Source organism: Anaerococcus sp. Marseille-P9784, assembly GCF_902500265.1.
Taxonomy (GTDB): Bacteria; Bacillota; Clostridia; order Tissierellales; family Peptoniphilaceae; genus Anaerococcus.
On the sequence record NZ_CABVOZ010000002.1, the window covers coordinates 230,686 to 288,356 of the forward strand.

Below are 57,671 nucleotides of genomic sequence, written 5' to 3' on the forward strand. Positions count from 1 at the left end.
AGACTTGCTAAAATCCCTTAGATTTTCTAAGGGCGCAATTATACACCCTAAAGGGTGCTTTGCGTTCTGCGAAGCTTTTTGCCCTTGCAGGGAGCTTCTGAAAAAACTAAGTTTTTTTATTCTGTCTACTCGATGTCTGTTTTATCTTCCATATCTTTCCCATTTATCATTTCTTCATAGGCTTGTCTGTATTCTTCTGTGTGAGTAGAGATGTTTAACAGCTTTTCTATCTCCTCATTGGTAAATATTAGAGGATTTTTAATTACTCTTTCTACTATCAAGCCTCTTTGTATAAGCCTGTGATTTCTTCTTTTTCGTTCTTTTTCATTTGCAAGTTTTTCTAATTTCTTGCCTTGATTTTGTAATTGTTTCAGCTTTACATCGCACTTTTCTCTTTCTTCCTGAAGTTCAAAAATTTGTTCCTGTACTTCCTGTAATGTGTTTTCTTTCTTCATTTTTAATTCCTCCGTTTTGGTATCTGCTTGTTTCCATAAAGAAAGGTTAAGCACCTTTTTTTGACACTTAACCTTTCCAAGTTTTTAGATTTTATCTTCTAAAATTTTTTTCAGTTTTTCTAAAATCCTATCCCTCCTCCCACTGATTGCTTGATGTGTAACTTTCTCTCTTCTGCTGATTGACCTTAGACTTTCTTCTTTGTAGAAGATGGCTTCCATTAACTCTCTTTCTTCTTTTGTGAGAGTATTTAATGCTCTATGAAGTTCTTAAATTTGCATTTTTACTTCTACAATTTTTTCTAAGTCTATTTTTTCATCTATGATGTTATCTACAAAGTGTCCATCATGATCCAGTGCCGAAAATGGTATTACATTATGCTTCCAATCTTTTCTTTGGAGATACTTTTCATGCTCTGTTATCTTCCAGTAGGCTTTGTAGACTTCTTCGCTTACAGGTACAGCTTTTCCTTTGGCATAAAGGTAATATTCTTTCTTTGCCATTGTGTTATCCTCCTTTTTAAGTTCTCTGTTTTGCTTTTTGAGAATAAAAAAGGAGTACTTCTACACTTTGGCGTAAAATGTCCTCTCAGCTTAAAAACTAATGTTTTATATGGTTTTCTATTTTGTTGTTTCTGGTAAAGTATTATTGCTATGTGTAAGCAATTCCAAGAATAAAAAAGGATAATTATATCGTTCTGTGAAAACCGAAACTATAAGTTTTGACATAATTATCCCTCCATATAAAAATACCCTCCTTTTAAAATTGTCGTGTTCCCTTATCCTTTTTAATATTCAACTTAACTTTCTGCATCAATTACGAAAAATATATAACTTCATCACAGACTGCTTCTAAAAACTCAAAGTCATGAGAAATTATCAAAATCAGTTTCTTTTTTTCTTTGAATTTTTTTATATTTTCAGCGACTACTTTCATACTCGCATAATCCAACCCACTTGTCGGCTCATCAAAAAACAGTAGATTTTTATTTGAAAGTAGGGCGGCTAAAATAACCACTCTCTGCTTCTGCCCGCCTGATAAGGTATGAGGATTCTTTTGCTTTAACTTTTCAATTTGCATATCTTCCATATAGATGTTTATTTTATTGTCATCATCTATATCCGATGTCAAACTTATTTCATCATAAACTGTATCAGTAAATAACTGATTGTTTATTTCTTGCATAACTAATAGGCTGTTTCTAACTCTCTCTTTAGAGCATAGCTTCCTATTATTTTTACAAATTGTTCCTGAGGATTGTTTCCCAAGACCACAAACAATTCTCGCAAAAGTAGATTTTCCTATTCCGTTATTTCCAACTATGCCCACAATATTTCCGCTTTCAAATTTTAATCTGTCTACTTTAAAAACAGTTTGCTTATTTCTTTTGTACAGCAAGTCGTTTATTTCCAATTCAGGTACTTTTCGCAAAGAATTTGATTTTCTATTAAAGTTAGCACTACGCAATTCAGTATGTCTAAGTCCTGTTTTCAATCTTTCTTCTTCATCTAAATTTTGAATTTCTTCCATACTATATTCTCTGATGATTTTCCCATCCTCTAAATATATTGCTCTATCAACAATGTCTTTTAAATACCACAGCCTATGTTCTGCAATAATAATAGTTTTTCCTAAAGATTTAAGCTTTTTCATTGTAAGTGATAGTTCTTTCATTGACTTTATGTCTAAGCTTGAAGACGGTTCATCAAGAATAAATATCTCAGGGTTTAATGCATAAATACTTGCTATAGCAATCTTCTGCTTTTCTCCTCCGGAAAGATTGAATATATTTTTATTCATCAAGTTTTCAAGATGAAGCTCTTTTTCGACCTCTTTAATCCTTTTGTTAATTACTTCTCTTTCTATTCCGTAATTTTCTAAACCAAAAGCAATCTCATCTGTAGTGTTTGTTGTATAAAATTGTGTTTTAGGATTTTGAAAAACTGAACCTACATCCTTAGATAATTTATAAATTGGTGTAGTAAATGTATTCATACCGTTGACCATAACACTGCCTGAAATGTCCCCATCATAAAACTCAGGTATTATACCGTTCATAAGCTTTAATAGGGTCGACTTTCCGCAACCGCTCCTACCGCATAGAAGAATGCATTCCCCTTTTTTGATTTTCAAGTTTATATCTTTTAATGAGTAATTAGCTCCTCCTTTGTACTTAAAACTTAATTCTCTAATTTCAATCATAAGTCCCACCCTGACACTTTCATAAATATTACTATTGATAAAATTAAAATCATAAGAATTAGAACACCAATATCATTTTTTCTAAACTTAATTAGGTGTCTACTTGTTTTGTTAACAGGAGCATCAAGCCCCCTTATAATGGCTGATTGGGATAGCTCATCCCCGATTTCTATTACACTTACGAATAAGGGTACAAAAAAGTATTCCATTGTCGCAGCAGGTCTATGAAATAAATTATAAAGACTAACGCTAATCCCTCTTGTTTTCATCGCCATATTTATATGACTCCACTCATCTTTAATCGTAGGCAAACATCTAAATATTACAGAAATCATTATGAGCGAATCTTTTGAAAGTTTTAATTTTTGTAAAGTTGCCACTGCACTGGAAACAGATGTTGAATTTAAAATCCATTTACCCACGATAATACATGGCAGAAATTTTCTTCCAATTGCCAAGATAAATAAAATTAAATTCAAAAGAAAATTCATACTAAAATAGGCTAAAGATTTTTCCAATACTACACTTATTACAAAAAATAAAATATACCTTATAGCGGATTTTTTATAACCATCGCTAATAATAATGACAAGGAAAAATAATGTAATAAGGCTTTGATAGATCCAATCAAACCCTAAAAAAATTAAAATATTCGCACCTATAAGCAAGATAAGTTTTGTTCTGAGGTCATATTTTGACCCCAGAACAAACTTTGAATTTTCCATTATAAAACTCCTGCGGATTCCAACTTTTTATTTAATATTTTTTTTGTAAAATAAGAACCAATCAAAGAGAATATAAATGTTCCTATAATCATAACTGGTAACATCCATATTGGTGTCCATGCTCTTACTGTGTTACAAAAGCTTTGATCTAAGCCACCTTTTATTACACTTTCAAAAAATGCTTCTCTCATAACCCAAATTGGTAAGAATCCTCCAAATAAGTTTAGAGAAAAAAACATATGACTAATTGTATTTTTCTTAAAGTCTGTATAATTTCCACCTTTTGCTATGAACATGGCAATTATTCCGGCAGGCACTGCGACTAATGGTGCAATTGGAATATGCCCTGTTGCAACTAATAAAATACTTGGTAAGATAGCTGCGATTACAATAGCAGTGGCTGACTTTGTTTTTGCAAGAAGCATATGATAGGTTGGTGCAGCAAGTAGTGCTACAAGCATAGGCATTAGTAAAAACAAAACAGGGACAGGCATAGATATTACCCCAATAACTGCATATGTTACAAAGTAAAGTGCAATTAAAACACCGGCTGTAACTGCATTTTTTGATGATTTCTTTTGTGTTTTCATAAGTTTCCTCCTTTAAAATTGATTGTTACTGTACAATCTTCCATTCTTTAGACTTTTCTTGATAATTCCATAAGTCTTTATATAGTCCTTCATTTTTTATAAGTTCTTCATGCTTCCCAACTTCCTCTACCTTTCCTTTGTTTAAAACAACAATTTTATCAGCTCCCATTACGCTCCTTAATTTATGAGCTACAACCACAACTGTTTTATTTTTAATTAAATTTGATATTGCTTCCTGTATAATAAGTTCATTTTCAGGATCAAGTGAAGATGTTGCTTCATCAAGTAGTATTATTGGTGCATTTTTTAATATTGCTCTCGCTATTGATATTCTTTGTTTCTCACCTCCAGACAGAGTCGCTCCTCCTTGTCCAATCATAGTGTCAAATCCATCATCTTTTTTGACTATAAAGTCATAAGCTCCTGCCATTTTTGCAGCATTCATGATTTCATCTTTACTTGCATCTTCATTTCCAAATTTTATATTGTTATAAATTGTGTCTTTAAAAAGATACACATCTTGAAAAACAACAGAAAATTTATCCATTAATTTATCAGGGTCGGCTGTTAGCAAATCTACTCCACCAATTTTAATTGTCCCTTCATTAGGATCATAAAATCTGGAAATTAATTTAATTAGTGTAGATTTTCCAGAGCCAGAGTAACCAACAAAAGCAGTTAATTCATTTTCATTAATGTCTAATGAAACATTATCGATAACCTTAGATTCCTTGTAAGAAAATGAAACATCGTGGATTTCAATTTTGTTGCTTTCGTTTACATCGGAATTTCCTGACATAGGTTTAGCGTTAAGTAAGTTAATGATTCTCTCTCCTGAAACTGATGCCATTTGTAGACCTGTATAATTTACAAGTGCAAGCTCCAAGGGATCAAAAATCCTTGTGCCTACAAATAAGAACATTAAAAATGTATCAATTTCCAAAGATCCATTTATAAATAAATAGGAACCAACTAAACTCATCAAAGGAAGTCCTATTCTTAAAATCATACTTGCTATAGTAGTTAATGAACCAACCCCTTTCTCACTCTTAATATTTGCATTTCTTGAGTTATCTATATCTTCTTCAAGCTTTGTTAATGTATCATCTAAGCTGTTATAAGCTTTTAGAGTCTTAATAGCATCCAAATATTCGTTTATATCTTCTTCCTCTTTTATCCTCATTTTCTTTGTTTTCAAATAAATTTTTTTCTGAAAGTTTTGCATGAGTGTAAGAAGTAGAACAGAAATCGGCAATCCAATAAGTGTTGCTATTCCCATTTTTACATTAATTATCAAAAATAATATTGAGCAAAGAACCGCTACACATATGCCACTGAAAAATTGAGGTAATTGATGCGTTACTGCCGTTTCAACTTTGAAAAAATCATTCATTAATGTATCTAAGATCTCTGCTGAACTTTTTCCTGAAATATAACCTATCGGCAGTTTTCTTATGTGGTCTGCAAGCTCTATTCTTCCATCTGCACTTGTCTTGTATCCAAGTTCATAGGTATATTTTGTGGCTAAATTTTCCAATAAGAATGTTATTAAGAAAAATACTGCCATTATCCCAAAATACTTCCATAAAAGGCTCGTATCTATACTATCTGCACTTCTATTCAAAAATAGTGTTTCTACAATTTTCGCCAAAGCAATAAATGGTATAAGGTTGGAAATAGATGCCAAAACATTTAAAATAATTGATTTTCTTATATTATTCATCTTTCCTAATGTAATATTTCTTATCATTCATTCTCACTCCCTTCTATATCCATTTGCCAAATATTTGTCTTCTTATAAATATCAAAGAGTCGCTTATATATTCCATCTGCAAGGATTAAATCTTCATGCTTACCTCTTTCTGCAATTTTTCCATCAGATATTACTAAAATTTGATTTGCATTCTCTATGGTATTTAACCTATGAGCAATCATGACAACTGTCTTATCTTTAACCAATTCAGACAAAGCTTCCTGCATAAGATATTCATTTTCAGAATCAGCAAAACTTGTTGCCTCGTCTAATACTAATATTGGTGCGTCCTTTAAAATCGCTCTTGCTACAGCAATACGTTGTTTCTCTCCTCCAGATAAATAAGTCCCTTTACCCAAAACAGTGTCATACCCATCAGGAAGTTTTACAATAAAATCATGACATCTTGCTTTTTTACATGCTTTTATGACATCCTCTTTTGTAGAACCTGTCTTTGCCATAGCAACATTATTGAAGACTGTATCTGTGATAAGATCACTGTCTTGAAAAACGAATGCTATCCTCTCCATTAAGGCGTTCATCGGAATATTTTTTATATTAACTCCACCAATTTTAATAGAGCCTTCTGAAGGATCGTAAAATCTGGGTATTAGCGTTCCAATGGTAGATTTACCTGCTCCCGAATAGCCAACTAATGCTGTAACTTCTCCTTGTTTAGCACAGAAGCTTATATTCTTTAAAACCTCTTCATCTCCATAAGAAAAGCTTACATTCTCGAATTCAAGATTATGACCTTTTATCTCTTCCTCACTATCTTCGATTGCCAATTCTTTTTGATCTATAATTTCGTAGATTCTCAAAACAACTTCATTTAGTAAATTCATTCCTTCTGCAAAATCTCTAAGTTTTAATGCAGGTACGCTAATGGCAGGTGCAAGAATCAAATAGAAAATAAAAACTGTAGCAAAATCCAAGTTATTATTTCGTGACATTAAAAGTATTCCTACTGGAACTATGAATGTAGCAACAGATAAAATAAACATTCTAAATGAAACAAATCCCGGTCTTATCATTGATGTCATCGAACTTGTAAAGTCTCTATATTCTCCTACTGACTTTGAAAAAGTTTTAAATGATTTTGCTCCTGTTCCAAATATTTTCACTTCCGGCATACCTTTAACGTATTCAGTAGTTGCTGAATTAATTTGATCCAAAATCGCAAAGTTCTTCTCAAGTCCACCCGACTTTATAATCTTTGCCATGATTGCAATCTGAATTCCTAAACCAACAAATATAATTAACACAGTCGTAAGACCTAATATTAAATTTATCTTCAACATAACAATTATCATTGCTAAAATTAGTGCTAAAGTTGAAATTAAATTTGGTAATTGATGAGAAAAATATCCCTCAATTTGATTCATGTCCGATCCTAATACTTGCCTTATTTTTGACTTGTTGTCTCCGGTAAAAAAACCTAAAGGAAGATTCCCAATATGAAATAATATCTTCTTTTTTAAGTTAGCTATTAAAACATATGAAAACTTATGGCATAAAATACCGCCAATGTAAGTTAAGCAATATGACAATACCACTGCTGCAAGTCCATAGGTGCAGAACTGTATTGTACTTTGTTCTAATTTTCCATATAAAAATAGAGATTTTATGACTTTGTATATCACCAAAATTGGACAAATACTTAATAGCATACCAAGACTAACAAATAATATCCCTCCTACAAGTTGTCCTTTTTTTATTTCACTGTAGGAAATAATATCTTTGATTGATTTCTTCTTTTTCATCTAAAACATACCTCCTTACCGAACGAGTTCGTTCATTTGCCTTAAAACTAATACAAGGAAAACACCATTGATGTTTCCCTTGTAAAATACTTATATTTTATTTTTCTCTACTGAGGTCTTTGAAATAGTTCGCTTATTATTCCAAAGGCTTCACTTGAATTTGTTTTGTTTTCTCCCTTAATAATATAGTCATTATATATTGTTCCAACAGCTCCGTATAAAATAAAAGCTGCAAAACTTCTCACATTTTCTCTGTTTATTCCCATATTATTTTCTATTTTTTTATTTTCAATTCCTTCAATTATAAACCCTGAATAGACATCTATAAATTTTCCAATGTAATGAATCAATTCCCATAGCCTGTAAGAGTTATCTGTAATTGAATTCTCTTTTGAAAAATTATATCTTGTTGTAAATTGACTGATATCTTTTACTATAAGTTCTCTTAGAATTTTTATTCTTTCTTCGTAATCTATTTCCTTGTTTTGAAGGATACCTAACTTATTTTTTAATTTTTCATCAAAGTATGTTTCCATACACGCCAAGAAAATATCTTCTTTTGATTTGAAATAATAATAAAACATTCCCGGCGCTCCATTAACTTCTGCGAGAATATCTCTAACAGAAACTTTCTCATACCCATACTTTTCAAAAAGTCTGGATGCTATATTTATAAGTTCCTGTTTTCTTTCTTCTGGATCTTTTACATTTCTCTTTGCCAAAATCTCACCACCTATTGACCGACATTCGTTCTTTATTCATATGTTAGCATACTCTAACCGAAAAGTCAATCTAAAATCTTTCGTTGAAAATCACTTAATGGTACTCCTGCTCTTTTTAGAACCTTTAATTTCTCCTGTTTCTTCTGTTCTCTCCTTGCCTTATATTTATCTTCATACTCTTTCTGTTTTCCGCTTGCTTTTCGTTTCAGGTAATTTTGATGTAGCTTGTCTTTTCTTTCCTTGATTTTTCTTTCTTCTTCCTCAAGTTTTTGTTTTTCTTCTTCACTTAACTCCACCTGTGGCAGTTCATAATTTCCTATGAAATTAAAGTAAATTTCTATCTTTTGCTTTGATGTCTGACTTCCTTTTCTATCTCTTTCATGTACGATAATTTTTTCTACAAACTCATTTATCATTGTAGTTGTAAGTTCATCAAAGTTTTCATAACGACTGATAAGAGATATAAATTTTCTTGCTCTGTCTGTTTCTTTTTCATATTTTGAAACCTGCTGCTCCAAGTCCTTAATTTCTTTACTTAAAGCGACCTGTTCTGTTTCATATTGATTGTTTAGTATCTCATATCTGCTATTTGGTATTTTGTTAAGGATCATATCTTCGTAAATTCTGCACATAAGTCGTTCGAGTTCCTGAAGTCTGTTTTGGCTTTCCGTTAATCTTATCTTTTTCTTTTCTATCTCTATTTTTTCTTTTTCTTCCATTTCATTTTGAATAGAACGGATAAAGTCTTCATTATCTTCATCAAGGTATTTTTTAATGTCTTTCAGTGTTTCCCTAATAAGATTTAAAACTGCTTCTGCTTTTATTCTGTGTGCTGATGGACAAAGTGTTCCACAAGGTGTTTTGGTATAGGCACTGCAAGTGTAATAGGGTATATTTTTATAATTGCTTGTTCTATGAACATACATCTTGCTTCCACAATCTGCACAATACATAAGTCCTGTTAGTGGGTGATATTCGCCCCAACCATCAGGATACCTTTTTACATTTCCCCTTATCCTTTGCACATTGTCAAAGGTTTCTTGGTCTATAATTGGCTCGTGTGTGTTTTCAAAAATAAGCCAGTTATCCTCGGATACATATTTACTTTTCTTATCCTTGAAATGCTTTCTTGTTTTAAAGTTAACTGTATGCCCTAAGTATTCTTTTTTCTTTAAGATACTGGCAATTGTGGAACTACACCAACGATAAGGATATTCAAAGTTTTTGCTTTGATGTAATCCATATCCCATTTTTTGCTGATGATAAGCGGGTATATCTATCTTATCTGCTTCCAGTATCTTTGCTATTTTGTATGGTCCTGCTCCGTCCATTGTAAGATTAAATATTCGCCTTACTATCTCGGCTGCCTTTTCATCTACAATCCACTTATCTTTGTCTTTTTCATCTTTGATGTAGCCATAAGGTGGAGTGCTTGCCGTATGCTTTCCGCTTTCTCCTTTTGATCTAAATGTAGATTGTATTTTTCTTGAAGTATCTCTTGCATACCATTCATTCATAATATTTCTAAAAGGGGTAAAATCATCTTCTCTGTAAAAGCTATCTACATTGTCATTGATGGCTATTAGCCTTACTCCCTTCTGTCTTAGTATTTCCATACATTGACCGACTTTGAGATAATCTCTGCCAAGTCTGCTCATATCTTTTACGATGATACAACCGATATTTCCTTGATTGACTCCGTTCATCATTGCCATAAATCCCGGTCTGTCAAACTGTGTTCCGCTGATTCCGTCATCTGTAAAGTGAATGATGTTTGACAAATTATTTTTGCTTGCGTATTCTTCCAATATTTTTTTCTGATTGATGATAGAGTTACTTTCTCCTTGCAGTTCATCATCACGACTTAATCTCTCATAGAGTGCTGTTATCTTTTCAAAATTCCTCATTTTTACCCCCTTTCTCTTAATTTTTCAATAAAAAAAGAATTAAGAAGTACATATTTCACTAAAATAGTGATTAAGTGTTCTCCTTAATTCTATTACTCCTGCTGCCAGCTTATATTTCTTATATTGCTTAACTGCAAAATGACTTGGATCTTTCTTTTCAAGAGCTTCGAATAGCCTATCAATTGGGTTCATATAGGTTTCGTCATCTTCTCTGACTTCACTTGCGTCAATCATATCTAAAAGTGTCTTAAAGTTCTTTTCTTCTTCAGGTGCTTCATAATAGATATAACCGATGAGAGCAGTGTAATATAGCTTTTCAGCCTTTACCCAGAAATCTTCTCCTGCCTTTTCTCCATCTCCCTTGGTGTTAGCAATAATTGTTTGGACAAGTTTTAAAATATCTTTTTCACTTCTCAAATATGCAAAGGGATTGTATTTCATAGATTTTTTAAAGTTTATTGTGTTTAATATCTTTATGTCGTATCCATTTTCATAAAGCATTTTCCCGCACTCTAACACAAGTGTCCCTTTAGGGTCTGTTACTACATAGGAAGAGTGCATTTGCATTAGATTTGGCTTTACATAAAATCTTGTCTTACCTGATCCAGAACCACCTATTACTAATACATTTTTATTTCTAGCGTATTTAGGATTTTTAGGTCTTGAGTTCATTGTTAGTCTTTCGGTATTAGTTATTAGTACATTGTTTTCAAACTTAGGATCAATATATGGAGCAATATCCTTACTTTCTCCCCATCTTGCAGATCCATACTCTTTACCTTGCCTATATTTCTTTTTATTTTTTCCTTTACTATAAACTATTAACTTAACAAGACCAGCAACTGAAATACCTACTAACATGTCCCTTGGATTAAGGCTTGGTATATAAGATAAAGTTCCTATATCAGAAATTCCCACCATTAATCTATCAATAATATCTCCTCCTACATAAGAATTAATGTGCTTAGAAAAGATATTTCCAATGTAGCAAAATGATAAATAGGGAATATTTGCTAATATAAATTTCTTTGGGTTGTCTATTTTAATTAAGTTTTTAATATCAGAAAGAATGGCTTCTAATACCTTATTCATCGTAGAAACCTTCGCTATCTAATAAAATTAGTAGATAGTGTCTTCCCTTTGGTGTTATAAATGTTTGTATTCCTACAAGTGTACCTAGTGGATCAACCCATTCTTTAACTTCAAAATATCCCTTGTTCTTATCTGCATAAGGTAAGAGTTTCTTTTTCTTATCTCTATAAATTAATCCCTTATCCATTAGAAAACTTATAAATTGATTTTGTGGTATTCCTAACTCTTTGGCAGTATTTCTAAAGTTTGTAAGTAGGTTATAATCTACTAATTTGTCATAATAATCTGCCTTTGGTCTTAATTCGTCAATCTCTTCTTCTCTTTCGGCAATAATTCTATTGGCTACAAGAATTGCATCTGCAAGTAGCTCTTCGTTAGTTTTCTTTTCTTGACCAACTATATATCCTCCATTCTTTCTAATACTTGGTAAGACTTCTCTAGTTACCCAAGCTTTGAATATTTTTGCTTGTGATAGTTTTGATGAAAGGATAAGTGAATACAATCCTGATTCGTTAATTATTGAAATATTCTGTATTCCTCCAGGGGTGTTCCATTTCGTTACACCCTTGTCTTCTTCATCTACATGGTCATAAATAGCTTTTCTCGGATTGACATATCCCAACATAGTTGCTACTTCATTTGCTATAAAGAAAAACTCACCATCTTTTTCTATAACAGTGAGTTTCCCAAAATTCTTATTTTCAAATGTTTTTAAATTACTTATCATAAGCTTTGCTCCTTATGTTTATTTTTAACTTTATCTTTAGTAATGGTATCCTTAGCCATATCTTTAAACTTATTTATTGTCTTCGTTATTGAATCTTTTCTATCAGCCTTTCTTTCAGAAGCCTTAACTGCTTTTTTAAAGGCGTGTTCCATTACTTTTATATCCTTAGATTGAAAAAACACAGAGTGGTTACCAGTTTCTTTATCTTTCATAACAGAAAACTTCACTCCGTGTTTATTTAAAATTTTCTTTAGTTCTTTTAACTCAGGATCTTTTAGATTAATTTCTTCTAACTGTCCCTTTTTAACCATATCTTTTAGTTTTACTTCTTCTCCGTTATTTTTTATTACATTTTTTAAGCCTCCTTGTTCTTCTATTTGCTTGTGTACTTTCTTTAAGGCATCAAGAATTGCTTTACTTGTTGCTTTTGCAAGTCTTACTTCAAGATTAAGACTTGACCTTGATACTTCTTCATTAATCATCTATTTCACCTCCATATAAAAGTAACTCTTTGTATTTTCTTAACTTCTCTTGATGGATTTTTCTTCTAAAATCTTCTCCCGTAACTTTAACTGGTATTGTCATTTCAAGTATTCTTGAATATATTCTCTGATACTCAAGGTCAATGTTTGGATTTTGAATAATTTCCAATGATAAGTTTGTAGTAAAAATTGTCGGCCTACCCTTTAAGTATCTTGAGTTTATAATGTTATATACTTGTTCTCTTGCATAAGATGTATCCCTTTCAATTCCAAGGTCGTCTAATATTAACAACGGAATATTAGAGAGGTTATTGATAATTTCATTTGAATCTAGCTTAAATGCTGATTTTTGTATTTGGTTTATAACCTGAGATAAATTCATAATCTTAACTTTAACTTGCTTTCTTTCGATTAATTCATTTGCAATTGAACAAGCAAGATAAGTCTTCCCACTACCAACATCTCCATAAAATAAAAGTCCAACATTATCTTTTTTCATTTGTTCAAAGCTTTTGGCATAATTATAGGCAACCTTATAGGCTTGACCTTTTTCATTTAAGAATTTCTCAAAAGTATACTGGTGTTGGAGTGGCGATGAGAAACAATCTCTTTTCAATAACGATATTTTCATTAGTCTTTCTCTTTCTTCATTTTCCTTATCTCTTTTTATTTCACATTCACATTTAATTCTGGGAATAAACTTTGTGAATCCAAGGTTAAGTAATTCTCCATCGACTCTTTTACCACATAACTTACAATAAATATGTCCATTCCTTTCAACATCATTTTCTCTTAATACAAAATCTTTTAAGCCTTTCATAAACTCTCTCCTATATCGTAATTCATTTTTCTTGTTGAATTGTCGTTAATGTTTTTTGCCTGATCATTAAGATACCAATTGATTATCGTTGCCTTGTGATCTTGATACTCTCTGTTATTTGCTTTCATGTAAGACGAGAGCCTATCAATGTAGTCACTAATTCTGTTTCCCAACTCATTTGTTAAGTCCTTATATTCTTCATCAGTCAAAAATATGTTTTTATATATTCCATAAGGTTTTTGCCCTTTACTAAAATCATTCTTTCTTAACTCATTATTTCTAATATTGTTATAGTTACCTTCCGATTTTCGAAAATCTTGACTTTCGATATTCGAATCTCTTGAATTTCGATTATCGAACTTCTGGAATTTTGTTTTTCGAACTTCTTGATTTTTTAATTCCATATTATTAAATATGCTCATAAAGTCTTTAACATATATTCTATTAGGCTTTCCCAGTCCTTGTCTTTTCTTTTCAATCAGTCCTATTCCTGATTTAATATCAAGTTCAGCTATTAATTTATTTGCTTTTTCACTTGCACAATTAAATTGCTCTTTTATGCTTTCAATTGTGTAGTAAATAAAGACTTTTTCATCTTCATCTATCCAGCCATTTTTATATGAAAGACCCATTCGATTAAGCATATATGAATACAAAACTTTTGCTTCTATAGAAATGCTCTTAAAAATCTCATCTTCCATTAATACCATAGGTAACCTAATGAAGTTATACATCTCAGATTGCCTATTATAAAAATAATCAAAATTCATTCCTACCTCCTCTCTTTAAAATAAAAAAAGACGACAGAATTATTGCTTTCTATCGTCTACGGTTGTCTTATATTTATTTTTCTTCAAATTGATTTTATTGTATAGTTTAATAATTCTAATAATCCAATAACATATATACCTAATTTAGGTAATCCAAATGGACTAAATAAAAATGCTAATATTAGTGCTTCAATTACAATTTGCTTGTCTCCTTGAAAAATGCTAGCTATTCCAATTATAAAAATCAAAGTAGAAACTACGCTTAACAACGCAGTACTCAAACTTAATATGAAGGTTAAAAAAGCTATGAGCAAACTCAACACTAATCTTATCGGTAATAAAATTATTCTAATTATCCATCTCATACATACTCCTAAAAATTAAACTGGGATTCATAACAAACCCCAGTTTCATAATTAGCGTGTCCTTTAATATAATTTTGATCCTGCTGGAATATTATCATCCAGCATTATTAAGTTAAGTTTTTCTTCACCGTCATACTCACAAATTGCAGATATAATCATACCTTCTGAGTCGATTCCCATCATCTTACGAGGAGGAAGATTACAAATTGCAAGTAGTGTCTTTCCAATTAAGCTCTCTGCGCTGTAATATTCCTTAATACCAGATAAAATAACTCTTTCTTTTTCAGAACCATCATCTAATGTAAATTTCAAAAGTTTTTTTGACTTAGGAACTTCTTCGCAGTTTTTAACCTTTACAACTCTAAAATCAGATTTTGAGAAAGTTTCAAAGTCTACCATATCTTCAAATAATGGTTCAACTTTCACTTTTGAAAGGTCAATTTCTTCTGTCGTAAGTTTGTCGTAAGTTTCGTAAGTTTCTTTTGATGAATCCCTATTTTCTGCCTTTTCTAAGCCTATTGGCTTCATTGTTGGGAATTGTTGTAACTCCATTTTGACAAATTATATCATCCGGATCGGCCATCTGAAGTACCTCTTCAAGAGATATCTAAAATGATGAGCTTTGCAGTTCGGTATTTAATTCTGACGCAAATGAAGTTGTAGAAAATGTAAGCAGCAATGTTAAAGCTGTTAAGAATGATAAAATCTTCTTCATATGATATATTCCTCTTTCTAAGTTTTACTCATTTATTTTTTTCTTTTTTAAATAAAACATATAAGCTACAATCACTAACGTCAAAACTACACTAAATGCTATCATAATATAGTTTATATCTGTTTCTATATTTGCAGCTTCTCCAGCTATATTCGGATCTGCATCTGGTAAATCATTAGCAATTTCTTTTATTTGTTTATAACTATAAATATAAGAATTGTTTTTTGTACTATAATTGATTAAGTCCTTCTCCTTAGTTAACGTAGAAAGAGGAACAATACTTTCTATTATTCCATCCTCGTTAGGAATAAGTGCGACAACATCTTCAAAAATTGGTAAGCTACCAACTAACATTGTGTCTTCTGGAATTACTCCAATCAAACTTTTTAGTTTCTTTTCATAGTCAAAATTCAAATTTCCGTTTTCATAAAAATGAACACTGGAAACAATCCATTTTCCAACATTATCTAAAACCTCTTGCTGTTCTTCTAAAGAAAGAACCTTTTTAGAGTTTTCACTTAAAGGTAAACCTTTTTGAAGGTTGACCACTATAGTGCCATCAGATACATCAATTGGCAACAAATAAATATAATTTCCAGTTTCAAGAGTTTCCTTGATTTTATCTGCTTTATTTGTGGATAATTTAAATATATTTGTATCCACGTACACTTTATATGCTTTACTATAATCAATGTCTTCTGCCGTAACTTTTATATCTCTATTTTCATATGTTTCATTCACAACCGTAACAATTTCATCTGAAATATCCATAACTTCATTTTCCACATTACTGGATAAATCCGATGCAAATGCACTAATGGAAAATGCAAACACAATCAATAAAGTTGATAAAAAAACAAACATTCTTTTCATGTTTACTACCTCCTATCTCATATTGATTACTAAGCTTTTTATTAACTATTTTCTTAAAACAGTTCTTTCGTAACAACGTGTTCCAAATGTTCCAGTTGTACCATTTACCAAACCAGTATATGAGAAATATTGTTCGTCAATATTAGGCGATGGATCTAAGATATAAATGTAGTTCGTGGAACCCGTCTTATACCCACTAGCAACAATGACATGACTTATTGAACCATTTTGACCTTGTAGCCAAATAACAAAAGGGTTGCTATTATCAATTTCCGTTTTTCTATATAATACCCTATTTTCTGAGAATAATAACTACATTACACATTTTATAGTCTATTCTTTTCCTATTGATTTTATTATATAGTTTAATAATTCTATTATTGCAACAATCAAAACTACCAGCTAAGCTGGTAGTTTGCACAGCGCCTATAAGGCGCGAATACCGGCGCACCCCTATTGGGGCTTCGAGTATTTCATCACATGCACCACTATCCCAACTGCTGCTGAAGCAGTTTTTTTATTTGTTTTTATTTGACTTCCTCTCCCGTAAACGGGTCGTAGTATTCCTTTATACTTATTTGGTCAGTGTAATAGTCTTCTTTTAATTGATTTTGTATATATTCTTTTATTTTCTTTTCATTTCTTCCCACTGTATCTACATAATATCCTCTACACCAAAAGTGTCTGTTTCCATATTTATATTTTAAGTTTGCATGTCTATCGTATATTATCAGCGAACTTTTTCCTTTTAAATATCCCATTATTTCTGGTACACTATATTTCGGTGGTATTTCTACCAGCATATGGACATGATCTGGACATAGCTCTGCTTCTATTATATTTATTCCTTTTCTTGAACATAATTCTCGAAGTATGTTTCCTATATCTTTTCTTAGTTGTCTATATATTAATTGTCTTCTGTATTTTGGTGCAAAGACTATATGATATTTGCATCTCCAGCTTGTATGTGATAAAGTATTTTTATCCATGAGTGCCTCCTTACTTAATTGTGCATGTGACTATCACAATTATACTTTAAGGGGGCTTTCTTGGCGCTTGAAGCTAAAGCTAAATCCCTCCACCTGCATAGCAGGTGGTTTTTTGTTTCGCTCTCTTTCGTTCGCTCAACTCACTAAAGTGAAACAATAAAAATTAAACTGGGATTCATAACAAATCCCAGTTTTATAATTAGCGTGTTCTTTAATATAATTTTGATCCTGCTGGAATATTATCATCCAACATTATTAAGTTTAGTTTTTCTTCTCCGTCGTACTCACAAATTGCAGATATAATCATACCTTCTGAGTCGATTCCCATCATCTTACGTGGAGGAAGATTACAAATCGCAAGTAGTGTCTTTCCAATTAAGCTCTCTGCGCTGTAATATTCCTTAATACCAGATAAAATAACTCTTTCTTTTTCAGAACCATCATCTAATGTAAATTTCAATAGTTTTTTTGACTTTGGAACTTCTTCGCAATTTTTAACTTTTATAACTCTAAAATCAGATTTTGAGAATGTATCAAAATCAACCATATCTTCAAATAATGGTTCAACTTTGATTTTTGAAAGATCTAGATTTATTGATTTCCCACTTTCTTGATTTGTATTTTCATTAGAATCTTGACCAGAATTTTCAGTTTTTTCTTTGCCAACTGGCTTCATTGTTGGGAAAATCCCCTCTACCTTAGATAATTGTCTAAATCTCTATAAAAGTCTATTTTTTGGTACTTCTACATTTACGACAATTTGCTAACTCTCTATAAGTGCCCATAGATTTCTAGCAAATTGTCGTAAATTTGTCGTAAGCTGTCGTAAATTCTAAAATATAAATTTCATTGCTTTTTCAAATTCCCCCATCTGTTCTATCTTAAAATCTTCTGTTGCATCTACATATATATCCATTGTTGTACTAATATCAGAATGACCTAGAATAGACTGCATTGCTTTTGTATTTATATTTTGTTCATTAAGCCTTGTAGCAAAGGTGTGTCTAAAAATGTGATTGCTTAAATGTGGAACTAATAGAATATCATTAGAGTTCGATTTATTTTATCCATTATACTTAAATTGCAATCTCTAACAATTCTTCTTGAAGCTTTATTAAGTGTTCCATTATTGTGAACCTTTCCGAATCTATTTAAAAATACAAAGTCTTTAAATCCATCGATTGAATCACAACATTCGATTCCAAAAGTCTTTTGTAACTCTCTTTCCATAAGAAAAGCATCTTTTACTTTTTGAACCATAGGAATACTTCGCTTACCTGATGCTGTCTTCGGTGTATTAATAGCATATCTATTGTTTAATCCTTTACCTTTACTATAATATACCAAAGTCCTATTTACATTTATAAGACCATTATCAAAATCTAGATCGTCCCATTGCAATCCTGTAACTTCTCCAACTCTCATACCTGTCCAAAGCATAACAATGAATATTGGATACCATTTTTTATATTCATCACTATTAGATAAATATTCTTCAAATAGCATCTGTTCTTCTATTGTCATGGCTTTTTTCTTCGGAGATTCATTTCGATAAGCTACTTTCAGTTCCTTTAAAGCATTATCAGACGGATTAAACCTTATATATTCGTCATCCACTGCTAATTCTAAAACCTTATGTAAGACAGTATGAACACAATCTATGGTAGAAACCATCAATCCTTGATCTTCCTTTAATCTGTTATAAAAACTTCTAACATCAGATCTTTTAATATCAGATAGTTTAATGCAACCAAAAGTCGGTTCGACAAATTGTTGATACATATAGATGTAATTTTTAAAGGTATTATCTTGTAAACCTCTTTTTACCTTTGTCCATAGCTTAAAAGTATCATTTACAGATAAGCTACTTCCTTCATTGTTGATTCCATCTATAGTATTGCGTAAAATATCTAATTCCTTTTCTCTTAATTCTTTTAGAGTTTTCGCATAGATAGATTTTCTACGACCTATTTTGTCTTGCCACTTAAATTCATAAGTGCCATTTGACCTTTGATATTCACCGTCTTTTAAAACACCCTCTTTACTATCTTTGCATCTTCTTACCATAAAAATTCACCTTTTTTGATAAAAGAACACGCTATAATTATTATGCCACATTATGCGTGCTCTTTATTCAATTTCATCTCTAAATAGAAAATTGTCTATTTAAATACTCTTCCATTAACTTTTTCTTAATAAGACGTTTACTTCCATTAAATAATACAGATTTGCAATCATCTTCATCAGTTAATTGTCTAACTTTATCTTGACCAATATTGAAATATTCAGATGCTTCTTTTAATGTTAGAAATGCTTTTTCACAAATACGAACTCCTTTTATATTTTCATTAATCATAAATCCTCCAAATAGTATTTTAAAAATATTAATTTTAAAGTTTTTTGACATTGACAAGTGCCTTGGATTAGCAACATAGGAATCTCACCTCCGCCTCTATTCCGGATGAGCCGGCTTCAACCTTAGAAGTATCATTATCCTCATTTTCTTCATAGCGGATAGGGTATCCCTCCCTATATTCAAACTCTTACTTATCGCTCCATTTCTTCTTCCCTTTTTTTGCTTAGCAGTACTTATTTTGCCGAATTATTCAGCAGAAAGATCTTGGCGGCTAGGTTATTACGCTCCAAAAATGATTAATGTCTTGTCTTGGTCTATTTAATTGTTATGGTTCAAATATTGTTTTGTTTTAAAAATAGAAAGAGGACAAAACTCCCCTCACTTTATAAAGGAAAATTTGCCCTCTTTGGTAACCAGAAACTATCTTTCTTCTTTAAATTTCTTTAGTTTTTCTAAAATCTTATCTCGCCTTTTTATTAAAGCAGGATGTGATATATTTTGAGTCTTTGCTACTGCACGAAGTGTCTCATCTTTGAAATATAATCTTTCAATGATTTCCCGTTCATCCTTATTTAACTTTGACATAGCATTTCTTAGTGCTTCAATCATCATTTGTGTAGCTACAACTTTTTCTACATCAATATTTTTATCTTCTAAATTATCTTCAAAATTCCCATCATGATTTAGGGACGAAAAAAGAGCAAGTGGTTTTTTTGTCCACCTGCTCTAAATATTTTTCGTGTTCTTTTTCTCGCCAGTAGACTTTATATATCTGCTCGCTGACTTTAACCCTTTGTCCGTTGACATAAAGGTAATACTCTTTTGCCATAAAGTTTCCTCCATTTCTTTTTTGTCTATTTGTTATTCAGACAAAAAAGGAGGACTCCTGCATCTTGGCATAAGAAGTCCTCTGAAATGAAAGAAATCCGTTCTTTCTTTTACTATATTTAATTGTTTAGACGAGAATATATAAAGACAGACAACTACAAGAATTATAGAAAAAAGGAGTATTTTTATTCCATTTCAATTCTACAAGGTAACTTATACACTTGTTCATCTCCCTTTCCCTCCGTTCATTATAGATAAATATAAGCATCATAAGTACTCCATAAATAAGTGGATAAAGACCAATAACTATCATTGTTATTACTGCTGGAATAGATAACTGAAAGAATAAATCTATCGGTCTTTTGCTATTAATTGTTCTTTCATATTTAACTATTTCTCCTAATACGAATACATTTCAGTCAAATCAGATTTTTCAATCATATTTCTATATAACTGTGATTCATTATAAATTTCATCATGTGTACCATTTGACACAACTTTGCCCTCATCAAGCAAAATTATCTGGTTTACATTTTGAATAGATTTTAATCTATGTGAAATAATGACAACCGTTTTATTCTTTATAAGTTTATTTAATCCTTCTTGAATTTTTGCTTCATTTTCTACATCCAATGAAGCTGCAATTTCGTCAAGAAGAATAATTGGTGCATCTTTCAAAATGGCTCTTGCAATTGAAATTCTCTGTCTTTCACCTCCTGATAATTTTGCCCCATTTTCTCCCACAATTGTTTGTATGCCCTCAGGAAGCCTGTCTATAATTTCTTGACAACCGGCAATTCGAGCTACTTCTCTCACTTCATCGTCCGTTGCATTCGTATTTCCTATGCGTATATTTTCCATAATAGAAGTGTTAAACAGCACAACATCTTGAAATACGACTGAAATTTTTTTAAATAAGCACTCAGTATCTACTGTTTTAATATCATGACCCCCAATTAAAATCTGACCGCTATCATAATCGTAAAGTCTTGACATCAATTTTAATAATGTTGATTTTCCACAACCTGATGGTCCAATAAGTGCAGTAATTTGGTTCTGTTTTGCTGTAAAAGTAACATTATTGATAACTTTCTTATTTTTCCCTGAATATGAGAAATCCACATTTTGAAAACTAATATCATAATTATCAAAATCTACATTATTTCCAATTTGGGCTTTAGTATTTCTTAACTCTTTAATTCTATTAATTCTTGCATCAAGATAAAAAATTTCTCCAAGATACATATAAATACCTTCTAAACCTTCAGAGATTTTAGTTGCTGCAATAATATATCCAACTAAATATAACAAAGGCACCTCATTACTTATAAACATATGGAGTCCAACAACGCTTGTAATACCTATAGATAACTTTGTGATCCATCCAGCCAAGCTTACTGGGAAAGCTTGAACAATTTCTGCTCTCATTTGAATTTTTTCGGATTCGTCAAGCTTTTTAGAAATGTTTTCTATCGTATTTTCCTTTAATCCATAACTTTTTATTTCTTGACTCATTTCAATAGATGATTGAAATTCTTCTGAAATCTCTCTTAATTTTTCGTAATGATTTCCTCTCACCTTTATTTGGCTTTTTTTTGATAAATATAAAATACCTGCTGAAATAATCAGTGGAAGTAACACACAAATTCCAAGTTTAAAATCTCCTATTAACATCATCACGCCTATCACAATGAAAAAGTAAACATAGCCAATTGTATGACCTATTGCGTGAGCTAAAGCATGTTCAATTGCCGCAACATCTGCCATAACTGTCTGTGAAAGATCAGAGATATCATGTTTTGAAAAATAATCTAATGGCAATTTTTTTAGTATATCCGCTATTTCGATTCTTAAATTGGCAGATTCTTTATAAGTTTCGTTATATGTGGTTTTATAATTCATATTTGTTGCCACATAAACAAGTATTATGATTATCCCAATTCCTAAAACATAAGTTTCAAGTCCATGCCCTTTATTTTCTAAAATAGATTGCACAAAAAACATCATTAAAATCATTGGAAGCATATAAATAGCATAATATGCAAATGAAGACCATACGGATTTTTCCAGACCTTTTGCTCCGGCTTCAGTTAATTGAAATTTCTTTTGTAAATATTTTCTCATTACATTACCCTCCAATCATTTGCTTTTTCATACAAGTTTTGAAGTTCTCTATATCTTCCATTTAAATTCATTAGATTTGTATCATTACCTCGCTCAATAACTTTGCCATTTTCAATGAACAATATCTCATCAACATTTCTAATTGAAGATAATCTGTGAGCAATCATAATGGTTGTTTTCCCTTTCATTAAATTTGAAAAAGCTTGTTGAAGTTCATACTCGTTTTCGGGATCTGCAGCAGCTGAAGCTTCATCGAGTATAATAATCTTAGATTTTTTCAAAATAGCTCTTGCAATGGCAACCCTTTGTACTTCACCACCTGATAAATGCACTCCCTTTGAGCCTATAATGGTATTCTCCTTTTCAGGAAATTTTGCCAAAATACTTTCGCACTTTGCCAAATGCAGAGCATTCATAATTTCTTCTCTTGTCGCATTTTGGTCACCCATTTTTACATTTTCATAAATAGAGGCTTTAAATAATTTTGAGTTTTGAAATACAAATGAAATATTTTGAAGTAATGTTTCCTCGCTATATTCTCGTATATCATAACCACCAATTTTTATACTGCCACTATTTAAAGAATAAAAACCTGATATCAATTTCGCTATCGTTGACTTCCCTGACCCAGATGGTCCAACTAAAGCAAAAGTTTTTCCCTCATCTAACTTAAAGCTCAAATTTTCTATAATATATTTTTCATCATATTTAAAGAAAACCCTATCAAACTCAATATCATAATGTTTAAATTCTTTTCTTTCACCATGTTCTAATTTTTCATTCTTCATTCCATCTATCAAATTCTCTAAACGATCTATTACCTGTCCGGCATTAAAGTTATTTTGTGAAGCAAACATAACTTTCATAAATGATGAAAATATAACCCCAGAAAAACAAGTAAAGAAGATTACTTTTGCAAGAATCATCCCAGCTTGTTCTCCTTTTGTTATAAAATACATACTGCAAGGAATACATATCAAATAATAGGTATTAAATAACGTTTGAAATGACACATACGGCTTTCTGCAACTTAAGGAATATTCATAAGTGTTTTTTGAGTATTGGAGAATTGCATCCAATAAACTTTTATAGGAACGAACGGTTATCCCAAAAATCTTCAATACTTGCATTCCTCTAACATATTCAATTATCTCTGAACTCATTTTCTCCAGAGAATTAGAATATGCCATCATAAATTCTTCTCCACCATACATTGATTTGTATTGAAAAATACCTACTACAATTGTTATAGCCAACAAAATACCAAGTCTATAATCAACAGCAAAGGTCATAATAAACATTAAAATTGGCAACATTCCTGCAACAACATTATCAGGAATCAAATGTGCCACTGTAGAATGTGTTTCTCCAGCATTATCGTCAATAATCTTTCTTACTTTCCCTGACGGATTCGTATCAAAGAAAGCAAAAGAAGCATTGATTAGATTTTTTAACCCAGTTTTTCTGATATTTGTTTCTAATCTAAAACCAAGCATATGTGATACCATCAATGCCACAAAGTAAATAACTCCATACGATACCATATAGATTACAATCAATTTACTATCTTTTATAGCCGCACTATAATCTTTGGTAACTAATAATTCGCAAAACAAATCCCACAAATACCAGTAAGAAGCCATTAAACATATTGTGGAAATAGCAGCTAATAGCATTGAACCATATGCGAATGTTTTTCTTTCAGGAACATACTTAAATAATTTTTTGTATAATTTAAACATTTTTCTTCTCCAAATCTTATATTCTCAGCAAATCTTTCCATCCAGCATAGAAAAATTTTTTAACGTGTTGAATGTAAATATTAGCTTCATTTAAATTCATATTTTGGGAAAGAGGTACTAAAATTCCCTTTATATATGAACTGACTAATATATGAACAAGTTCATACAAAATAAATTCATCTACATCACTTTTATTGTTAGTTCTAATAAATTGTATGGTTGCATCTGTAATTATTTTAGAAATTTCATCAAAATAGAACTCATATTTTGTTCCACCTGATAAATTTAAAATCATTAAAAATTCTTCCTTGTATTCATATATCAATCCAATAAATCTATCTTCATTCTCCCAATTTTTAAAGACACAATTTATTTGCTCCTCTTTGTGTAATTTTTTGTAATCTCTATGTTCTTTATCAAGGAATTCTTTGAGTCTATTTGCGGGTTTTTCAACTAGGCTATTAAATAAATCTTCTTTAGTACTAAATCTCTTGTATAACGCTCCAGTAGTTATGCCTGCATTTTTACAAATTACATTTAAAGAAGTTTTTTCAAACCCATTTCGTTTAAATTCTTTTTTTGCATTTTCCAATAATCTAGGAGTAATGCTAATATCTTGGTTCGCCATAAAATTCCCCCTTGTACATTGATAATAGTACTATCAATTATGTTATTTTTTTTGCAAGAGGCATCTTAGTACCTCTTGCAAAAGCAAAATCAAAACAAACAATCAAAGTTGCTGATTTATTTTGTCCATTATTTTAAAAAAGAACCTAAAGCTTAATTCATCATTTCATCTACATGTAAACCTGATTCCAAAATTCTTGAAGTGTCTCCTGTATTGCCATATCATCTATATTTCCAATACATTTTACTTCCCCACATTCAAGAAATAGAATATAATCACAGCATCTTGAAACAAGCTCCGAATCATGCGTAATCACAAATTGCGTTCGTCTCGCCGCCTTCATACGCTTTATAGCATCTGCCACCTCAATCATATGCATATAATCAAGTCCACTAGTTGGTTCATCATATAGGAGAAATCTTTTATCAGATGCAAGCGCACTAGCCATTGCAACACGTTGTTTTTGCCCTCCGGACAAAGACATGGGATGAGAGTCTTTAAATTCTTCCAACCCTAACTCTTTCAGAATAATATTTGTTCTTTTCTCCTGTTCTTCATGAGACAATCCTAACCTCTCCATAGATAACCTGACTTCTTCAAATACACTTTCGGTAAAAAGCTGCTGATTTACATCCTGCATAACAATATAAGTACTTTCGATTCGATTTTTTCTTTTAAAACTTTCTCCATTTAGAAAGATATCCCCTTTCGACCTTTTTTCCAAACCACAGAAAGCATGTCCGAAAGTAGATTTACCTGCTCCATTGTTTCCAACAATGCCGATAATAGAGTTTTCCGGAAGGTTTATATAAGGAATAGAAAGAGCCGGTTTATTTTCTCCTTTGTAAGTATAACTAAAATCAACAAACTCTATTTTTCCAGCATTATCCGTTGCTCTATTCTCTTTTTGAAATTCAGGCTTACTTCTAAGCCCCATAATTTTTAATTGTTCTTTACTGATTTTCTTAAATTGTTCTATTGTATAATCATTTATAATTCGTCCATTTTTCATATATATCACACGATCAGCTAAATCCATAAGCCATTCCAAACGATGTTCAGCAATTATCACCGTTTTTCTATCCTGCTTCCATTTTTTAATAATCTTTCGCAGCTGTGCGATAGTATGCGTGTCTAAATTGGAAGTAGGCTCGTCCATAACGACTATTGGAGGATTAGGTGCTATAGCGGAAGCACAAGCAACCCTCTGTTTTTCCCCGCCAGATAGAGAAAAAAGACTTTTCCCTAGCAATGCAGTAATATCAAGAGCCTCAACAATATTTTCAAAACGTTCAAAAATAAGTTGTTTCTCCATTCCGAGATTTTCACATGTGAATACTACTTCTGTATCTGTTTTAACTGTATAAAACTGGGATTTTGGATTCTGAAATACTGATCCTACATAATACGCTAGCTGATACAGTTCACATTCAGCTACATTGTTTCCGCAAACAAAAACTTCACCTGACATTTCCCCTTCATAAAAATGCGGAACTAGACCATTTATCATTCTTGTAAGAGTTGTTTTTCCACAACCAGATTCACCACAAAGCAGGACAACTTGACCTTCCGGAATATTTAAGCTCACATCTCGCATACCATTATTTCTCTGCCCGTTCTTATATACAAAACTTGCATTTTCAAATTTAATCATAAAGCCCCCTTTTGCTTGAACATAAGAATAAAATAAAGGATATAAAAAATAATTAAACTGCCGAAAACAAGATAGTCTCTCCGCGTAAACCCAATATTACTTACATTAGTTCTTTCATTAGGTGCTGCAAGTCCCCTTGTAAGTGCAGAAGCAGCCAAATCATTACCAATAGATACAATGCTTGTTAAAAATGGAACCATCCTAAACTCTAACATCATAAGAGGGTTGCGAAAAGAACCTATCCCTCGCAATTTCATAGCATCTCGCACATTTACATATTCTTCTCTAATGGTAGGAAAAAAACGAAATGTTACCGAAATAGGAATTGTAAGTTTTTTCGTAACATGCATTCTATCCATAGCTGCAATAAACTCGCCTACAGATGTTGTTGAAAAAATAAAATATGCCATCATATAACCAGGAATAATTTCTACCGAAAATGCAATTATTCCCGTAAACAAGAGGTTAAACCAAGTTGGTAAATGCGGTGCAAGAAGATCTGGAACAAATAGTGCAAAAAGATACAAAGCAAAAAAATAAACTACTGCTCGCACCTTCTTTAAAACAATCAAAAAAACAAACGGCAAAAGTGAAAGTATCGTGTGAAAAACTTTTAAATATCCAACAGGAGAACCACTGAGCAAAGTAGTTGATACAAGCAAACACATCAATATCTTTGTTCGTGGATCAAGATATAGTTTATCCGCCGTTGCATTTTTCTGATATAGTTCAGAAATCATTACACCAACCCGCTTCTTTCAAAATGTTTCCTCAAAACCTTACGACCAATCATCCCGCCAAGAAAGCCGCCCACAAAGCAAGAAACAATCAAAAGAGGGAATAACCACCAGTTACTATGAAACCATCCATAAACAGAATACATAAATGTTTCTCCATAGCTAGCTGCCTTATTCTTTAACCATTCCTGACTCGCTGTGAGCCAATGTACATAATTTCCCGCAATACATATACTCGATACTGCATATGCAAGAACACACCCCATGCTCTTTTGGTATTTGGAAGCTTTCAAAATAAGTTCTCCAACAATTCCTGTTATGATTGCCCAAATCAATAGATCATATCCCATTCCTGTTAAAATCATGGCAATCCCAATTACTGCCTGTAAAATTATTAGCATTCCAAATTTCTTTATCTTTGTAAAATAAAGCATCATTGGAATACCTTCTACAAATGGGACAACAAAAGTAAGAAGTAAAAAGCCAATTGGAATCAACCCCAAAGTGCATGCGACTGCAATAATAATAACCACATAAATCGCTGAAAAAATCCCAGCATTGATTAAATCTTTACCATTTAATCTGTTTGGATTCAAACCTTTCTTATCTGTCATGTAATACATCCTCCTTAATTTTTTATATTTACGCTTGATACTCAAGAAACATCATTTAGTATTTTATCCAATACATATTATTAATTTATAAACTCATTTTACTTGATTTCCCTTGTGGTTCAGCATATAATATATACAAAAGGTTAGACCTAGCTAACTCATATATTTATTATAATATGCAAAGTTATCCTTTGCAATATCTCCAAATTTTGTTTGGACATTATACTAAAAATTTTGGACATTTTATAAAAAGGAGCGCCGCAAATGTATGCTGATAAATTTTATTCCGGTTTATTTTCTCAACTAAATCTAAATCCTGATAAATCTGGTATCAAACCCAGTGGTGGTTTTACCATGGTGCCAAAAGATAGTACTGGCGAAGGATATCTATGGACATACCCTGTAAATGCATTTTGTTCTATAAATATTTACCATCTTTGTTTTTATAATGAAATGCATTACAGATATTATCACCCTAAAATGTTGGTACTTTCCCAAAGTTCATTTTATGTTGCAAGAGCAATTAAAAAAAATTCTTGTAATCAAAAAAATCAACTTATTGGTTATTACCTTGATAATGGCGAGCATGAATATATAATTCCTGCTGGGATTTGGTTAGACAGTGTTGGAGTTTCAATTTTCCCTGAATATTATGAAGAATACCTTCCAAAAATATTTCATCAAGACTTTTCTTCACTTTCAGAAATAGTCCCTCGAATTGGTACAGACCTATTTATACCAAAAATCTCAACAATACTTGATGATATTGCCACATACACACCAACATCAGAAATCTCGGAACTATTCTATGAGGCTAAAATATTAGAAATAATCGAAGCATTTTTATCTTGGAAAAGCAATGCTGTTCACAATGTTATAGACAAAGAAGATTCAGAAGCACTTCATCGTCTTGGTCACTATTTAGAACAAAACTTTTCCAATCCAACGAACATTCAAATGTATGCACGCATGTGCAATATGAGCAAATCTAAACTGTCTGAACTATTTCACTCAATATATGGATATACAATTGTAGAATTTATTAAGAACTGCCGCATAGATAAAGCAAAAAGATTATTATTAGAAAATGATTTATCAATACAACAAATCGCTAGCGCTGTGGGGTATTCTCATCAAAGCAGTTTTACTTATATTTTCAAACAACATGTAGGATGCACGCCACGTGAATATAGAAAAGATAATTCTAATTTTCACAGCATTAGTTCTACAATTTCAACTTCTAAAAACCATTTATGATATTAACAGTTCTGTAACCTCAATCATTATCTGTATTTTGGCAATCTTTATATAGAATAGCCCACGATTATTTGTTATAATATAGTTACAAATTCAAAACTTGCTTAACGCTTGATATCTAATTTATTCTTATGTAGCTTATGTAGCAAGCACAGTAAGTGTACAGACACTTACGAAAAAATTAATGGAGCATACCTTTACGGAATGCTCCATTTTTTTAATTTTTACCTTGTTAGGGAGAACCCTAAGACCCCGAAATATATTTTATAAAGGAGAATAAGATGGCAAATAGATTTAGAAATGAAAGAATAGAAATAAAATTAACTAGAGAAGAAAAAGAAGTTTTTGAAAAGAAAATGAAACTTGCAAACTGCAAAACTATGTCCCACTTTCTTAGGAAATGTGTATTAGAAAAAGAAATTTATGTTGTAGATTTAGAACCATTTAGAAACTTACAATGGCTACTTTCAAATGCAACAAATAATATAAACCAGATCGCCAAGGCTACTAATACAACTGGTGTTATTTACAAAAATGAAATTGAAGCAATGAATAAAGAAATAGAAAAATTATCAAGAGAAATATGGCAGATTCATTCCCTACTTCTTAATAAATCAAAAGAAAGTTCTGGTGATTAATATGGCAATTACAAAAATACATCCTATAAAATCAACTCTAAATTTGGCAATAGATTATATAACTAGGAGTGAAAAAACTGATGAAAAAATCTTGGTATCTTCATTTAAATGTCATCCATCTACTGCTCATATTCAGTTTATGAAAACACGAGAAGACAATGATACTAAAGGTACAGTTTTGGCTAGACATTTAATTCAATCTTTTCTACCTGGAGAGGTTGATCCTATAAAAGCTCACGAAATTGGAATGGAATTATGTAAGAAAATTTTAAAAGAAGATTATGAATTTGTTCTTGCAACTCATATAGATAGATGGCATATCCATAACCATATTATTTTTAATAATGTTAATTACAAGACTGGTAAATGCTACCAATCTAACAAAAAGTCTTACCATAAAATTAGGTATCAAAGTGACGAATTATGTAAAGAAAATATGCTTTCAGTCATTGATGAATATTATGAAGCTTACAAAAGAAAATATAAAACTGCTGGTAAATCTTGGTATGAATATGACCAAAACAAGAAAGGCAATTCTTGGAAATCTAAATTGCAATTTGATATAGACAGAATGATTAATAAGTCTAAATCGTGGGAAGAATTTTTAGATAATATGAAATCTATTGATTATGAAATTAAGTTTGGTAAACACATTGCTTTTCGTCATAAAGATAAGCAAAGATTTACAAGAGCTAAGACTATCGGAGAAGATTATACTGAGGAAAAAATCAAAGAAAGAATAGATTTATCTATTAAAAACAAAGCTAATCCTACTAAAAAGCGTGTAGGAAATGTTATTGATATATCTACTAATGAAAAAGCACAATCCTCTAAAGGTTATGAAGTTTGGGCAAGAAAGCACAATATCAAAACAATGGCTGATTCAATAATTAAACTTCGAGAACAAGGAATTAATTCAATTACTCAACTCGATGATCTGATCAAAAAATCTGCTGATGATAGACAAGACTTATTAGATAAAATAAAGAAAATTGAAGCTGAGATGAAGAGTTTATCCCAAGATATGGAAAATATAAATTCTATAAATAAGTATCATGAAATCTATAAATACCACAAGAAAAATCCTGAAGATAATCAGTTTGCAGAAGAATATTATAGTGAACTTTCTGTTTATAAAATAGCCGCTAAAGAAATTTTAGAAAACTATAAAAAACTACCAAACACAAAAGAAATACTAGCAAACCTCGATAAATTGCAAGAAAAAAAGAACACCCTTATGCAAGAGTATTCTTTGAATAAAGAACAATTTTCTGACCTTGTTCAGTATAGGAAAAACTATGAAAATTATTATGGAAAGGAAGTGGAGAGATCATAGTCTATGAATAATTAAACTTATAGCCCTTTCAAAAATCATTTTCCAATTAATTATAAATTAAGTATTCTAATTGTTAAATTCAATCAATAAAATTATTTTATCATGTTTTCATAAAGTTTCACAACAAATATTATTTTAGTGATTACATGTACTAAAGTCATAAGAATAATCAAAATAACTACAATCCATTAAATATTTTAATTATTTAAATATATTTTTGATTCATGTAATGGATCCGTAAATAATTTTGTGTATCAACCTAAATCCTGATATAAGAGTAAGGGTTGATACATTTTTTATGTATCAATGTTTGTCCATTCCTATAGGAATGGAGCTTTTCTTAATTTTACACAACTTTAATAAACTGTCAAATTTTCATGAAAATTTGCAGCCGATTTCATACCCATCATACCAAAAAACTATCCAAAGAAATAAATTTCAATGGATAGTTTTTTATATTGCTAATTTAATTGTTTATCTCTTCATCATTTTTGATTAGCTCAGCTTTTACTAAAAGCCTTTTATCGTTTTTGGGATAAGGGTGACACGCCATTAAAAAGAGTTTGGTCTTTCCTTCTTCTCGTGTAAATTTACTCCAGTCTGTAGGTTCAATAACTTCTTTATCAACTACCTTGTAATAGAGTTCTTCTTCCCTAGTAGTAATTTTTAGCTCATCGCCTTTTTCCAACTTATCGATATTTAGAAAAGATTGTGTTTCGTTAATCCCTCCTCTGTGCCCCGCAAGAACAGTTATAGTATTTTCCTCTGAAGTCGGTATATCTGTATCTTCAACAATACCTGAACCTTCTAATAAAGATTGTTCACTTGTATTATCACTAATAGGAGTAATGACTCCTATCTTATCAATTCTAAGAACGCCTATAGCTGTATCTTTTATAGCGTCTTTTGATGCAACATTTTGTTCTATCTCTTCAGGCTTCTTCTCCTGTTCGTAATTTTCAAAAGGAGGTAATTCTTGTTTTATTTGTCTTTCCAGATTAATGGATTCCTCTTTCTTTAATTCTATCCTCTTATGGTTTAGGAATAGAAAAGCAATAGAAAAAACAATGAATATTAACCCGACTGCAATAAGAAATTTACTTAAATGATCTTTTTTTTGCTTATTTGTCATTTTTCTTTCTTCTTGATTTTATTCTCTTTTTCCTTTGAATTCCTGCAAAAGTAGAAAGATTACCTAGTCCCAATAAAATCCAAGCGTAGGTTGATGGATTTAGTCCGTTTCCTGTTTTAGGTAATGGCTTACCTGGCAGTGGAGTCTTAGGAGTATTTGGTCTGACTGGTGTTCCAGGATTGTTTGGCTTTTCTGGAGTATTTGGAGTTTCAGGTTTATTTGGTGTGTTTGGTTCTTCTGGTTTCTTTGGTTCTTCTGGCTTACCTGGTTCAGTTGGTTTTTCTTCTTTATTTACAATTGTAAATCCATCTTTCATATTGCCAAGATAATCGACATCAAACCATCTTCCATCTAGTTTTATTGTATTTCCAGCTTCTCCAATTTCTTTTACCGTATAGTGGTAGTCACGTGAAGAATTTGTACCTTTCTTAACATCTAAGTTCTTGAATTCTCCACTCCAATTATTGTCTTTATTCAAATAAAGAAGTTTTCCAGTAGCTTCTCCATCCCTATAAAGTTCTACTACAATTTTGTCTACTGGCTTATTTCCATATAAAGTCCAGTCTTTCTTAACTTTAATAGTTATAGTATCTGGTTCAGATGGTGTTGGTGGTGTAGGCGGTGTTTTAGGCTCTTCTTTATTTGTTATTGTAAAGCCATCTTTCATAGACCCACTGTAACTTACTTTGTACCAATTTCCATTCAGCTTAATTGAACCAGTTTCTTCTCCAACTTCTTTTACTGAGTATTTATAGGCTTCTTTTGAGTCTATTTTTTCTACTACGTCTAAGTCTTTGAATTCTCCACTCCACTTATTGGCTTTGTTAAGTTCTAGCTTTTTGCCCGTAGCTTTTCCATCTCTGTAGAGTTCTACTTCGATCTTTTCAACTGGGGCTGCTATTTCTTTTCCATCTTTGTCTTGCCAAGTCTTTTCAACCTTGATGTCTTCCTTTGGTGGATTAAGTGGTGTTGGCGGAATTGTTGGCTCTTCTTTATTAGTTATAGTGAATCCGTCTTCCATACTTCCGCTATATTTTACTTCGTATTTATTGCTTCCTATAACTACTTTGCCTTTTTCTTCTCCAACTTCTTTTACTGTGTATTCATAGGCTTCTTTTGAGTCTAGTTTTTCTACTACATCTAAGTCTTTGAATTCTCCACTCCAATTATTTTCTGCATTTAGAGTTAATTTCTTATCTGTAGCTTTTCCATCTCTATAGAGTTCTACTTCAATTTCTTTTACTGGTGCTGTTATTTCTTTTCCATCTTTATCATCCCAAGCTTTTTTTACTTTAACGTCTGTCTTTGATGGTGTTATTGGTGTTGGCGGAATTGGTGATTTGATTTTATTGTAATAGCTAGACATTAAATTTAATCTAATATTGTCACGTGAACTATAGTTATTGCTTTGTCCAATATATTCAAACCAAGTCTCACCTACGGCTTCTTTAAATAATTCTTCATAGTCGCCGTCTTCTAAATAGTTCTTGTTGTTTCTATCTAACTTGTCATAGCTGTTCGCAAAATTCCAATATATACCAAATTCACCGTTTTCATCTTTATATACTTTATAGTAATGGTACCTTTCGTTATTTTTGTCGTCCAAAATATTAGCATAGTTAGACGGATTTTCTGTTACTCTAAAGATAACTTCACCTTCACCATGAACATTTTGTTCTATTTTAATTTCATGATTTTCAGCTCCGCGTACTCTTAAAAGTTTTTCTCTAACTATATAATAAGCAGTGTCTATTTCATCATCACTCAATTGGTCAATAGATGAAATGTTTCTACCAATTTTTTGTGATACGTCTTCATAAAAGGTGTTCTTATCTTCCTTAATTATATTTGGAATTGTTATTGTGATTGGATCATATTCACGTTCAACAGTATCTTTATCTTTCAATTTTTCAATTTTATAAGTGAAATTCCACTCATCATCTGGACCATTTACTAGATATAAAAGATTTTCTCTTTTTTGATCTGCTGTTCCTTTCGGTAAAATTATATGTTTACCAATTGGCACATAGGCATTTTTTTCATTAATATATTTATTTTCAACGGTAAATCCATCTTCAACATTACCATAATAGGTTACCAGAAAAGCATCGTTCGTTATTTCAATTCTTCCGTCTTTTTCGCCTATTTCTTTTACTGTATATTTACTTTCACTTGTATTTTCTATTTGTTCAAAAGTAGCAGTCCAATTATTGGCATCATTAAGTGTAACTTTTTTTCCTGTTGCTTTGCCATCTTTGTATAGCTCTACAGTTACCTTTTCCTCCATTGAATCTGTCACTTTATTTGTTTGGTCTTTCCATACCTTTTTTACTTTGATATCTGTCTTTGATGGATCTATTTGAGTTGGTGATTTGATTTTATTGTAATAGCTAGACATTAAATTTAATCTAATATTATCACGTGAACTATAGTTATTGCTTTGTCCAATATATTCAAACCAAGTCTCACCTACGGCTTCTTTAAATAATTCTTCATAGTCGCCGTCTTCTAAATAGTTCTTGTTGTTTCTATCTAACTTGTCATAGCTGTTCGCAAAATTCCAATATATACCAAATTCACCGTTTTCATCTTTATATACTTTATAGTAATGGTACCTTTCGTTATTTTTGTCGTCCAAAATATTAGCATAGTTAGACGGATTTTCTGTTACTCTAAAGATAACTTCACCTTCACCATGAACATTTTGTTCTATTTTAATTTCATGATTTTCAGCTCCGCGTACTCTTAAAAGTTTTTCTCTAGCTATATAATAAGCAGTGTCTATTTCATCATCACTCAATTGGTCAATAGATGAAATGTTTCTACCAATTTTTTGTGATACGTCTTCATAAAAGGTGTTCTTATCTTCCTTAATTATATTTGGAATTGTTATTGTGATTGGATCATATTCACGTTCAACAGTATCTTTATCTTTCAATTTTTCAATTTTATAAGTGAAATTCCACTCATCATCTGGACCATTTACTAGATATAAAAGATTTTCTCTTTTTTGATCTGCTGTTCCTTTCGGTAAAATTATATGTTTACCAATTGGCACATAGGCATTTTTTTCATTAATATATTTATTTTCAACGGTAAATCCATCTTCAACATTACCATAATAGGTTACCAGAAAAGCATCGTTCGTTATTTCAATTCTTCCGTCTTTTTCGCCTATTTCTTTTACTGTATATTTACTTTCACTTGTATTTTCTATTTGTTCAAAAGTAGCAGTCCAATTATTGGCATCATTAAGTGTAACTTTTTTTCCTGTTGCTTTGCCATCTTTGTATAGCTCTACAGTTACCTTTTCCTCCATTGAATCTGTCACTTTATTTGTTTGGTCTTTCCATACCTTTTTTACTTTGATATCTGTCTTTGATGGATCTATTTGAGTTGGTGATTTGATTTTATTGTAATAGCTAGACATTAAATTTAATCTAATATTATCACGTGAACTATAGTTATTGCTTTGTCCAATATATTCAAACCAAGTCTCACCTACGGCTTCTTTAAATAATTCTTCATAGTCGCCGTCTTCTAAATAGTTCTTGTTGTTTCTATCTAACTTGTCATAGCTGTTCGCAAAATTCCAATATATACCAAATTCACCGTTTTCATCTTTATATACTTTATAGTAATGGTACCTTTCGTTATTTTTGTCGTCCAAAATATTAGCATAGTTAGACGGATTTTCTGTTACTCTAAAGATAACTTCACCTTCACCATGAACATTTTGTTCTATTTTAATTTCATGATTTTCAGCTCCGCGTACTCTTAAAAGTTTTTCTCTAGCTATATAATAAGCAGTGTCTATTTCATCATCACTCAATTGGTCAATAGATGAAATGTTTCTACCAATTTTTTGTGATACGTCTTCATAAAAGGTGTTCTTATCTTCCTTAATTATATTTGGAATTGTTATTGTGATTGGATCATATTCACGTTCAACAGTATCTTTATCTTTCAATTTTTCAATTTTATAAGTGAAATTCCACTCATCATCTGGACCATTTACTAGATATAAAAGATTTTCTCTTTTTTGATCTGCTGTTCCTTTCGGTAAAATTATATGTTTACCAATTGGCACATAGGCATTTTTTTCATTAATATATTTATTTTCAACGGTAAATCCATCTTCAACATTACCATAATAGGTTACCAGAAAAGCATCGTTCGTTATTTCAATTCTTCCGTCTTTTTCGCCTATTTCTTTTACTGTATATTTACTTTCACTTGTATTTTCTATTTGTTCAAAAGTAGCAGTCCAATTATTGGCATCATTAAGTGTAACTTTTTTTCCTGTTGCTTTGCCATCTTTGTATAGCTCTACAGTTACCTTTTCCTCCATTGAATCTGTCACTTTATTTGTTTGGTCTTTCCATACCTTTTTTACTTTGATAGGTGTTGATTTTTCTTCTTTAAATGTCACTTTTTCATTAGTCAAATTATTTGTTTTTTCAATTGATACTTCGTCTTCTTTAATTTCTGATTCTTTTTCTTTAGGAGGATTGTTTATACTTAGTAGGTTGCCTTCGATAGCAATACTACCTTTTATATCTGTTTTATCCTCTACAAGGCTTGTAAATACAACCCTTAGAGTACCCCCCCCCGATTCAGAATTAGGGTTATTTACTTCTGCATTTGCAACTTGCACTCCATCAAAAGTATGTACTGCAAAATTGTTTTTTGCTGCCTTGAAACCTTTAGGAAGAGTGACATTAAAATAGTCTCCTTCTTTAATATCTTTTCCATATTCACTAGCATCCCAGTCTATTTCTAGTCTGCAGTCCTTATCTTCCTCAATTTTCTCATTAAGATCAATGGTATTACCTTTTCGATCTTTGACTTCTATCCTACTAACTCTTGTTTTTGACAAATGATTTACACCTTGCGCAAATGCTTCACCAGTTGGTACAATTGTACCTAACAGCATCAAACAAGCTAAAAAAAATGCTGTTATTTTTTTACATTTTAACATTATTTCCTCCTTTTCTTTCTTTTTTTTCAGAAACATCCCATATACAATGAAATTTATTCCGATGAAAAAGTATCTATACATGATAATATTACCACTTTTCAAGATTTTTTACCATTTTTTGTAAGTTTTTACATCAAATTCATCCGACACTATTTTTAGCTTATATATTGGAAGAGTTGACTATAATACTTTGTGATGTCTTAAGCCATTAGATTAGATTGACTAAAATCAAGTAAGGGCTAATTTATAGTCCCTATCACACCACCCGTACGTACCGTTCGGCATACGGCGGTTCAATATTTTCTTGTATCATATTATTTATTACTTATGTATCTATTTAACTTTATTCTTTTTGTATCTGAACCTTAAGAGATGAATACGTCCTTCCTTGTGTTCCATCAAGTCATAGTACATCATTTTCAAATATTACAATAAATATCGTTCCTCCCTTCGCTCCATTTCCATTACAGAAACTTCTTCACTACTATGGATTCTGCTGACTTCTCACTATTCGTTGTTACTACTATTTCGCTATTGCTTTCTCTCTCCTAGATGTCACCATCTAAAACTTGCAAGTCGCTATTAGATTCGTTGGTAACTACGCTCTGTAGGGATTTTTACCCCAGCATTAAAACATGCCCGTCATAACAAAAAAATAAAGGCAGTCCGAAGACTGCCGATATTTATCTCTCTGTATCTTTGCTATGGTCTTTCTTATTTGACTTAGCTTTATCATCTGTCTTAAAGCTTTTTATTTGCCCTAATATGGACTTTTTGTCCTTGTCTTGACTCTTTACTTGTTCTTTTGCTTTTAAGAGCTTAGAAGATAAAATACGGACATTCTTATGTTCCTTTCCGTTGTTGTCAATGCTTATTTTTACTTGTCCGAAGATTTTAACAAAATCACCTTGTTTTAGGTTCTCTAAATCTTTTGTCTTATCTCCATAGGCTGAACAATTCGTATAAATTTTATTTCCGTCATCATCTTTTGAAACAATTGAAAAATTACTTACTTTAAATTTTTCTCCATTTGCATTTTCTCTTTCAAGATTTTCTACTTCGCCAGCTATATTACCCACAAGATTTATGAGGTCGTCTTTTTCTTCAAGTTCATTGGTATTTTCAATGAGCTTTCCTTGTTCTTTCATATCATCAATCATATAGTCAAAGTCATCACTTAGTAGACCTGTTGTGTCATTGTTCATATATAAAACATAGACTTCTTCAAGTGCTTTTTCATCATTAACACCTTTTTCTATGCTCACAAGTGCTTTTATAAAGTCCTTGTAGTTATCATTCATCATTTCTTCTAAATTTTCTCTAATATCTTTGTATTCCATATTTTCCTCCTTGTACTAAATAAGGGGAGCTATTCACCCTCCTCTATCTTTCTTGTCCTTTTTCACTTTTTTCTTGATTTTTATCTTTCTCTTCTTCCGATTTGAATTTGGATATTTGTCCCAATATTGATGGTTTCTCTTCCCTTGCGTGTAGATTATCCTCTACATCATAGGTTGATTCAAAGTAATCACTATCTTTAAAATCATTGTCATACCTATCTGGTATTCCATCATTGTCAAGATCTTTTGCTAGCGGATCATAGAAGTTTCCATCATCATCTATTTCTAATCCTAAAGCTTGTTTTAAATCTTCTTCATCTACTGATACCAGATCATCAAAACTTGACATCTTTATGGCTTCAGTCATATCTTTAAGAGCTTGTGAATTAGATATATCTTCCTCTACAAAAGATTCTGTTCTAATAGCTACATTATCTACATACTGAGTCCATGTTTTTTCTTCCAAATTTACTTCATATTGAATAGAATGCTTACCATCAGGTGTTTCTGTATAGGCAAGTCCTATATGACTTAAATCAGGGTATAGTTTGTCAAAGTCTTCATAGTTATTAGATTCTGAAAACTCGTAGTTAGAATAATCAACTATCGCCCTTTTTAAATCTTCTAATAGTGGTGATTGATTTTCTAATTCTTCTACTTCTCCCATATCTAAAAGTTTATTAATTTCAGCTAGTCTTAGTGTCTTGTCCCTTAACTCATCTGCTTTTTCAAATGGTTTAGTTAATTCTACTTTGGCATTTTCTAAAGATTCTTTATAGTTTTCAAGGTTTTGATTTAACCTTTCAAGTCTTGAAGGCATTTTTTCAATTGCATTATCAAGTCTTGTTATATTACCATCAGTAGAGTTTGAAAACTCTCCGAAGTATTCTGCTTTTCCTAGGAGTTTAAAAGTGTGAGTATTAGTCATAAAGTTATACGAAACTTGTAAATCTAGATTTCTATATTTACCAATAACCTTGCTATCATTTATCTTTACTTTTTTTATTTCTTCTAATAATTTCTCTCCAGCTTCTTTCTTATCTAAAATTTTATTTTCACCAAGACTGATTGAAGTGAATTTGCTATCTCCTTCTCCTAATTTCTCAACATTTGCAATATCTTCTTTAACTGCTTGTATTTCCATTTCAGTTTTTAAAATACTTTGAGGATAAATTTTATTTACCTTATCTTCAAGCTTATATTTATTAGACTTGTAGTTTGCTTCAAGCATTTTTAGCTTTGTAACTTCGTTATCTAAATCCATTTTTTCTTTAATTAAAGGATTTCCAGTAGCTAAAGCCTTAATTTCTGAATAGGATAGACTTGCTTCATCAACATCTTCTGCAACACGCACAGGCGTCTTGCTTGTCATTATTTGGGATATGAATTTCTGCTTATTCTCTATCGTCTGCCACAAATAAGAATCAAATGTATTCTCTGTTACATATCTAAAGATATTGACTTTATCATTTTCATTACCTTGACGAACAATTCTACCACTTCTTTGCTCTAGGTCAGACGGTCTCCAAGGGACGTCTAAATCGTGTAAGGCTATTAGCTTATTTTGTACATTTGTACCTGCTCCCATTTTTTGAGTAGAGCCTAATAATACTCTTACTTCTCCTCTTCTTACCTTAGAGAACAATTCATCTTTTTGTTTGTCTGTATCTGCTTCGTGAATAAAGGCTATTTCTTCTTTAGGTATTCCCATATTCACTAGCTTATTTCTAATATCATCATAGATATTAAATTCTCCATCTCCTTTTGGTGTGGACATATCCGAAAACACTAATTGGGTCGATGAATTTTCTTTTGTCTTATCCCAGATCGAAAAGATATTTTTAACGCATACATTAACTTTTGAATTAGGATCATCGGGAAGTAGTGGATTTATTAATCTTTGGTCAAGGGCAAGTTTTTTACCATCATTTGTAATCTTTAACATATTGTCTTCTGTTGGCTCTACTTGGTTATTTCTAACCGCGTCAGCTCTTTCTGAAATAGCTTCTAATATTTCTTTTTGTTCCTCAGTAGGTTTTGTTTTAATAACTTCGAAGTTTGCTTCTGGTACTGGTAAATTTAACATATCTGAGGTCTTTATATCTGCTACTTCTTTAAACATGCTCATCAGTTCTGGCAAGTTATAAAACTTTGAAAATCTTGTCTTTTGCCTATATCCAGTGCCTTCTGGAGATAATTCAAAAGTATTTTCTGTTTCTCCAAAAGTAGAAGCCCAAGCGTCAAAATGTTCTAATCCCCTTGCCTTTAAATCGTCATATTGAAGGTATCTTTGCATGGTATAAAGCTCTGTCATTGAATTTGATATTGGTGTACCAGTAGCAAAAACAACTCCCTTTCCATCTGTCATTTCATCCATATACCTACATTTCATATACATATCCGAAGACTTAAAGGCTTCACTTTGACCGATACCAGCCACATTTCTCATCTTTGTATGCAAGAATAAGTTTTTGTAATTATGAGCTTCGTCTATAAATAACTTATCTACTCCTAGTTCTTCAAAGGTTATTACATCATCTTTTTTAAAGTCATCATTTAGTTTTTCAAGTCTAACCAAGAGTTTCTTCTTTGTTTTTTCCAGTTGTTTTACTGTAAAATTTTCTCCTCTATTTCTTTTGTTCTCATCAATAAAGGAAACTATATCATCTATTTGGTCTTGTATATGTCTTACCTGGTATTCCTTAGACATTGGTATTTTTTCAAATTGAGAGTGTCCTATGATGACCGCATCATATTCTCCTGTTGCAATCCTACCAATAAATCTTTTCCTATTTTTGGGTTGAAAGTCTTTTTTATCGGCCACCATAATATTTGCTGACGGATATAATTGCATAAACTCTCTACCAATTTGAGTGGTTAAATGGTTAGGAACTACAAATAATGACTTACTTGTAAGTCCTAACTTTTTAGATTCCATAGCAGAAGCTACCATTTCAAAAGTTTTTCCTGCTCCTACTACATGGGCAAGTAGTGTATTTCCACCATAAAGAGTCCTTGCTATGGCATTTTTTTGATGTTCTCGAAGTCTGATTTCAGTATTCATTCCATCAAAAGTTAAGTTAGAACCATCAAATTCTCTATTTCTAATTGAATTAAATTTTTCATTATAAATCTTCTCTAGCCTATATCTTCTATCAGGATCTTCAAATATCCAATTCTTAAATTCTTCTTTAATCAGTTCTTGCTTTTGACTTGCAAGCATAGTTTCTTTTTTGTTTAATACTGAAGTCTTAGAACCATCATCATTTATTACTTGGTCAAATACCTTTGTATCTTTTAGATTAAGGGCATTTTCAATTAGCTTATAGGCATTTACTCTACTTGTACCATAAGTCATGTTAGCAAGGTCATTAGTCGAGTCAACACTTTTACCTTCAATATTCCATTCACTTGTATGTGGTGAGAACCTAACCTTTATATTCCACCTATCATAGCCAGGTGTTTTTAAAAGGTTAAAAGTAAAGTCTTCTATATCTTTTTGAGGTATCCAAGTTGCTCCTAACCTTACATTTATATCAGAAGCAGTGAGTTCTTCAGGCATAACTTCTTGTAATTTTTCTCTTTGATATTTGAGTTTGCCTAACTCGTTTAATAGTGTATCTTTCTTTTCAGAAGGTGCTAAATCTATTACATTTTCAATTTCTCCGATATATGAATTGAGGTATCCAATCTTTTCTCTAATATTTCCACTTAAATATTCATCAGCCGATACATATGAAAAATGAAATGGATCGTCATTGTCAAAGTTCTCAAAGGGCATTCTGTTATTTATTAGGTCTGTATCCTTAATATCTAAAAATATCTCGCCCTCAAGCTCACCAATTAAGGTGTTCCTATCTTTACTTGTGATAGATTCCATATATTCAAAATCTACATATCCTTTTTGTGAAACAGATAAGACTAAAGCTTCAAGGGAAGTGTCTACATGGTCTACTACTTTTGCCTTTGTTATTGTTCTTTTTGAAAATATATCACTCTTAGCTTTGAAATTATCCTCATCATCAAGTATTTCTATTGATGAAACTAAAGGAAAGTTTGAGTCTTCCTTTAAGGCTCTAGTATTTGATAAGGAGTTAATAAAGCCATGTTTCTTTGAAAAGTTATCATAGACTTCATTTAACTTTTCTTGTGATTCTTTTATTTCCTCGTCAGAAAAATCGTCCTTTTGTTTTTCTATTACATCTTTTAAGGCATTCATAACATCAAGATAATCTCTTATCTTTTCTTTGTTTTTATCTGATATATTCTGCTTGATTAAGACTGAGTTTTCTCTTAGGTAAACCTCTTCGTCAATAATGGTATAGGAAAAATTCTTAACATCGTCTGTTGCTGGAAGACTTAATTCTTCATCTTCCAATAGCTCGACCTCTTCATATTTTGAATTTGAAGATATTTCCTTACTTGCAAGATCCATTAAATCTTTTAAATTTACGTCTTCTCTTTCATCACAAGTAATAGTATTGCCAAATCTACCAGATACTTCTTTCATATCCCCTAATACCATCTGAGGATTATCTACAAAATATTTATTGTAGGTCAAACCCTTTTTATCAGTTGCTAGATGAATCCAATCGTCATCTCTTTCTATAACTGAGTCTCTCTTCTTTAGAAAAATAATATCTGAAGTAACTTCTGTACCAGCAAGTCCTTTAAATGTTGTATTAGGAAGCCTCATAGCTCCTAAAAACTCACATCTTGCATTAATATATTTTCTAACAGATTCATCTTTTTTATCCATAGTTCCAGATGAAGTTATGAAGGCAATAATTCCTCCATTCCTAACCTTATCTATTGACTTTGCAAAAAAATAATCGTGAATCAGAAAGTTATTTCTGTTATATTCACGATCATTAACTTTAAAATCTCCAAAGGGAACATTTCCTATTACCAAGTCAAAGAAGTTATTTGAGAAGTTTGTTTCTTCAAAGCCTTTAATTTGAATGTTAGCTTCAGGATAAAGTTCTCTTGCTATTCTTCCGCTTAGGCTATCTTTTTCTACTCCATATACTTTAGAGCTTTGTATTTCACTTGGCATATTACCAATGAAGTTACCGACTCCTGCAGATGGTTCAAGGATATTTCCAGTCTTAAAACCCATATCTGTTAGAGTCTTATATATTCCATCCATTACCTCTCTAGGTGTATAAAAGGATGTTAAGGTAGACTCTTTAGCATTCAAATACTCATCATTTGTTAAATTTTCTTTTAAAATATTTCTTGCTTCAAGCCATTGCCCTCCTTTTTCTTCATCAAAGACATCGGCAAGACCACCCCAACCTAGATAGTCAGCAAGATAGGCTTGTTCATACTCTCTTGGACTCCTATTTTCATTTTCAAGTCTTTTGAGCATCTTAATAGCTTTTATATTTTTATCTAGCCTTTCTGATGGTGTTAGGTATTCTGAGTAAATATGATTTTTTAAGTCATAATTTCTAGCAAAACTTAGCCTTTCCTTATTAGGTTCATAGCCTAGATTCTTTAAATCTTCTTTACCCCTCAATAAGTTTTCGGCTGCTTCCCTAGGCACATTGTACCTATCCATCATTTGGTCAATTTCAGGATTGTGGTTATCAATAAAGCTTTCTTGCTCTACTTGTCTTTCAATTTGTTTTTCATATTCAGATAATTTGTGTATCTCATAATTTCCACTATCTAAAAGCTCATCAATCTTTCTACTTTCTTCAAATGTTTCACCCTTATATAAGGGAAATTCTTCTCCATTAACTTCCACCTTAGTTCCAGTTTCAATCAAGTTAATTCCATCAAAGATCTTCTCATCTTCTAAAATAAATTCCTTACCAACCTTTACTGCTAGTTTTTCTGATGTTTGACTTAGATTTTCAAAGATTTCTTCAAGGTATGAATCGTTTCTATATGGAATTACTTCCGAACCCCTAATCATACCTCCCATATATTCCATATTATCTCTGATAGTGACAGTTTTAAGTCCTCCACTTAGTTCATCAAAATCTGTAATGGTAAAGTCCTTATCCTTATATCTAACCTGATCGCCTATCTTAAATTTAGGTTCTATCTTTTCTTTAACTTCTTCTTGTAAAGATTTTTCCTCGCTTAGTGCAACTTGTTCTTCCAAATATGAAAATTCACGCTCATTTACTTCTTCACCATCACCAAGGTCAATCCTATAGTGTTCGACAACATCGCCGTCTACATAGTGGTCAAAATAGAATTTAAAATATCCAATATAATCATCTGTCATTTCTCCAAATTCATTTTCTCCAAGAGTTTGATTATGGTCTTTAACATCAATATCTTTTTGTCTTAGGATATTGATTAAATCTTTAGTTACTATCTGCCCACTATAATCGGGAACTAATTCGTGGTTTTCATTAAATTCTACAATCCAGTAATCTTTCCTATTTTCAGTGTTTTTGTCATCAAAAAAAGAAGCTTCATCAGCTTCCTTTTTTTGACTTATTTCATTCTCTAAGCTTCCACGTATTCCTTGATTGCCATTCTCTTCACTGTTGCCATCAAGTTGTTCATCTGTCCTTGGTATTCTTCTGGATTCTCTCTTTTCATCTTCTCTGTCAATCCTTGTTCTTTCATCATCTTGACTTTCTCTCTCTTGATAAAGTCCACTGCCTGAGTCTGAATTTCCTTCAGGTGGTGCAAAAGTGTTTTCTCCTCGTACATTTTCTGAAGTTTCTTCCAGTTCTCCATGTCCTCGCTCCCTACCAGGTAAGACAGTCTTAGAACTGCGTATGTTGGATTCGGAAATCTCTCCATAAATTCCAGATCCTTCTCCATCATGTCCAAGGTTTTCTCTTCGATCTTCATCGCTATTTCCTCTGTCGCTTCCATCTGTGAAAACTCGTCCATCTCTACTTCTTGACCTATCATCTCGTCTATATAAATCATTTTGACCTCCTCTATTTTCATTTATATTTTCTATATCTTTATTATAGTCGGCAGCAGCCCTTTCTGTCAGCAGCCTAGTACGATCCATTTCCTTAGATTTTTCTATTGTGCTATCTATAATATCTTCACTAACCCTTGATATTACAAGACCTATCTGCTCTAAAGAAATTGTATTAATCCTAGAAAAATTATTTTTTAAATTTTCCATATCCATAGGATAGACTGTATTAAACCTATTAGCTACTGCATAGGATATTGAGTCTCTCATAAACTTTTCAAAACTCAGTCTATCATCTATATCTATTCTCAAATCAGCAAGAGCCAAATTAATATATTCATCTCCATAAATTCGACTCAAAGAAAATATATTTTCATTGAGTGAATCACTAACTTCAAATGAAAAATCTCTTATTATTTCTTTTAAAGCCTCGTTATGATTTTCGTGGTCAAACTGCCATAAGCTAACCTCATTAATATTCCTATCCATTGATGTGGTCTGACTTATATCAAAGATATATGAAATTCTTTGATTTACATCACTTCCAACTAAAATTGGAATACCCTTTTGACCTCTCATAACAACTCGACCAAAATATTTCTTCCACATATCAAAGGTCGCACAAGCTCTAGCTTCAGGTTCTTTGTTATATATACTTAATTGGCTTGAAAAATCATATTTTTGATTGTTACCTATAACTTTTAAGAGTTTTAAATATTCTTTTTCATCTTGTAAAACCTCATACTTTATTGTTTCTTCTATATTCTTAAAATCATTTACTTGCATTTCCTACCTCCGTTCTATGAATTTCTTTTATAATAGCCATTAAAACATCAACCACAATAGAATTGCCAGCCTGCTTATATAGTTTGCTTGAGGTGCAATTTTTTCTTCTTGGATGTACTTTCTCTAATTTGTCTATATCACTGTCATCAAAACCCATGAGTCTTAAACATTCTCTTTCTGTTAAATACCTATACTGACCATTTCCAATATCTATTATCCCAGAATTGGGTACTCTCATCTGTTTTGTAGAAATAGTATAAGAAAAATCTTTAATCACTTTTAGTCGCCCTTTAAAACTATTATCTATGCCTTTATTTAAAAATTTGAGCATATAAGGTTGGGTCATTGTGTAAAGTTCACTTACATCCTTTTCTAAAAATTCACTTAGTGGTCTTGTTTCTTTTCTCTCCAATTTATTAAAAGAAAAGTTATTTGCTCCAAGACATGAAACAACAAATATCCTTTCTCTTTTTTGAGGTATCCCAAAGTCCATTGCATTTAAGATTTCATATTTGCTTTCATATCCAAGATCTTCTAGCTCTTTTAGATAAATAAAAAAGGAGTCCCTCATATTTCTATCAAGGACTCCCTTTACATTCTCCCAAATTATCCATTTAGGTTTATCTTTCATTTCTTTAATTATTCTAATTGTTTCAAATAATAAGCTTGAACTAGTTCCTGAATTCTTTACTCCTCCCTGCTTTTTTCCTATTCTTGAAAAGTCTTGGCAAGGACTTCCATGCATTATTAAGTCTATCTTCTCATTAGGTGCTTTATACCCTAATACTGATTTTGGCTTATAATTTTCTTCATAAAGTGCGTTGTATGATTTAACACAAGCCTTATCTATCTCTACATAATCAACAACTTCATAAGGTATCTTTAAATTAATAAAAGCCTTTCTAATAGCACCTATGCCACCGAAAAGCTCTAATATTTTTACCTTATTCATTTAGATTATTCTTGTACCTGTCTACAAGCTCCTTTATACTATCTTCAATTTCTCTTAAAAAGTCTTCTTTATCTACTTCGCCAGAGCTAATCTTTGCAAGTTTCATTTCCCATTCAGATGTTGTTTCTGCCGACTTAAACTTATCCTCTACAATCGATACAAGTCTATTTCCTTTTTCTGATACAAGTAAATTTTTCTTATCTCTTCTTATAAGATCCTTATGGATAAGATTTTCGATAATTCCTGCTCTTGTAGCTGGTGTTCCTAAGCCTTTTCTTTCTACTTCTATATCTTTATCCAAGGATTCTACTCCTGCATTTTCCATAGCCTTTAAAAGTGTATCTTCATTATAATGACTTGGAGCTTTTGTAAATTTCTCCGATATTTTTTTAGAAGTTAGCTTAATTTTATCTCCAGTCTTTACATCTGGTAATTCATTTTCTTGTTTTTCCTTTCCATAGGTCTTTAGATACTTTGTATAACCTTCATCGATTATAGTCTTGCCACTTGCATTAAAGTTAAACTTGTCATATTCATATCTGATTTTTCTACTAGATTCCTTTAAGTTATCCGAACATGAAGCAAGTAATTTATTCTTTATTAGATTATAGATTTTACTTTCTCTATCAGATAAATCTTTGGCTTTTCCAATACCTGATATAGTAGGAATAATCGCATAGTGGTCTGTAACATTAGATGAATTAAAAATAGACTTAAAATTTGATTCATTGATTTTAAAGTCATCTTCAAGTCCTTCTAATAATTCTTTCATATTATTAACCATATCATCGGTTAAATACCTACTATCTGTTCTTGGGTATGTTATTAGCTTTTTTTCATACAGACCTTGTGCCAGATTTAAAGTGTCATTTGCTGAATATCCAAAATATTTATTTGCTTCTCTTTGTAAGGTAGTGAGATCATAAGGCTTATCTGGTTTTGTGCTTATATCTTTATCTTCTACCTCTGTAATAACTATTTCATCTTCTAACAGATTTAATAGTTGTTCTGCAACTTCAATTCTATCAATCCTATCTGATACAAGCTTCAATCCTTCATAAGATATGTCTACCGTATAATATTTTTGCTTCTTAAATAGGTTTATTTCACTATCTCTTTTAGCAATTAAATATAGAGTTGGAGTTTGTACTCTACCAACTGAATATGTTTCCTTGTAAATGCAAGAATAAAGCCTACTTAAATTCATTCCAACTAGCCAATCCGCAATAGCTCTTGCACTTGCTGATCTATATAAGTCTTCAAAGTTTTCTCCGTCTTTAAGATTTCTAAATCCATCTTCAATAGCTTTGTTTTCCATTGAAGATATCCAAAGTCTTTGAATTTTCTTCTTGCATTTAGCTTGATTATATACAAGCCTAAAAATAAGTTCTCCCTCTCTTCCAGCATCACAAGCATTTATAACTGTGTCGATATTCTTATCGTTTAAAAGTTTCTTTAAAACTCCATATTGTTTCTTAGTGCTTTTAGATACTTCATAAATATATTCTTCTGGAATTATAGGAAGAGTGTCTATCGTCCATTTCTTCCATTTTTCGTCTATCTTATCTGGACTTGCCATTTGAATTAAATGACCTACACACCAAGAAACAATGTATCCATTCCCCTCATAATATCCGTTTTTTCTTGATCTTGCTCCAATTACTTTTGCAATTGTAACTGCTACACTTGGCTTTTCTGCTATTACTAACTTCATTAATACCTCCATAAATAAAAAAAGAGCGAAAGATTTCTCTCTCGCTCAAAGTATTTCTCCTGAATATCGTATTATTTTCGGGTGAATTCTACTTACTTATTAATTTCTTTTTCTAGTTCTTTAAGAACTTTTATAATCTCTTCAAAGTTTGGATAGTCTCCATAAATCATTTCAGCCATAGCCTTATAATCTTTTTCTATTTCAGAAAATCGGTACTCTCTTGGGACTAACTTTAATCTACCATTTAATACTTCTTCATACCTTGCCCACTTTCTAGGGTAGAATTTCATTTTAAATTCAATCACTTTTTTTAATAATTCTTTATCCTCTAGGGCTTTGTTTTTATAATTTGAATCTGCTATTTTATATAGGTCATAAAAATGTCTTGCATACCTATGTGGCATAGGAGAAGATTCCGGTCTATTTGCTTCGTGATGAAGTATAGTTGCCTTTTCCCAAAATGTTCTCTCTGCTGATACTGTTCTTATAGTAGTTTTTCCTTTAAATACATTCGGATAGGCTTCTCCTATTATTGGCGAAATTTTAACATCAATTGCAGGTGTCCATGCTGCAAGACTTCCTATTTCAAGCCTTATATTTTGTGTCAAATAATTAGATTCAAAAATTTTAGGATATTTACATAGAATTGTTTGTGGGTCTATTGTATCTATGGAAAATTCAAAGTCCATGTCCTTTAAATCTTCTTCTAAAACTTTTAAAAATTTATCTCTTAAAAATACTTCTGTTTTTTCGTTAACTTCTTTATTGAATTTATCCTGCTTGGTATTTGACCTTTCAATCCATGGTTCTTTTTCTTCATATCCTAATACTCGCCAATCTAAGATTAGATCTATATCTTCCGAAAATCTTTCTATAAGTCCAAAACACTTTGAAAGTGATGTTCCACCTTTAAAGGTTAAATATTCTTTCCATTTATTTTCATTAAATAGATAGTCTAAGATAAAAGTGACCCAATAGTCTTTTTCAATGACTGCCTCAGATATATTTTTCTTTCTGGCTGTATTTACTATTAAAATTCTTAAGTCTTCTTTGTTTCCTATATAAAACTTATTCATTTTCACCCTCAGAAATTTCCCTTATTACTTCATATATCCATGATGGAACTGATTTTGATTCGTTCATTAAGTCTGTTCTTTCTTTTTCACTTAAGTTTTCTCTTATCTTTTGCATAACTTCATTAGTTATATTTTCTTTGCCCAAAGATTTAATTGCTTGAATAACTGTTGCAGTCTTTAGGGACATATTGGCAATTTCTCCTGGATTTACTTTTTTAAATTCTAAAACCGTATCTCCAATTTTATATTCCTTATATCTTCCACTAGATATATATTTGTAGTGAGTTGGAACTTGTGTGGATAGTCCTAATAAGTTTAAGGCTGTACTATTATATGGTGCAATATTCCAATTGTATTTTCTTGCTATGGCAAGTGCTAATTCGTGAATTGATACTGCTTCGTACTCTCCGATTAATTCACTATATCTTGGATTGTAATAAAAGCCATCAACGACACGCTTAATTTTTCTTTCATTAACCATTCTATTCAATGTCTTTCTAGCAGTTTCATAAGAAGCAATATCTAAAAAGTCATTAGCAAAAAATACTTTATGTGAGTCAAAATCTTTTATTTTATCTGATATTTTTTCTGTATATGAACTCATTACAATCCTCCTTTGTCCCAAATATCATATCATATCTGGGACAAAAGTTCAATTGTACTTAAATTTAATATCCTTATAATAGTTCATCATCTTCATCTAAAGATTCTTCATAACTTTCTTCATTGTCAGATTCATCTTTTGACTCACTAATATAATCTTCATCATCTTCTTCAAAGTCTTCCAACATTCTATCTTCTTTTGCTTTGACTACCTTAAAATAATATCCCGCTCCTATAACTCCTCCAATTACAAGTGCAACAATTAGAAATGAACCTATCCCGCTTTTCTTTTCTTCTTTTACTGGAACAGTCTTAGGTTCTTCTTTTTTTACTTCTTCTTTCTTAGGCTCTTCAATCTTTATAGTATTTTTATCTTCTGATTCAATCATATTAAGTAGGTCTTGCTCTCCTACTTCTGTCAATAGCCTTACATTATCTTGATTTGATGAGTGATCTACTATTAGGTGCATAGTTTTTCCACTTTTGGTTTGAAATGTTAAAAATTGTCTTACATCAATTGGATTTTCTTTATCTTTTTCTGTATCTCCACTTGGTGTAATATCTTTTCCATTCCTATCTACATTTTCAATTACTGAACCTCTTGCCTTATTTTCTTGTGTCGCAAGATTATTTACTGCCTTTGTATTACCACCTTTTACAAGGGGTGTTTTCTTAGGAGGATTATTTGAAGGCTTATTTGCTTCACTTGTATTTCCTGGTATCCTTGGAACATCTTGATAAGGAATTTCTTCTTTTGATGGTGTGAAAACATCATCTTTCAACATTTTTTCAAATTCTTCTTTTTGTGGTTCATAGATTGATTCGTTTTGACTTTCTATTTGCCCTTCATTTGTCATCGCAAATGTAGTTGCTGGTACTGTAAATGTAAAAAGGAGTAACGCTATGGCTACTCCTCGTTTAATACTCTTATTCATTTTTCTATCCTTTCTTATTTTACATTTTTAAATACATAGACTGCTTTTCTAGTATTGTCCCATTCTATTGTTTGGTTTTTACCATCTTTAATATCTCCATGACTTGCTCCAAAAGCTTTAGCAATATTTGAAATTGAAGCATGAATTCTTCCATTTATAATAACTGGCTTAACATCTGAATTATAGACCTTTCCATCTGAATCTTTCATAACACCAGTATCAATATTTAGTCTTAATGTCTTTTTAGCTAGGATATTATTCTCTTTATTTGAGAAAATAGCTTCACGGGTAGAGTTGTCATACTCAACATTAAAACCTAGAGTATAAGCGATATATCTTACTGGAATCATAGTTCTTCCTTGATCTACATAAGTTTTTACATCCATATAGACTGTTGTCTTACCATCTTTATTGATAATGTTATAAAAGTTTTTGTCTACTTGGAAAACTGCAAATTCTTTTTCATCTTTAACTTGTTTTTTGGATTGTTGTTCCTCTTGCTTTTTCATCTTGTTAAGATCAAATTGATTTAGGATATTCTTGTCATCAGCTTTCAAAATTTCGTCCCACTTCTTATCTTGAGATTTCTTATCTTCTTTCTTCTCTTTATTTTCTTTTTGGAGTTTTAGAAGTTCATCTAATTTCTTAGATAAGTCTTGGTTTAGATTTTTATCTTTTTCATCTTTAGCTTGTTTTTCAAGTTCTTCTTTCGATTTTTTATTTGCTTCCTCGATTAACTTCTTTGCTTCTTCGATTTTCTTATCTAATTCTTCTTTTAGCTTTTTAATTTCTTCTTCAGAAGCTTTTTGTTTTTCTTCTAGTCCTTTAATCTTATCTTCTAATTCTTTTTTTGTATTTTCAGAGGATTCTTTTAAACTATCAATAGCCTTTTGAAGCTCTTCAATTTTCTTAAAGCATTCTGACTTAGAATTTTCTGTCTCTTTCTTTTTAGACTCTAGGTCTTTTATCTTAGTATCTTTTTCATCAAGAGCTTTTTCTAAGTCCTTAATTTTATTATCTTTATCCTCAATTTCTTTAGTCTTCTTTGCAAGTTCTCCTTCTAAAGACTTGAGCTTTTCTTGCATTTCTTTGACTTTATTTTCGTTTTTATCAGTCTTTTCTTTCTCAGCTTCTAACTCCCATTTTGTAGATGAATAATCTTCTTTTAGTTTTGCATTTTCATCTTGTAATCTTTTTAATTCATCTTTAAGCTGAGTAATCTCTGCTATTAGTTCATCATTATTGGAGTTTTTAAGATTCTCAATTTCTTTATTCAATTGAGCAATCTTATTATCTTTCTCTCTAATCTCTTCTTCTAACTTAGATTTTTCTTGTTTTAAGTTCTCTCCATTATCTTTGCAAGATTCTAGCTTTTCCTTTAATTCATCTATCTTTGATTGGTCTTCTTGTTTCTTTTCATTTAAGTCTTTGATTTGATCTTCTAAATCATTAATATTACTTATAGAACTTTCTATCACTTTTTTACTACCATCTGTATCATCAGCTTTAGCTAGTACATTAGTAGTTGAAGTTGATGTTAAAACTAATAAAAGAGCCATAAAAAAGGCTCTTAGTCTATTCGTATTAAATTTCTTCATTATGAATGTTCTCCTTTTCTTTTAATTTTTCTTCTCTTTTTCTATCATTGATTTTCTCCACTAATTCTTCCAAGCTAATATTGTTCCTCCTAAGAGTTACAATTATTTCTTCATTTTCAACTTGTATTTCTTCATCGCAAATTTCCTTGTATTTTGCATTTAAATCTTTTAATTTCTCTTCTATTTTTTTCTTTTTGTTCCTAATACTTATAAGTTTTCTGTTCACATAATATCTCCCTTCTATCTTGGTCTTCCAAAACCATAAAAGTGTGATTTCCAATATTTTGAATTTATTGATGTGTATTGAATTGGATCTCCTGCGTGAATCATCATTCCGTTACCTGCGTATATTCCTACGTGAGATATTGGTGTTCCACTGTTATATGTTGAGTGGAAAAATATAATATCTCCAGGTTGAGCTTCACTTGGACTTACTGGATTACAATAGTCTTTGTATATTCTCCATGCAGTTGTTCTTGGCATTCTCTTTACACCAGACTTTGTAAATGACCAACATACAAAGCCTGAGCAGTCAAAGTTAGATGGTCCACTTGCTCCAAACACATATCTTTTGCCTATATGTTTTTCTGCTTCATTAAATAAGGCTTTGGCAGTAGCTGAATCAAAAGCAAGACCAGGATTTCCAAAGTTTGGATTATCTACTATTTCTCCTAAGTCCCCATTACCTGATCCAAAAACATCACCCATATTCCCCTTAGCTTCAAGAAGAGCTTCATAATGAACTACATTATCTGGATAATCTTTAAATATTTCCCTAACAACTTCATCCATTTCTTTTTTCTTTAAAGTTACAATTAACTTTTTATATTCGTACTCTTCTTTTTCATAGCTAGTATAAGGGTTGCCACGACTATCATATCTAGTTTTTGCTACTGTTCTTGTTCTAATTTCAATTTCTTCCTTAAAATCAAGTTTATACATCTTATCGAAAAGCTCTTTTAAAATTCCTTTTACTTCAGATGCCGATTTTACTTCTCCACATCTTGAAGTTATATAGGATAAAAGTTCATGGGTATTATGACCAATTTCTCCTTCTTTATTTATGATATATTCGTCATATCCAGGGTGACTTGTTTTTACACTTTCTATTTGTGATTGTAGGTCATATTCCATTGATGAAAATTCTTGATTTACTTCACTTAGAACTGTATCTTGTGATAGGTATGTTGTTGTCATTACTGAGTTTACTGAGTTACTTAGTCCACTCATACCAACACTTCCACCACCAATCATGATTGATAGCATAAGACCTAGTCCTATTACTAGAAATAGAACCATCTTACTTTTTCTTACGATTAGCTCTTTAGAAGCCTTACCTAAACTTAAAATAGCTTTTTTAACTCTATCGACAAGTCTTGTTTCGTGTTTTTTAGCTATCATGCTCTTCATTTGCTTTCTCTGGTAAAACTTCTTAAATCTATTTTTCTTTATATAGGCATCTGACTTTTTTAAATCTTCCAAGCCGCTCTTAAACTCCAACTTGCTTTTTCTCTTTCTTATTTTCTTATCAAGTTTAGATAGCTTTTTTAAGGACTTTTTCTTTTTGTCTATCTTATACTTCCTTATTCCATGCTGAAGCTTAGAGCTTACATTAGCGGCCTTTTCTCCAGATTCTACACCAGTATTGTCAGATCCTGAACTTAAATAATCTCTCACTAACTCTGAAGATTTTGCTCCAGATAATAAAACCCCAGAAGATAGACTTCCTTTAGTTTTATTCTTTAAGATATTATCCTTTAGCTTACTTTTAGACTTTTCAAGCTCTCCAATCTTTTTATCTGAGATAAAGTCTTTAACATCTTGTGCTTTCTTAGAATCTTTCGTTGTAACTTTCTTAGATTCATTTTTTAAGTCATCAATTTTCTTGCGAGTGAATTTATCACTTTCATAATTTTTTCTCTTGTAGTAAGTCTTCTTTTTATTAACTTTCTTTTGTTCTGAAGGTTTAAGGCTTGTTTCCTTTTCATCTTTTATAAATTCTTGATTATTGTCTTTAAGCTCAGAATTGTCAAAAGTCTTATCTGTATCAACTTTGCTTAGCTTATTTTCTTTATCTATCTCATTAGAAATTTTTTCCTTATCTCTAAACTTCTTTTCTTGATAAAGTTTCTGCTTTTGCATTTTATCGATATTAGTATTACTTTCATTCTTACTTACTTCATCTTTAACAAGCTTATCTTTTCTATATATTCTCTTACTTTTCTTCGCTTCAATAGGTTTATCTTCACTTGTCTGGATTCGCTTAGACGCTCTCTCGTTAATTTTGTCTTGGAATTTATCCTTACTATGGATAAGTTTATCCTCATAATTTTTAAGAACTTGTCTTTTACTTGATGCCTTCTTATTACTTATTGGTTGAGCCTTAGCTGAAATATCATCTGTTGTTAGTTTATTAGAATTAATATCTCTACTGTTTTCACTATCAAAATTAACTTTTTTAAAGTCTAAATCTAACTCTTCATCAAGTTTAAAGCTTTCATCTGCCCTTATTTCAAGATTAGTCTGTTTAACTTCATTAGCCTTATCCTTATTATCTAAAACTTCTTTTCTGATTCTTTCCTTGTTTTTAGACTTCTGAAAATCTTTTAGTTTATCTTGTTTTTGATTTTTAGCTAATACATTCTCATGAATAAGTTTAGATTCTTTTTCTGAAATTTTATCTCCGAACCTATCCTTAGTCTTAATAATCTTATTTGTATAATCATCTGAATGAACAAGTTTACTATCCATATTTTTTTCAGGAGCGTCCCTATTTCGTATAATTTTCTTTTGAAAATCTTTTTTTAGTTTTTTATCCATGTTGCACCTACTTAGCTTCTTCTGGTTTAGTTGTCATCAGCTTATATAGCATGGTGTCTTTAGGGAATTTATCAATAAATGGAACAATAGTATTTCCAAAGAATAAGAGTCCCTCACCTGCGTTTGAATTAGTAATATAGTTTAACTGATAAGGCGATATTTTTAATTTCTTAGCAAGAATATCTCTATCTCCAGATGCTTGATTTAACATTAGAACAAAGTCTGTATTATCAAAGATATTTTCAATTTCCTGACTTGTTAAAAGGTCTTTTACGTTTTGAGTTATACCTGTTGGGATACCTCCCCATTTTCTAAATCTTTTCCAGATTTCTACTGAATATGAAGCAGTTTGTGGGTCTTTTAATAAAAGGTGGAACTCATCTATATAGTATCTTGTAGACTTACTTCCTCTATTTAGGGAAACCTTGTTCCAAACCTGGTCTTGAATTACAAGCATACCTATTTTTTTAAGTTGTGTTCCTAGCTCTTTTATATCAAAGCAGAGCAGTTGCCTATTTAGGTCAACATTTGACCTATTATTAAATACATTAAGACTTCCCTTAACATAAATTTCCATTTCTGTTGCGAGTTTTCTACCAACTCCCTCTTCTTGAGATAGGAGCATATCGTATAAATCTCCTAATATTGGCATATTTTCTGGTTTTGGGTCTTCAAAATATTTTTGGTATATCTTTGGTAAGCACCTATCTATAACTGATTTTTCTGCAGCAGTAAGACCAGATCCTCCTACTACAAGTTCAAGCATAGACATTATGAAGTTTGCCTTATCCTTTAAAGGTGCGTCCCCATCTCCATAGTTCATATTAATATCTAATGGATTTAGATAGTCCTTTGACTTTGCCGAAACTTTAATAACTTCTCCATTAAATTGTTTTACAAGGTTTGAATACTCTCCTTCAGGATCACAAATAATTACATCATCATCTGTGACAAGAATTGCATTTGCCATCTCTCTCTTTGCCGAGAAAGATTTACCAGAACCTGGTGTACCTAATATTAATCCATTAGGGTTCTTTAGTTTCTTCCTATCTGCCATAATCAAGTTTTGGCTAAGGGCATTTAATCCATAGTACAAAGAATTTGCTGAATCAATAAATAGCTCTTCTGTTGTAAAAGGCATAAATACTGCCGTTGATGATGAAGTTAAAAATCTTTTTATTTCAACTTGATTAACTCCTAGAGGTAAGACAGAAACAAGTCCTTGTTCTTGTTGATGAGATAATCTTTTTACCTGACAATTATGTCTGTTAGCAATTGATGAGATTTGAGCAATAGTGTTTTCTAATTTTTGATTAGTCCTAGCAAAGTTCATCATTACAATGGTAACTACAAAGAGCCTTTCATCTCTATTTTGTAAGTCAGATAACATGGACTTAACATCCGCCCCAAAGGTATTTATATCTGATGGAATAATATCCATATCATATCCAGCACGAACTGCTTTCTTTTGTTCTTCAATTTTCATTCTGTCTAGGTCTGTGTTTTTTCTCTTAATAAGTTTAATAGCTTCTGCTTGTTCAACTACATCTATATGAAAAGCTACATAAATATTGTCATCAATATCTAAAAACTCAGATAACATTCTGTCTGATAACTCACTTGCAAGTATTTGAAAATGGCTTACTGCTCCAATGAATTTCCCAAATTTAAAATTATTTGCTGGTGTAAAATTAAAGATATTGGGAGTTATATGTGACTTTGTAGACTCTTTCTTCTTCAAATCTTTATATGAAAAATCAAAGTTTTTGTCTGGATTTAACATATCGTGAACAAGTCTTAACCTTTCTTCTCCATCAAGGCTTTCTGCTCTTACTCCCATAGATTTAAAGTTAGATAAAATATCTACTTCAAGTCTATTTAACTTTGCTCGTGCTTGCTCTAGGTTATCGGCTTCTGTTGTAAAGGTTATATACTTCATCTTTTTAAGTCCGTTATTCCCCTTTGCAAGTT

The 57,671-nt window shown here is 31.3% G+C and carries 39 protein-coding genes and 6 pseudogenes (1 of these 45 running past the window's edge); 3 read left to right on the plus strand and 42 right to left on the minus strand.

Annotation, left to right across the window (positions count from 1 at the left end; translation table 11 throughout):
• Positions 1-125: 125 nt before the first annotated feature.
• From GAN53_RS04975 to GAN53_RS05110, 28 genes and pseudogenes are all read right to left on the minus strand, one after another.
• Entirely contained in the window at positions 126-455 is a 330-nt protein-coding gene (locus GAN53_RS04975; protein ID WP_019192822.1) for a DUF3847 domain-containing protein, read from the minus strand.
• 84 nt (positions 456-539) lie between these two features.
• Positions 540-956, minus strand: a pseudogene (locus tag GAN53_RS04980) (sigma-70 family RNA polymerase sigma factor).
• Between the two features lie 313 nt (positions 957-1,269).
• A complete protein-coding gene (locus GAN53_RS04985; RefSeq protein ID WP_151409836.1) occupies positions 1,270-2,655 on the minus strand; it encodes an ABC transporter ATP-binding protein in 1,386 nt (461 codons plus the stop codon).
• Positions 2,652-3,380 (minus strand): energy-coupling factor transporter transmembrane component T, encoded by a 729-nt coding sequence (locus GAN53_RS04990; protein WP_151409837.1) that lies wholly within the window; start codon positions 3,378-3,380, stop codon positions 2,652-2,654. The genes GAN53_RS04985 and GAN53_RS04990 overlap by 4 nt, the downstream gene beginning before the upstream one ends.
• Positions 3,380-3,970: an MptD family putative ECF transporter S component gene (locus GAN53_RS04995; RefSeq protein ID WP_002840863.1), complete on the minus strand. Its 591-nt coding sequence runs from the start codon at positions 3,968-3,970 to the stop codon at positions 3,380-3,382. Before GAN53_RS04995 ends, GAN53_RS04990 begins: the two co-directional genes overlap by 1 nt.
• Before the next feature lie 25 nt (positions 3,971-3,995).
• Complete coding sequence (locus GAN53_RS05000) at positions 3,996-5,720, minus strand: ABC transporter ATP-binding protein (protein ID WP_151409838.1); 1,725 nt, start codon at positions 5,718-5,720, stop codon at positions 3,996-3,998.
• Positions 5,717-7,486, minus strand: coding sequence for an ABC transporter ATP-binding protein (locus GAN53_RS05005; RefSeq protein WP_151409839.1), 1,770 nt, complete (start codon positions 7,484-7,486; stop codon positions 5,717-5,719). The genes GAN53_RS05000 and GAN53_RS05005 overlap by 4 nt, the downstream gene beginning before the upstream one ends.
• A gap of 107 nt (positions 7,487-7,593) precedes the next feature.
• The gene (locus GAN53_RS05010; protein WP_151409840.1) at positions 7,594-8,208 is read right to left on the minus strand and encodes a TetR/AcrR family transcriptional regulator; all 615 of its coding nucleotides are present in this window, start codon (positions 8,206-8,208) and stop codon (positions 7,594-7,596) included.
• 65 nt (positions 8,209-8,273) lie between these two features.
• Positions 8,274-10,115: a recombinase family protein gene (locus tag GAN53_RS05015; RefSeq protein WP_151409841.1), complete on the minus strand. Its 1,842-nt coding sequence runs from the start codon at positions 10,113-10,115 to the stop codon at positions 8,274-8,276.
• Between the two features lie 96 nt (positions 10,116-10,211).
• Positions 10,212-11,207: pseudogene (locus tag GAN53_RS05020) on the minus strand (type IV secretory system conjugative DNA transfer family protein); the annotation flags it as partial.
• Positions 11,200-11,934 carry a phage antirepressor KilAC domain-containing protein gene (locus GAN53_RS05025; RefSeq protein ID WP_151409843.1) on the minus strand — a complete coding sequence of 245 codons (735 nt, stop codon included), beginning with the start codon at positions 11,932-11,934 and terminating at the stop codon, positions 11,200-11,202. The gene GAN53_RS05025 and the pseudogene GAN53_RS05020, both read right to left, overlap by 8 nt.
• Positions 11,931-12,416, minus strand: a complete 486-nt coding sequence (locus GAN53_RS05030; protein WP_002840782.1) for a PcfB family protein — start codon at positions 12,414-12,416, stop codon at positions 11,931-11,933. Before GAN53_RS05030 ends, GAN53_RS05025 begins: the two co-directional genes overlap by 4 nt.
• Positions 12,409-13,236 carry an ATP-binding protein gene (locus tag GAN53_RS05035; RefSeq protein ID WP_151409844.1) on the minus strand — a complete coding sequence of 276 codons (828 nt, stop codon included), beginning with the start codon at positions 13,234-13,236 and terminating at the stop codon, positions 12,409-12,411. The genes GAN53_RS05030 and GAN53_RS05035 overlap by 8 nt, the downstream gene beginning before the upstream one ends.
• The gene (locus GAN53_RS05040; protein WP_151409845.1) at positions 13,233-14,006 is read right to left on the minus strand and encodes a replication initiator protein A; all 774 of its coding nucleotides are present in this window, start codon (positions 14,004-14,006) and stop codon (positions 13,233-13,235) included. The genes GAN53_RS05035 and GAN53_RS05040 overlap by 4 nt, the downstream gene beginning before the upstream one ends.
• Before the next feature lie 83 nt (positions 14,007-14,089).
• Positions 14,090-14,371 (minus strand): CD1845 family protein, encoded by a 282-nt coding sequence (locus GAN53_RS05045; RefSeq protein ID WP_001267200.1) that lies wholly within the window; start codon positions 14,369-14,371, stop codon positions 14,090-14,092.
• Positions 14,372-14,434: 63 nt separating this feature from the next.
• Positions 14,435-14,908 (minus strand): annotated as a pseudogene (metG, locus tag GAN53_RS05050) (methionine--tRNA ligase subunit beta); the annotation flags it as partial.
• Between the two features lie 202 nt (positions 14,909-15,110).
• Positions 15,111-15,959: a hypothetical protein gene (locus GAN53_RS05055; RefSeq protein WP_151409846.1), complete on the minus strand. Its 849-nt coding sequence runs from the start codon at positions 15,957-15,959 to the stop codon at positions 15,111-15,113.
• A 527-nt stretch (positions 15,960-16,486) separates the two neighbouring features.
• On the minus strand, positions 16,487-16,948 hold the full coding sequence (gene tnpA, locus GAN53_RS05060) for an IS200/IS605 family transposase (protein ID WP_151409847.1): 462 nt from the start codon (positions 16,946-16,948) through the stop codon (positions 16,487-16,489).
• Between the two features lie 211 nt (positions 16,949-17,159).
• Positions 17,160-17,636 (minus strand): annotated as a pseudogene (gene metG, locus GAN53_RS05065) (methionine--tRNA ligase subunit beta); the annotation flags it as partial.
• Positions 17,637-17,780: 144 nt separating this feature from the next.
• Positions 17,781-19,015 (minus strand): annotated as a pseudogene (locus tag GAN53_RS05070) (tyrosine-type recombinase/integrase).
• A 79-nt stretch (positions 19,016-19,094) separates the two neighbouring features.
• Positions 19,095-19,304: an excisionase gene (locus GAN53_RS05075; RefSeq protein ID WP_151409795.1), complete on the minus strand. Its 210-nt coding sequence runs from the start codon at positions 19,302-19,304 to the stop codon at positions 19,095-19,097.
• 420 nt (positions 19,305-19,724) lie between these two features.
• Positions 19,725-20,133 (minus strand): annotated as a pseudogene (locus tag GAN53_RS05080) (sigma-70 family RNA polymerase sigma factor).
• A gap of 398 nt (positions 20,134-20,531) precedes the next feature.
• The gene (locus GAN53_RS05085) at positions 20,532-22,256 is read right to left on the minus strand and encodes an ABC transporter ATP-binding protein (RefSeq protein WP_131748360.1); all 1,725 of its coding nucleotides are present in this window, start codon (positions 22,254-22,256) and stop codon (positions 20,532-20,534) included.
• On the minus strand, positions 22,256-23,998 hold the full coding sequence (locus tag GAN53_RS05090) for an ABC transporter ATP-binding protein (protein WP_019132793.1): 1,743 nt from the start codon (positions 23,996-23,998) through the stop codon (positions 22,256-22,258). The genes GAN53_RS05085 and GAN53_RS05090 overlap by 1 nt, the downstream gene beginning before the upstream one ends.
• A gap of 16 nt (positions 23,999-24,014) precedes the next feature.
• Positions 24,015-24,626, minus strand: a complete 612-nt coding sequence (locus GAN53_RS05095; RefSeq protein WP_019132794.1) for a TetR/AcrR family transcriptional regulator — start codon at positions 24,624-24,626, stop codon at positions 24,015-24,017.
• Positions 24,627-24,795: 169 nt separating this feature from the next.
• Entirely contained in the window at positions 24,796-26,280 is a 1,485-nt protein-coding gene (locus tag GAN53_RS05100; RefSeq protein WP_019132795.1) for an ABC transporter ATP-binding protein, read from the minus strand.
• On the minus strand, positions 26,277-27,020 hold the full coding sequence (locus GAN53_RS05105; RefSeq protein WP_019132796.1) for an energy-coupling factor transporter transmembrane component T: 744 nt from the start codon (positions 27,018-27,020) through the stop codon (positions 26,277-26,279). The genes GAN53_RS05100 and GAN53_RS05105 overlap by 4 nt, the downstream gene beginning before the upstream one ends.
• Entirely contained in the window at positions 27,020-27,631 is a 612-nt protein-coding gene (locus GAN53_RS05110; protein WP_019132797.1) for an MptD family putative ECF transporter S component, read from the minus strand. Before GAN53_RS05110 ends, GAN53_RS05105 begins: the two co-directional genes overlap by 1 nt.
• Before the next feature lie 264 nt (positions 27,632-27,895).
• Between GAN53_RS05110 and GAN53_RS05115 the strand changes: the two genes are divergently transcribed.
• The 3 genes from GAN53_RS05115 to GAN53_RS05125 all read left to right on the plus strand — a co-directional run bounded on the left by GAN53_RS05115 (position 27,896) and on the right by GAN53_RS05125 (position 30,862).
• On the plus strand, positions 27,896-28,888 hold the full coding sequence (locus tag GAN53_RS05115) for a helix-turn-helix domain-containing protein (RefSeq protein ID WP_019132798.1): 993 nt from the start codon (positions 27,896-27,898) through the stop codon (positions 28,886-28,888).
• Positions 28,889-29,169: 281 nt separating this feature from the next.
• On the plus strand, positions 29,170-29,526 hold the full coding sequence (locus GAN53_RS05120; protein ID WP_148472995.1) for a plasmid mobilization protein: 357 nt from the start codon (positions 29,170-29,172) through the stop codon (positions 29,524-29,526).
• Position 29,527: 1 nt separating this feature from the next.
• A complete protein-coding gene (locus tag GAN53_RS05125) occupies positions 29,528-30,862 on the plus strand; it encodes a relaxase/mobilization nuclease domain-containing protein (protein WP_151409848.1) in 1,335 nt (444 codons plus the stop codon).
• 466 nt (positions 30,863-31,328) lie between these two features.
• Here GAN53_RS05125 and GAN53_RS05130 read toward each other — a convergent pair whose 3' ends face one another.
• The 14 genes from GAN53_RS05130 to GAN53_RS05190 form a co-directional block, all read right to left on the minus strand.
• Positions 31,329-31,994, minus strand: coding sequence for a class C sortase (locus GAN53_RS05130; RefSeq protein WP_151409849.1), 666 nt, complete (start codon positions 31,992-31,994; stop codon positions 31,329-31,331).
• Positions 31,984-36,975: a Cna B-type domain-containing protein gene (locus GAN53_RS05135; RefSeq protein ID WP_192574095.1), complete on the minus strand. Its 4,992-nt coding sequence runs from the start codon at positions 36,973-36,975 to the stop codon at positions 31,984-31,986. Before GAN53_RS05135 ends, GAN53_RS05130 begins: the two co-directional genes overlap by 11 nt.
• 683 nt (positions 36,976-37,658) lie before the next feature.
• Positions 37,659-38,315 carry a DNA-binding protein gene (locus GAN53_RS05140; RefSeq protein ID WP_151409851.1) on the minus strand — a complete coding sequence of 219 codons (657 nt, stop codon included), beginning with the start codon at positions 38,313-38,315 and terminating at the stop codon, positions 37,659-37,661.
• 43 nt (positions 38,316-38,358) lie between these two features.
• Positions 38,359-44,556: a helicase-related protein gene (locus tag GAN53_RS09925; RefSeq protein ID WP_412835128.1), complete on the minus strand. Its 6,198-nt coding sequence runs from the start codon at positions 44,554-44,556 to the stop codon at positions 38,359-38,361.
• Between the two features lie 227 nt (positions 44,557-44,783).
• Complete coding sequence (locus tag GAN53_RS09970; RefSeq protein WP_412835129.1) at positions 44,784-45,239, minus strand: TnpV protein; 456 nt, start codon at positions 45,237-45,239, stop codon at positions 44,784-44,786.
• 749 nt (positions 45,240-45,988) lie between these two features.
• Positions 45,989-46,954: a DNA cytosine methyltransferase gene (locus GAN53_RS05150; protein WP_151409853.1), complete on the minus strand. Its 966-nt coding sequence runs from the start codon at positions 46,952-46,954 to the stop codon at positions 45,989-45,991.
• The gene (locus GAN53_RS05155; protein ID WP_151409854.1) at positions 46,947-48,668 is read right to left on the minus strand and encodes a DNA topoisomerase 3; all 1,722 of its coding nucleotides are present in this window, start codon (positions 48,666-48,668) and stop codon (positions 46,947-46,949) included. The genes GAN53_RS05150 and GAN53_RS05155 overlap by 8 nt, the downstream gene beginning before the upstream one ends.
• Before the next feature lie 92 nt (positions 48,669-48,760).
• Positions 48,761-49,744, minus strand: coding sequence for a nucleotidyl transferase AbiEii/AbiGii toxin family protein (locus GAN53_RS05160; protein ID WP_053308704.1), 984 nt, complete (start codon positions 49,742-49,744; stop codon positions 48,761-48,763).
• The gene (locus GAN53_RS05165) at positions 49,737-50,348 is read right to left on the minus strand and encodes a DUF6088 family protein (protein WP_053308419.1); all 612 of its coding nucleotides are present in this window, start codon (positions 50,346-50,348) and stop codon (positions 49,737-49,739) included. The genes GAN53_RS05160 and GAN53_RS05165 overlap by 8 nt, the downstream gene beginning before the upstream one ends.
• Before the next feature lie 73 nt (positions 50,349-50,421).
• Entirely contained in the window at positions 50,422-51,282 is an 861-nt protein-coding gene (locus tag GAN53_RS05170; RefSeq protein ID WP_053308420.1) for a CD1107 family mobile element protein, read from the minus strand.
• 14 nt (positions 51,283-51,296) lie between these two features.
• On the minus strand, positions 51,297-52,880 hold the full coding sequence (locus tag GAN53_RS05175) for a stalk domain-containing protein (RefSeq protein ID WP_151409855.1): 1,584 nt from the start codon (positions 52,878-52,880) through the stop codon (positions 51,297-51,299).
• Positions 52,867-53,106, minus strand: coding sequence for a hypothetical protein (locus tag GAN53_RS05180; RefSeq protein ID WP_016648544.1), 240 nt, complete (start codon positions 53,104-53,106; stop codon positions 52,867-52,869). The genes GAN53_RS05175 and GAN53_RS05180 overlap by 14 nt, the downstream gene beginning before the upstream one ends.
• A 14-nt stretch (positions 53,107-53,120) precedes the next feature.
• Entirely contained in the window at positions 53,121-55,700 is a 2,580-nt protein-coding gene (locus tag GAN53_RS05185; protein ID WP_151409856.1) for a CD1108 family mobile element protein, read from the minus strand.
• Between the two features lie 7 nt (positions 55,701-55,707).
• On the minus strand, positions 55,708-57,671 hold the 3' portion of the coding sequence (locus tag GAN53_RS05190; protein WP_412835130.1) for a VirB4-like conjugal transfer ATPase, CD1110 family. Its footprint extends 439 nt past the window's final position; only the last 1,964 of its 2,403 coding nucleotides appear in the window; its start codon lies beyond the right edge, outside the window — the gene reads right to left on this strand; it ends in the stop codon at positions 55,708-55,710.

What these genes read in the sequence shown, in the direction of transcription:
- GAN53_RS04975 (WP_019192822.1), bottom strand. Translation starts at nt 455, where the DNA reads ATGAAGAAAGAAAACACATTACAGGAAGTACAGGAACAAATTTTTGAA.
- GAN53_RS04985 (WP_151409836.1), bottom strand. Translation starts at nt 2,655, where the DNA reads ATGATTGAAATTAGAGAATTAAGTTTTAAGTACAAAGGAGGAGCTAAT.
- GAN53_RS04990 (WP_151409837.1), bottom strand. Translation starts at nt 3,380, where the DNA reads ATGGAAAATTCAAAGTTTGTTCTGGGGTCAAAATATGACCTCAGAACA.
- GAN53_RS04995 (WP_002840863.1), bottom strand. Translation starts at nt 3,970, where the DNA reads ATGAAAACACAAAAGAAATCATCAAAAAATGCAGTTACAGCCGGTGTT.
- GAN53_RS05000 (WP_151409838.1), bottom strand. Translation starts at nt 5,720, where the DNA reads ATGATAAGAAATATTACATTAGGAAAGATGAATAATATAAGAAAATCA.
- GAN53_RS05005 (WP_151409839.1), bottom strand. Translation starts at nt 7,486, where the DNA reads ATGAAAAAGAAGAAATCAATCAAAGATATTATTTCCTACAGTGAAATA.
- GAN53_RS05015 (WP_151409841.1), bottom strand. Translation starts at nt 10,115, where the DNA reads ATGAGGAATTTTGAAAAGATAACAGCACTCTATGAGAGATTAAGTCGT.
- GAN53_RS05025 (WP_151409843.1), bottom strand. Translation starts at nt 11,934, where the DNA reads ATGATAAGTAATTTAAAAACATTTGAAAATAAGAATTTTGGGAAACTC.
- GAN53_RS05030 (WP_002840782.1), bottom strand. Translation starts at nt 12,416, where the DNA reads ATGATTAATGAAGAAGTATCAAGGTCAAGTCTTAATCTTGAAGTAAGA.
- GAN53_RS05035 (WP_151409844.1), bottom strand. Translation starts at nt 13,236, where the DNA reads ATGAAAGGCTTAAAAGATTTTGTATTAAGAGAAAATGATGTTGAAAGG.
- GAN53_RS05040 (WP_151409845.1), bottom strand. Translation starts at nt 14,006, where the DNA reads ATGAATTTTGATTATTTTTATAATAGGCAATCTGAGATGTATAACTTC.
- GAN53_RS05045 (WP_001267200.1), bottom strand. Translation starts at nt 14,371, where the DNA reads ATGAGATGGATAATTAGAATAATTTTATTACCGATAAGATTAGTGTTG.
- GAN53_RS05055 (WP_151409846.1), bottom strand. Translation starts at nt 15,959, where the DNA reads ATGAAAAGAATGTTTGTTTTTTTATCAACTTTATTGATTGTGTTTGCA.
- tnpA (WP_151409847.1), bottom strand. Translation starts at nt 16,948, where the DNA reads ATGGATAAAAATACTTTATCACATACAAGCTGGAGATGCAAATATCAT.
- GAN53_RS05075 (WP_151409795.1), bottom strand. Translation starts at nt 19,304, where the DNA reads ATGATTAATGAAAATATAAAAGGAGTTCGTATTTGTGAAAAAGCATTT.
- GAN53_RS05085 (WP_131748360.1), bottom strand. Translation starts at nt 22,256, where the DNA reads ATGAGAAAATATTTACAAAAGAAATTTCAATTAACTGAAGCCGGAGCA.
- GAN53_RS05090 (WP_019132793.1), bottom strand. Translation starts at nt 23,998, where the DNA reads ATGTTTAAATTATACAAAAAATTATTTAAGTATGTTCCTGAAAGAAAA.
- GAN53_RS05095 (WP_019132794.1), bottom strand. Translation starts at nt 24,626, where the DNA reads ATGGCGAACCAAGATATTAGCATTACTCCTAGATTATTGGAAAATGCA.
- GAN53_RS05100 (WP_019132795.1), bottom strand. Translation starts at nt 26,280, where the DNA reads ATGATTAAATTTGAAAATGCAAGTTTTGTATATAAGAACGGGCAGAGA.
- GAN53_RS05105 (WP_019132796.1), bottom strand. Translation starts at nt 27,020, where the DNA reads ATGATTTCTGAACTATATCAGAAAAATGCAACGGCGGATAAACTATAT.
- GAN53_RS05110 (WP_019132797.1), bottom strand. Translation starts at nt 27,631, where the DNA reads ATGACAGATAAGAAAGGTTTGAATCCAAACAGATTAAATGGTAAAGAT.
- GAN53_RS05115 (WP_019132798.1), top strand. Translation starts at nt 27,896, where the DNA reads ATGTATGCTGATAAATTTTATTCCGGTTTATTTTCTCAACTAAATCTA.
- GAN53_RS05120 (WP_148472995.1), top strand. Translation starts at nt 29,170, where the DNA reads ATGGCAAATAGATTTAGAAATGAAAGAATAGAAATAAAATTAACTAGA.
- GAN53_RS05125 (WP_151409848.1), top strand. Translation starts at nt 29,528, where the DNA reads ATGGCAATTACAAAAATACATCCTATAAAATCAACTCTAAATTTGGCA.
- GAN53_RS05130 (WP_151409849.1), bottom strand. Translation starts at nt 31,994, where the DNA reads ATGACAAATAAGCAAAAAAAAGATCATTTAAGTAAATTTCTTATTGCA.
- GAN53_RS05135 (WP_192574095.1), bottom strand. Translation starts at nt 36,975, where the DNA reads ATGTTAAAATGTAAAAAAATAACAGCATTTTTTTTAGCTTGTTTGATG.
- GAN53_RS05140 (WP_151409851.1), bottom strand. Translation starts at nt 38,315, where the DNA reads ATGGAATACAAAGATATTAGAGAAAATTTAGAAGAAATGATGAATGAT.
- GAN53_RS09925 (WP_412835128.1), bottom strand. Translation starts at nt 44,556, where the DNA reads ATGACAGATGATTATATTGGATATTTTAAATTCTATTTTGACCACTAT.
- GAN53_RS09970 (WP_412835129.1), bottom strand. Translation starts at nt 45,239, where the DNA reads ATGAAAATAGAGGAGGTCAAAATGATTTATATAGACGAGATGATAGGT.
- GAN53_RS05150 (WP_151409853.1), bottom strand. Translation starts at nt 46,954, where the DNA reads ATGAATAAGGTAAAAATATTAGAGCTTTTCGGTGGCATAGGTGCTATT.
- GAN53_RS05155 (WP_151409854.1), bottom strand. Translation starts at nt 48,668, where the DNA reads ATGAAGTTAGTAATAGCAGAAAAGCCAAGTGTAGCAGTTACAATTGCA.
- GAN53_RS05160 (WP_053308704.1), bottom strand. Translation starts at nt 49,744, where the DNA reads ATGAATAAGTTTTATATAGGAAACAAAGAAGACTTAAGAATTTTAATA.
- GAN53_RS05165 (WP_053308419.1), bottom strand. Translation starts at nt 50,348, where the DNA reads ATGAGTTCATATACAGAAAAAATATCAGATAAAATAAAAGATTTTGAC.
- GAN53_RS05170 (WP_053308420.1), bottom strand. Translation starts at nt 51,282, where the DNA reads ATGAATAAGAGTATTAAACGAGGAGTAGCCATAGCGTTACTCCTTTTT.
- GAN53_RS05175 (WP_151409855.1), bottom strand. Translation starts at nt 52,880, where the DNA reads ATGAAGAAATTTAATACGAATAGACTAAGAGCCTTTTTTATGGCTCTT.
- GAN53_RS05185 (WP_151409856.1), bottom strand. Translation starts at nt 55,700, where the DNA reads ATGGATAAAAAACTAAAAAAAGATTTTCAAAAGAAAATTATACGAAAT.